The organism is Undibacterium sp. TC4M20W, assembly GCF_049340245.1.
GTDB lineage: Bacteria > Pseudomonadota > Gammaproteobacteria > Burkholderiales > Burkholderiaceae_D > Undibacterium.
In genome coordinates this window covers 112,409-170,079 of the sequence record NZ_JBMPPI010000001.1, presented here as the reverse complement: position 1 = coordinate 170,079, position 57,671 = coordinate 112,409, and the positions used below count along the sequence as shown (strand labels likewise).

Below are 57,671 nucleotides of genomic sequence, written 5' to 3'. Positions count from 1 at the left end.
GAGAACCGTCCTTTAGCGAATTGCACAGCTTGCTGGAACAGGCACTGGCTGTCTGATCATCTGACTATCTGATCGTCTCATTACCAGTTTGCCTGATGTCCTGTTCAGCCTTGCAGTGTTTGCCATTCCACCCTGGCCGCTGCGAGCGCAGCTTTTAGCATTTCTGCAATTTCAGGATGGCTGAGCATGCCATCCTCGTCCAACCTGGCACCAATGACCGGCACTTGGACCGACGCTGTTTCCAGTATCTTCGCCGACATCACACTCAATACTTCACGCAAAGCCGCATCTGCATGCCTGGCCCTGGGCGAGGCATTCAAGACCACCACCGGTTTATAAACAAATACGTCGCTGCTGACTGTCCAGTCCAGGGCATTCTTGATGACACCCGTCATGCCATGGGCGTATTCCGGGCTGGCAATCAGTACGATATCAGCGGCTGCTACCTGCTCTTTCAAACTCAGCACGCTGGCTGGTGGAGTTAAATCCAGATCGGGGTTGAACAGGGGCAATGTTGCCATGCCTTCATAGACCTGGATGCTGATATCCGGCGGTGCCAGGCGGCTCAGGGCACGTATCAGCATGGCATTGAGCGATGCAGCACGCAGGCTGCCACAGATGGCGAGTATGTTCATTGATTAATGATTATGAATATTGATAGTATTACAGTCATTATGCGGCAAGAGCAGGTGAGGCGTGCCGACCCCTAAAAAAGCAACTGAAGTGTCAAATCATGATGGAAAAGATATTATTTGATTGACCAGTCGTAATAAGCAGTCTATTTTTCAAGAAAAATAAATAAAAAGGTAAATGGATGTCAGCATCGTTTAGCAATGACGAAATCGAGGATAAATTTTTCCTGTTGGGGCAGAGAGAAATTCTGGGCATTTTGAATGATCTTTCGCACAGGCGTGAGCCTGTCACGGTCTATTTTAATGAGGGCCGTGAATTCATCGTCACCCTGATACTCTCAGCCAGGGACGATGGCCTGGTCTTTGATATAGGTGGAGATGCGCGCGCCAATAAACTGCTGGAAAAAGCCAGTTCCTGCGTTTTTCTGGCCAGGCCAGACGGCATACGCGTACAGTTTACTGGCTTGAACCCGCAGATTTTCACCTGGGGCGACCAGGATGCCTTTTGGGTGCCGATACCTTCACGTGTCGTGCGCATGCAACGTCGCGAATACTATCGCAATGAATTGCCCATCGTCGATCCGCTCAAGGTCAGGCTGTATGATGAAAAAGGCGAGACCCTGGCATATTGGCCCATCTTTGATTTGTGCGTGGGCGGCTTGAGCGTACAAGTGTCTGGCCCGCCAGAAGTCAAGGTGCAGGACCGCATTGCCAAACTGCATATCGTGCTGGGCATACGCAATGTTGTGCGCTGCGAAGGCATAGTGCGTCACGTCACCCAGATAGAAAAAAGCAGGCAGGGCAAGTACCGCATAGGGATCAGTTTCCAGAACCTGCCGCATGACATGGATGTGTCGATACAGCGCCATATCAACCAACTTGAATACGAGAGGCGCAAGCTGCTTCCCAAGTAGGACAGTGAACTCTGTTGCCGCAATCCTGTCTGCCGGAATGCCATATTAACAAATTAAAGTTTGTGAAGAATCGGCTTATTGTGTCAGAGTTGATTAACCTGGGCTATCACCGAGACTACCATGGCACTGGCGCTGCGCACCTTGTTCCAAAGCGAACTGCTGTCCATCCGGCACGGTATTGCAAGACCTGGGCCTGAAGATAGCAAGGAGCTTGAGTGCGAGACTGCCGATTTGGTATTACTGCCCATTGCTGGCGTGCTGGCCAAGCATGACGGCCCCAGGCAGCATGTCATTGCGAATGCCAACCATGCGATTTTTTTGGGAACAGGCCAGCCTTACCGCATCACCTTCCCCGGTGATATAGGCGACGAGGCGCTGGTGCTCGATTTTTCAAAGGAAGCACTCATGCAATTGCTGGTCGATGCCGCAGGCGTACAGCAATTGTATGCCCCGGTATTGCGACCACATAGCCTGTTGCCACCAGCCAGCGTGCTGAACCGCGAACTTTTGTGGCGGCATCTGCATGAGCCCGTCATCGATACTCTGGCGGTACAAGAAATCAGCGTTTCAGTATTGACGGCCTCTGTGCAGGCAGCCTGTTTTGAGCGCCAGCAACTGGACCGTGCCAGGCATACCCAGACGCAACGCCGCAGGCGACAGCAGGTTGAGGCTGTCAAGGAACTGATCTCGCTATATCCCCAGCAGGATTGGGCGCTCGATGAACTGGCCCGTCAGGTACATACTTCACCGTTTCACCTGTCCCGGGTATTCAGGGAAGAAGTTGGTTTGCCTGTTCACCGCTATCTGATACGCACGCGCCTGGCGGCAGCCCTGCGCGCCATGCGGGCAAGCTGCCATGACCTGACACAGATCGCCCACGCATGCGGTTTTGCCAGCCATAGCCATTTCACGTCCAGCTTCCGTTCGGTTTTCGGCATGACGCCTAGTCAATCGCGGCAACGCAGTGCGTTGTGATAACGATTCGAGCAAGATATTGGTAGCGCCAGTTATGGCTGGCATTTAAGCTACCCTGGATAGTTAACTTCCGGTAAGCATAGATGTCTCATTACTTTGATGTCAGGACCAATCCCCGTCAGGCATATCCGATACTGCCATTGCTAATCACGCTGATGCTGGTTTTCCCTTTCGTTGCCATGCAGTTTGGCAATGCCTGGGTGCGTATCGTGGATTTTGCCTTGCTGTATATCATGCTGGCACTGGGTCTGAATATCGTCGTCGGCTTTGCCGGTTTGCTTGATCTTGGCTATGTCGCCTTCTATGCCATGGGTGCCTACATGACGGCCTTGCTGGCGTCACCGCACTTTGCCACCCTGCTGGAATCCGTGATCAATAATTACCCCATACTGGGCCAGGCACTGTTGTGGCTATACGGGCCGGAGATTGCCGCGCACGGCATACATTTGTCAGTATGGGTCATTGTTCCGCTGGGGGCTGCACTGGCTGCTGTGCTGGGGGCATTGCTCGGTGCGCCTACCCTCAAATTGCGCGGCGATTACCTGGCGGTCGTGACCCTGGGCTTTGGTGAAATTGTCCGTATCTTCATCATCAACCTGAACTCGCCCATCAACATTACCAATGGCCCCAAGGGCATCAACATGGTCGATCATATCCGCATCTTTGGCGTGTCACTGGGTGGTGAGCCTGGATCGCAGGCGACCGTCTATGTTGCCGGGTTTTCCATGCCATCGGTGAATGCCTATTATTTTCTCTTCCTCAGTCTTTGTGCCAGCATTATCTTCGTCACTGTGCGCCTGCATGATTCGCGGCTGGGGCGCGCCTTTGTCGCCATCCGTGAAGATGAAACTGCAGCCGTTGCCATGGGCATCAATACCCGCAATATCAAATTACTGGCGTTTGCCATGGGCGCCTCCTTTGGTGGCGTGGCAGGGGCGATGTTTGCGGCCTTCCAGGGTTATGTGTCGCCAGAATCGTTTTCCCTGGGTGAATCGGTGTCCATCCTGTCCATGGTGATACTGGGGGGTATAGGCCATATACCCGGCGTGATACTGGGGGCGGTGCTGCTGGTGCTCTTGCCCGAATTACTGCGTTATCTGGTGCCACCGCTGCAGCAGCAGTTGTTTGGCCACATGCTGATAGAGCCCGAAGTCTTGCGGCAATTATTGCTGGGCCTGACCATGGTCATCGTCATGCTCAAGCGCCCGGCAGGTCTGTGGCCAGCACCCAGACATGAGGACAAGATGATTCCTGTTACCTGAAAAAGTGCTGATAAAATGTGCGCCATAATTCAGGGAAGGGAAAACGAAAATGACGATAGAAAAAATGCGCGTACAGGTTGAGCTGGCCTGCAATGATGAGGCGGATTTTGAAGAGACCATGACATTGCTTGACAGCCACATCGCCTCTCATCCCGAGAATGCAGAATATCTGCGCATGCGTATTGCCATGTTTGATGCAGCCTACGACCATATTTCTGCCTGGAAGGACAGAAAAGTGCTGGCGCTCTTGCAGCCTGAAGACCTGGATAACCAACTTGAGATACTGGCGCGTCAGCACAAGTCTGCATACTGGATTACTGATGAAGTATTTGAAGAAAAGATGCGGGCGCTGTTTCCTGATGAAGGTGGCGACGAGGATGAAGATGACGACGGTGAAGAGTACGAGGACGAAGAAATAAGCGAGGAGGGAGAAGTAAGCGAGCATGAAGACGGTGAGGATACGGAAGATGAACCTGTCGATCCAGCCGTGCTTGCCGCCCGCGAGGCTTTGGAACAAGAGGCAGCCAGCTACTCAGAGCAACTGGAGCAACAAGCCATGTATGGTTTTGTGCAACTGATGAAAGAGCATGCAGCAGATGCAGGCAAGGCTGACAAGATACTGGCAGCCTGGTCTGAAGCAAATATCTGGAATCCCTGGTTGCGTTACAGCATGATTTTGCAGGCTCTGGCAGTACACCCTGATTCAGTTGAATTTAAAAAAGAGCGTGCCCGATTGCTGGTTGCGATCTGTGATGCGGTTGAAGAAGATAGTGCCAAGACGCCTCCCGGTTTTTTTGAGCACATGATATTGGGCCGTATGCATGCACATACAGTGTATCAGGCTATAGACGCTATCGATGAAATCGGCAATCTCGATGATGCCGGTTTATTGACACAAAAAGGCCATCTGCTGAAAGCGCTGGATAAATATTCTGCCGCAGCAGGTGCCTACAGATTGGCTGCCAAAGCCTATGAAGCTGCCTTGCAGAATAGCAGCGAAGAGGAGCTGGAAGTATTGAATCTTAGACTGCAAGAGGTCTTGCAGGAGGCTGACACCTGCCAGGGTGGGCGTGCCAGTATTCACGCAAGGCATTTTGCTGAACTGGAAAATTCCATGGCACAATTGGGCCAATTGTCCACCAGTCTCAGGAACCAGGAAGTCAGCTTTAGCGACAGGACAGAAGCCATGGCCAATCTCAAATCGGCGCTAGGCGAGTGGCAAGAGCAAAGTATCAATATGCCCGAAGAGCCGAGCGAACAGCAGATGCAGGAAATAAAATCCGCCGCTGCCAAAGTCGCCAGTTCCACTGTCGGTCTGGTGAGCTGGGCGCATATAGACATTGCACCCATGGAAAAAGCAGGGTTCAAGGACGAAATGCATCCATGGCTCGATGAGATGCAACAGGCCATGGTGAAGACGGACATGCAGTTTTTGTCCTGGTTTCAAAATATGGCGAATGTGCTCATCCTGAAGCGCGAAGCCCCGGGCGCATGCTGGCTGGCACCGACACAGGAGTTTGCTTTGCTCATAGAGGCAGCAGGCAATGCGCGTCTGAAGCGCTGTGTAAGCTTGCTCAGCGATGGCAGTCTGCTGCTGACTTCGGATGCGCGCAGCAGCTCGTATTACCTCAGCGGCCCCCGCGTACACAGCTTTGCCCTGTTCAAATCGACGCCGGTAACAGACATGCTGGCCTTGCATGAAGCCAGGTTACACGCCCATCTGGCTCGCCAGCCTGGTGTTGAAGTCAGGCCTATTACTGACCTGGCAGACATAGAAAAGTTTGAAAACCTGCTGCGTACCCACGCCCGCGAATTCCGTCTCGCCAATGGCATAACCGATCCTGAAATCCGTGGAATGAATGTGCAGTTCAATGATGTTTACGCACATGAATTAAAGCGGGAAGTAGCAGACAGGCTTGCAGCGCTACAGGCAGGGTAAGCCAGCAAGCGCATTCAGGGAGATAAACTAGAAAAAAAGTTCTAGACAAAAGTTTCTAGAACATTTATTCTGCATCCATTGTTTAATCCGGATGCTGAATATGTCTTCTGCTGTTGCAAAATCGTCTATCCCCAAGCCCACGGCATCTGAGCTTAATTTGCTCAAAGTGCTGTGGCAGCATGGCCCCATGAGTGCCAAGCAATTGCATGAAACCATACAGGATGAGCGCCCGGACCTGGCCTATGCCACGGTCTTGCGCCATCTGCAAATCATGCATGGCAAGGGCATTTTGACGCGGGATGAAAGCCAGCGCTCGCATGTATATGCACCCTCGCAAGAGCAGGATTCGCTGCAAACCAATTTGCTCAAGGACATGATACAAAAAGTCTTTGCCGGTTCTGGCAAGGCTCTGGTGCTGGCTGCCTTGCGTGGCCATGTCACGGATAAAGAACGTGATGAAATCGAACAGATCATGCAGGATGAGAAAAAATCATGATGCCAGTTTCTACATATACAGAATACACACTCGCTGAATTGCTGGGCTGGCCGCTGCTGCATTTTGTCTGGCAGGGAGCCCTGATTGCCAGTATCTGCGCCATTTTGCTGGCCGTGACCCGTAATGCCCGGCCGCAATTGCGGTATGCACTGGCTTGCACGGCAATGCTGGCTTGCCTGTTGTGGCCAGCGCTAGGCATAGTGCAGCAATGGCAAGACCCGCAAACCATCAACCTCGAAACAGCCATACAACTGGCCGGCAAAGCCAGCATTTCACTGGACCTGGTCTGGGTCAGGCAAAGCCTGCTGGCTGCACAAATAGAGTCCTGGTTGCCGCTGGTAGTCACCCTATGGAGCATGGGCGTGCTATTGATGTTGATGCGCCTCGCATTGGGCTTGCTGTGGGTGTATCGCCTCGGCCAGCATGGCAATGATATTGCAGTCTTGACGCAGCAATGGCAGGCACGCACCAATCAACTGGCCTATCAATTTTCCATACGCCGCCAGGTGCAGGTGAAGTTCCAGAAAGACTTGTTGAGCCCGGTCACTTATGGCTGTATCAAGCCTGTCGTGGTCATGCCCGCATCCCTGCTGACCGGCATGCCACCCGACATGATAGAAGCCTTGCTGGCACATGAACTGGCCCACATCAAGCGCTGGGATTATGTCGTCAACCTCTTGCAAAACCTGGTCTTGTCGCTGCTGTTTTATCACCCTGCAGTGTGGTGGATTTCCAAGCGCATCGACGCTGAAAGAGAACTGATTGCCGACGACATGGCAGCCGCCATGCTGGGCCAGACCCGCCCACTGGCGCGCGCCCTGCAAGTGCTGGATAAATTGCAGATAGCTGCAATGCCGCAAGCCGCGATGGCGGCCAACGGCGGTGATTTGCTGTCACGCATCAAACGCCTGGTGCGCCCTGATTCACAACCCTGGCACTGGAAGATGGCCGCACCCGTGCTCGGTATTGCTGCGGCGCTATTGCTGGTATTGCAAACCCAGGTGAATGCCACACCAGAGTCATCTGAGCCATCAGTGCCATCAGCCCCAGTTGTTGCCGCAAAAGCAGAACCCGTTACCCGCATCAGTGCTTATGTCAAAACCAGTTCAGAACATGTACTGGTGCTGGATGAACAAAGCGGCAAAGTCTTGCTGGAAAAAAATGCCGACACCATCGTACCCATCGCATCCATCAGCAAACTGATGACAGCCATGGTGACGCTGGATGCAAAGCTGGATAAAGATGAAGCCATCACCATCAGCAAAGAAGATGTAGCGGGCTGGCACACTAACCAGGTCAAGCTGCAGCCAGGCACGGTGCTGTCGCGCCAGACCTTGCTGGAATTGGCGCTGATCCCTTCCAGTAATGCCGCTGCCAAGGCACTGGCCAGGACTTATCCCGGCGGCAAACCTGCCTTTGTCGCAGCCTTGCAAAGCAAGACCGCCACCCTGGGTTTGCAGGCTACCCATCTGGAAGAAGCGGCGGGTATTTCACCCAATAACCGCTCGAATGCCAGAGATATTGCCCGCCTGGTCAAGGCTGCAGCCGGCTACCCTGAATTGCGCAGCCTGGCCAGCCGCAGTGAAGGCAGCTATACCGTTGCCGGGCAAACTTATGACTACCAGAGCACCAACAGCCTGACGGCCAGCAAGGACTGGGACATCAGCCTGTCAAAAACCGGGTACTCCAAAATCGCAGGCCGTTGCCTGACCATGCGCACCACCATCGCTGGCAAGCCCGTCATCATGGTATTGCTGAATGCAAAAAACAGCGATGTGCGTACCGATGATGTCATGCACATACGCACTGCGCTGGAAACTGCCAAACCCGGCTAAACCGCAGCTCCCACTTACGCACTGACTGTCCTGCGCTCTGAACCTTGATCGGGGCAAGGGCCAGTCACACCCCTTAGAACCCTTAATCTGTCGATGAAAGAAAAATCATGCTTTTTCAGCAGGCATCAACACGCCTATCTACCATAGCCCTCAGTGTTCTGGCACTGTTTGCCGGTAAACAGGCGTTGGCACAACAACAGGCACAGCAAACACCACAACAGGTAGAAATCAATGCAAAGTCACAGCCCAATCGCGATCGTCAAGACGACGTAGGCATGCGCAGCGTCTATGGTCGTGAAGACATAGAAAAATACGGCGACACCAATCTCAGCGAAGTCTTGAAACGCCTGCCCGGCATCAGTGTCACCGAGAGCAAAGGCAAGGGCGCAGAAATACGCATGCGCGGCCTCGGTAATGGTTATACCCAGATATTATTGAATGGACAGACCACGCCGGTAGGGTTCACCATAGATAGCATCGCCCCTGACTTGATAGAAAAAATAGAAGTCATGCGTGTCGCCAGCGCCGATGTCAGTGCCCAGAGTATTGCCGGAACGATTAATATCATTCTCAAGAAAAAAAGCAGCAATCAGGCGACAGAAATCAAAGCCAATACCAGCCTGCAGGCCGGACGCTTGTCGGGCAACCTGTCATGGAGTTTGGGAGATCAACTGGGCGATCATCCTGAAATTTCTTACGTGCTGGCCGGCACGTTCGAGAGCAATGTCAATCAGCTCAATACCATAGCGACAGAAAGCCAGTCTGAACGCGCGGGCATGAGCGGTGTATGGGAAACGACAGCAGACAGACAACTGCAACAAAGCCAGCAAAACCGCCGCGATGTTGCCAGCCTGTCGCCGCGCCTGAACTGGAAACTTGACGCACAAAACAGCCTGAGCTGGCAGGGCAATCTGACTCTCGCCAGGCAGGAGCAGACCAAGCAGGAAAAAGAAAGTACCTATGTCGGCGACAGTACCGATTTCCCTGATAATCATTCCATCTGGACCGCCCACGTATTCACCTCACGCAATGATCTGAATTGGGAGCGTCGCCTCGCCGACAGCGCCAGGTTGAACGTGAACCTGGGCTGGAACAGCCTGGACAGATCGACCAAATTCCATTTCTGGGGCAAGGACAATGCAGGCACATTAAAAATACATCGTTATGTCACCGGTGATGCCGATGAAAATGAATACCGCTTCAATGGCAAATATTTGGCACCGTATTCAGAATCACATGTGCTGAGTCTGGGCTGGGAAGCCAGCCGGGCACTACGCCATGAAAACCGTAATGAACAGGAATTCACACTTCTTCCCGGCGACGCTGATAGCAGCGCACACGACTATCAGGCAAGCCTGCAAAAACTGGCCCTTTATTTGCAGGACGAGTGGACCATCAACAGTGCCTGGTCAGCCTATCTGGGTTTGCGCATGGAGCGTATCAGCAGTAATAGCACAGAGGCAGGCAACTTTGATGTTCAAAACAAAGCCAGCATGGTCAGCCCGATATTGCAAAGTGTCTGTAAGCTCGATGCGCAAAGGCAATGGCGCGTGGCGCTCAACCGCAGTTTTAAATTGCCTACCGTGGGTAATCTCGTACCACGCTTGTTCCGCATCGATAACAATAATACCCCGCTCAATTCAGATTTTCAGGGCAATCCCAACTTGCGGCCAGAACGCGCCTGGGGCATGGAGCTGGCGTATGAGCACTATCTGACCGAGAGTAGCGTCATCAGCGCCAATACCTATTGGCGACGGATAGATGATGTGATGCTTGAGCAGACTACACAAATTGGCAGCACCTGGATCAGCAGCCTCGCCAACAATGGTCGCGCCCGTATCCTTGGCCTGGAAATTGAGGCAAAACTGAACTTGCAGCAACTGGCAGCCAGCATGCCAGCGCTGGAGCTGCGCGCCAATTTCAACCGTAACTGGTCAAGGGTAGAACAAGTACCCGGCCCTGATAACCATCTGGCACAACAGGCAGGTTTGCTGGCCAGTGCCGGTGCCGACTACCAGATTGATCCCGCCTTGCGCGTGGGAGCCGACTACAGCTATCAGGCCGCGAATGATATACGCGAATCAGCTTACCTGACAGGGCACAACAGCCCCAGACGTCATCTCGATATTTACCTCGCCTGGAAGCAAAACAAACAAAGTCAGTTGCGTTTTTCAGTCAGTAATTTGTTGCAACAAGACAAGCTCGACAGCGGCATTTATACCAATGCAGTTTCACGCTGGACAGATATCAATCTACAGCAATCAGCGCGAACCTGGCGGCTGGTATGGGAAGTGAAGTTGTAATCCCGCCTGGCAAAATTTGTCCATTTAAAAACATCAGCTAACAAAATTTTTGAGGAAAATAAAATGAAATCAGTTGTCCTGCGTTTGTATCAAATCAGCATCTTGTTCATTGCAGCCATGTTCAGTCTGACAGCCAAGAGCGCAGAAACTGACAAGCTCAAACGTGTCGTTGATGAGGTCATACTCCCGGTACAGGAAAAAAATGCCATCCCTGGCATGGCCGTTGGAATTTTCGTCAATGGCAAACAATATGTGTTCAACTATGGGCTCGCATCCAGAGCCGGGAATGTTCCCGTCACCGATAACACTTTGTTTGAGATAGGCTCCATCAGCAAAACCTTTATCGCCACCATGACCACGCTGGCACAAGGCAGGGGAAAGCTGGCTCTGAACGACAAGGTCGCTGACCACATTGCCAGTCTCAAAGGCTCGCAGTTTGGCGAGACTAGCCTGCTGAGCCTGGCAACACACACGACAGGCGGTTTGCCCCAGCAGGTGCCGGATGAAGTGACCAGTGACGAACAACTGATAACCTATCTCAAGAACTGGAAGCCAGATCACATCCAGGGAACATACCGCACTTACAGCAATATCAGCATAGGCCTGCTCGGCGTTATCGCAGCCCAAAGCCTGCAACAACCCTTCGCCACCATCATGCAGGAACAGATATTTCCCACTCTGGGCATGAATAATAGTTACATTGTTGTGCCAGAAAGCAGACGCGCAGACTATGCTCAAGGCTATAAAAAAGACGACACCCCTGTGCGCATGAGCGAAGATGTGCTCTCGACAGAAGCCTACGGCGTCAGAACCAGCGCCAGCGACCTCGTGCAATTCATCCGCGCGAATCTGGGTCAGATGGAACTGTCCCCCGAATTTGACGCCGCCCTGAAAAACACCCATACCGGCTACTTCAAAGCTGGCGGCATGACCCAAAGCCTCGTGTGGGAACTCTATCCCTACCCGACAGATATTGCTGCCTTGATCACAGGCTCATCCCAGCACATGGCCTTTGACGCCACCCCAGTGACCAAAATCACGCCACCGTTTATACCCGGCAAAAACGTTTTTATCCATAAAACCGGTGCCACCGGTGGCTTCGGTGCCTACATCGCCTTTGTGCCAGCCAGGAACATGGGTATCGTCATCCTGGCCAACAAGAATTATCCAAATCAGACACGCATAGAGACGGCGCAAAAGATTTTGAAGCAGTTGGGCATGTGAATTACTTGTTTTGAGAAATGCCATGCTTTCTTCAAGACTTGTTGGTGTCGTATCAAGTTAATTGAAAGTTAGTCGCAAGTTAATCCCGATGAGTTGAATATAGACGAGAGTGTAAGGCCGCTATATGCGGCCTTTTGCTTTTTCATGCTTGCAAAATAGCAACAGTCCATGGATGCACATCTGGCGTATCTTCTGTCAAATCATGTCCATCGCATGAAACATGTGGACGGGGCGCTGGGGGTTCAGTATTCTTTCATTATTCGTACAGGCTTTCAGGTTTGCTGGGGTGGATAGCATCTCGCTTTGTAGCTTTCTTAATGATTGCCAGTCATTGCATGCAAGTGCATTGATTTTCATGTAATAAATTCGGGAGTTGGTCATGGCCACGGAAGAAAACGGTGTAGTGTACGGAACAGAAGATCTGTTGACGAGCCTGTGCAACTCGGTGATACGGGTATTGAATGTCGCCACAAATAGCAAGGTGAATTATTCTGCCATGGTGCAGCGCATCACGAAGATAGGTTTGAAACCGGACATCGGTTGTTTTGTGCTGTTTGACGGTGGCTTTTCTGGTCTGGTCGTATTGAATTTTGATGGCGATACGGCGCTGGAGATTTATGAGAAATACATGCTCAACATGGGCATGCCCAAGTCTGAGCTGGCAACCTCGTTTACCTCTGATGAGGTGGCAAATATCCTCGGCGAGTTGATGAACCAGATCGTCGGTGACTTTACCGGCAAGGTGCGTCGCGAATTACAGACCAATATTACCCAGAACCAGCCCAAGATGCTGGTATTGACCAAACAAGTCATGCTGAGTGTGGATACCCCGTTGGACAGGCCAGAATTGCGCCGGGTGTCTTTCTTTACCGAGAAGAACAATATCTTTTATCTGGAACTGGCAATAGACAGGACAGAATTCATCAAACTGCATGACTTTGAAACGCATGAGGTGACTGATCCTGATGCTTTGCTGCATATGCAACAAGCGGCAGATCAAAGTGGAGCAGGTACAAGCGCAGTTGCTGCTGGCGATGATGATGACGAAAACTCTGAATTGCTGAAGTCTTTGGGGATGTAGGGTGCTTGGATCAGTCTTGTCACTGGTTAATAAGTGATCAATAAAACAGAAAGGCCGCATTTGCGGCCTTTCTGTTTTAATCTGTTACTGAAATTCAGCCCAGCTTTTTCACAACGACACAACCTATCGAGTAACCCGCGCCAAATGAGCAGATCACGCCTACATTGCCTGCTTCCAGGTCATCCTGATATTTGTGGAAGGCGATGATGGAGCCGGCCGATGAAGTATTGGCGTAAGTGTCCAAAATGGTCGGTGATTCTTCTGGCGATGCATCACGGCCCAAAATCATGCGGGCGATGAGCAAATTCATGTTCAGGTTGGCTTGGTGCAGCCAATAGCGTTTGACATCCGGGATGGCGATGTCGGCTGCTTCTACGGTAGAGGTGATCATCGCGGCTGCCATTGGGCAGACATCCTTGAATACCTTGCGGCCTTGCTGACGGAACAGTTTGTCTGGTTTGCCTATGCCGCTTTCATCTGCACGGTTCAAAAAGCCAAAGTTGTTGCGGATATTGTTTGAGAACTGTGTCTTGAGTTTCAGGCCGACGATTTCAAACTGGTGTTTGGATGTGGCCAGGTCTGCACGTTCTACGATGATGGCGGTGCAGGCATCACCAAAGATGAAGTGGCTGTCACGGTCGCGCCAGTTCAGGTGGCCGCTGGTGATCTCGGGGTTGACGACCAGTACAGCACGTGCCTGGCCGCTTTGGATGGCAGTGACGGCTGCCTGTATGCCAAAGGTGGCAGAAGAGCAGGCGACGTTAATGTCATAGCCATAGCCATCTATACCCAGGGCATTTTGTATTTCCACTGCCATGGCAGGGTAGCCACGTTGCATATTGCTGGCGGCGCAAATGACGGCATCGATATCGGCAGCAGTGCGACCTGCGCGTTCCAGTGCCTGGTTGGCGGCAGCGACAGCCATTTCACACATAATGGACGGTTCTTCATCGCTGCGTTCTGGCAGATGCGGCACCATACGGTTGATGTCGAGCACGCCTTCCTTGTTCATGACAAAGCGGGATTTGATGCCTGAGGCTTTTTCTATGAAGGCGACGCTGGACTCTTCCAGTGCGACTACTTCACCACTGGCGATGGCGGCGGCGTTTTGCGCATTGTGTTGCTGGACATAAGCATTGAAACTGGCGATCAGTTCTTCATTGGAAATAGACTGGGAAGGCGTGTACAGGCCGGTGCCGCTGATGACTACTTTACTCATCTCTTGCTTTCTGGTTATGTCGTTCTGAAGTAAGCGCAAAAATGCGCGACGAAGTCGCTCGATTTTACACAATAAAGATGACAGTTAAACGAGAAACGCACAGAAATAGAGTGCTTGTTCCAGTTTGGTGCGTCTGGAACAAGCACTCTTTAGTGCGGCAATGAAAGAATCAGGCAGTCAATTGCTGTTTGTGGTGCAGCAAATGGTCTTCAATGAAGCTATTGATGAAGTAGTAACCATGATCATATTCAGGCTGATAGCGCAAGGTCAGTGCTTGTCCGGCAGCAGCGCAGGCCTGGGCAAATTTCTCAGGATGCAGTTGTTCCGCCAAAAATTTGTCGGCAAATCCCTGGTCGATCAAAATGCCTTTGGGAAAAGGCGGCTGGCTCTGCTTTTGCATGAGTGCGGTGGCGTCATAATCGGCCCAGGCGCTTTGCTCAGTTCCCAGATAGCCGGTGAAGGCTTTTTGTCCCCACGGACACTGGCTGGGAGCGGCGACAGGGGCAAAGGCCGATACGCTGCTGAATAGCTCCGGATGGCGCAAGGCCAGTACCAGTGCACCATGACCACCCATGGAATGTCCCATGATGCCAACGCGTGCTTTATCCATGGGCAGGCTGGCCAGCAACATAGGCAGCAGTTCCGCGACGATGTAGCTGTGCATGCGGTAGTGCTTGTTCCACGGCGCTTGCGTAGCATCCAGGTAAAAACCAGCAGCCACACCAAAATCCCAGTTATCGCTGTCGCCGGGGATGTTGGCATTGCGCGGGCTGGTATCTGGAGTGATGAGGATAATGCCTTCGCGTGCAGCAATGGCTTGCGCACCTGCCTTGATCATGAAGGTTTCTTCGGTGCAGGTCAGGCCAGCCAGGTAAATAATTGCCGGGCAAGTCTCTCCTGCCATGGCCTGTGGTGGCAGGTAGACTGAAAACCGCATGGGCAAACCTATTTCGGCAGATTCATGCTGATAAAAGCGTTGCACGCCGCCATGGCAGGCGTGCTGGCTCAGCAGGGTCACTTCTTCTGCGTCGTCTTCCGCGTTGTTTCTTGTATCTTCGTTGGATAAGCGCTGCGTCATCAGAACAACACCACAGAACGTATTGATTCACCGCTCTTCATGAGGTCAAAACCTTCATTAATGCGTTCCAGCGGCAAACGGTGGGTGATGAGGTCATCGATATTGAGTTTGCCTTCCATATACCAGTCAACAATCTTTGGCACGTCGGTACGGCCACGTGCGCCACCAAAGGCTGAGCCTTTCCATTCGCGGCCAGTGACGAGCTGGAAGGGGCGGGTAGAGATTTCTGCGCCGGCTTCAGCCACGCCGATGATGATGGATTTGCCCCAGCCCTTGTGGCAGCACTCCAGCGCCTGACGCATGACCTTGGTATTGCCTATGCACTCGAAAGAATAATCTGCGCCGCCATCCGTCAACTGGATGATGTGATCAACCACGTTTTCTACTTGTGTAGGGTTGATGAAGTGGGTCATGCCAAACTGGCGCGCCATGCTTTCACGGGCCGGGTTCAGATCTACACCGATGATCTTGTCTGCACCAACCATTTTTGCCGCCTGTATGACATTGAGACCTATACCACCAAGGCCGAACACCACGACGTTGGCACCCGCTTCAACTTTTGCGGTGAAAACCACGGCACCAACGCCAGTGGTGACGCCGCAACCGATATAGCAAATCTTGTCGAAGGGCGCATCTTCACGCACCTTGGCGACAGCGATTTCTGGCACCACGATGTAATTGGAGAATGTCGATGTACCCATGTAATGGAACAGCGGCTTGCCATCGAGTGAGAAACGCGATGTCGCATCCGGCATCAGGCCGCGGCCCTGGGTAGAGCGTATCGCCTGGCACAGATTGGTCTTGCGGGACAGGCAGAATTTGCACTGGCGGCATTCTGGAGTGTACAGCGGGATCACATGATCGCCCTTGCGCACACTGGTCACGCCTGGGCCGGTATCAACGATAACGCCTGCGCCTTCATGCCCGAGGATGGCCGGGAACAAGCCTTCAGGATCAGCGCCAGAGAGTGTGTAATAGTCGGTATGGCAAATGCCGGTGGCCTTGACTTCGATCAGCACTTCACCAGCTTGCGGGCCTTGCAGCTCAACTTCTTCTATCGTCAGTGGTGCTCCGGCTTTCCAGGCGATGGCGGCTTTGGTTTTCATGGCTATCCTTTAATTGGTGGGTCTTGGTCTGACACTAAAATAAGTTTGCTGATTGTGCTGTAAAGCGCAGTCGCTCAGTCAATTTTTTATATGTCTGGCCGATCTGGCATTAAGAATGGCTTAAAAAGACGGGTGATGCCGTTTCGATTATGATGAGTGCTTTATTGAATTTTATTGAGCCAGGGTTGATGATGAAGTCGATTAAAGCAACGAAATCAGTCATGCTCAAACGGCCCGCTGTGGCACGCACGGTAGATATCGTGATCTACCCCGGTTTCAAGGCACTGGAAGCGATAGGCCCTATGTCGGTATTTGAATATGCGAATATCCATTTGCAGCGTCAGGGCAAGCCTGCTGCCTATGATGTGAAGATTGCAGCAGCGCAACTGGGCTCTGTGCGTTCAGATACTTTGATGTGCCTCGAAGCTAGCAAGGTCATCAATACCCTGGCTTTACCCGACGACGCCATCATTGTCGGTTCAAGGCATATACAGCAAGCGCTGGAAGACAATCAGGCCATCATCGATTGGGTGGCTCAAGTTGCGACCAGGATCAAACGTCTGGCGGCACTATGTTCAGGCGCTTTTTTCCTGGCACGCACAGGTTTGCTGGACGGCAAACATGCGACTACACATTGGAGTGTTGCGCAGCAATTGCAGGATGACTTTGCTGAGGTGCAGGTAGATGCAGATGCGATCTTTATACGCAGCGGCAACCTCTGGACTTCGGCTGGTGTGACCGCTGGTATTGATCTGGCGCTGGCTTTTGTGGAAGATGATTGCGGCCATGAATTGGCACTGGAAGTTGCCAGCGACATGGTGGTTTATCTGAAACGCCCAGGTGGGCAATCACAATTCAGCACGCATTTGATGAGCCAGAAAACGGCGCAAACCAATATCCGTGAATTGCAGCAGTGGATATTATCCAACCTGCACCAGCGTCTGCCTGTGTCACAACTGGCCAAGATGGCAGGCATGAGTTTGCGTAACTTCACCCGCTTATTCCAGCATGAAGTAGGTGTCAGCACGACAGAATTTATCGAGACAGCGCGCCTTGAATTTGCCCGGCAATTGCTGGCAGATATGTCTGAGCAAACCTTGCCGGTGAAAACAATAGCAGCACGCTGTGGCTTTGGCAGTGATGACCAGTTGCGCAGGGTATTTCAAAAACGATTGCAGATGTCACCAACACAATATCGTGCTGCGCTGCTCTGATTTTAATACTCGTCACATCGCCATGTAACGCCCCGGCCTGTGGTTAAGGCTGATGGCCAGGTTTAGCGCAAACGCGCCGAGTACAGAAGCCAGCAAGGCCATAGGCGTGACGACCGCCAGTGACGCCGCCACGATGATGAAATCAACGCCCATTTGCAATTTGCCCGCCCGTATGCCACGTTTTTCTTGCAGATACAGGGCCAGGATATTGATGCCACCCAGGCTGGCCTGGTGGCGAAATAAAACGATGAAACCGACCCCCATCATCAGGCCACCTGTCAGGGCAACATAGAAAGGCGTCAGGGTATTCATCGTAGTCAGGTGCAAGAGCTTGGGATGCAGGCTGGAAAACACTGATACCAGTGCTACCGCGCAAAAAGTTTTCAAGGTAAAGCGCCAGCCCATGCGCTGCCAGGCCAGCCAGTAAAACGGCAGGTTGATCAAAAAGAACAGCGTACCAAATGACCAGCCTGTCGTATAGTGCAGCAAGAACGCCAGACCAGCAGTGCCACCTGTCAGCAAGCCCGCCTGATTGAACAAGGCGACACCCAGTGATACCAGCAAAGTGCCGGTGATAATTGCCAGCACATCTTCCAGCAGGCTATGCGGAATAAAACGTTTCGATGCAGTCGCGGTTTTCATGACGGAGCAGGGAGGGGAGTGAAACAGAATTTTACGCCGCCGCTCCTGAGTTCACATCAGGCAAATACCTGCATTCCTGCTTTCGTTGACCTGCGTCAAACCTGGATGATGAGTTTTGCAACACAACAACTGATAAAACAAATGGCTGATCAAATGTGATCAGCCATACATGTTTTCAACAAATCAACGTGTCAGCCTGTGCAAGCCAATCAGGCTTTCAATGCCTTTAACTGCTCTTCCGCATCTGCCCGCAATTTCTTGCTCAAGGCCGGTTTGAAGCTCAGTGCTTTTTCAAAATATGAAATTGCCCTGGGTTTTTCATTCACTGCTTGCAGGCATTGCGCCAGGCGGTAATAGATACCGGCATTGGTATCAAGCGTTTGGGCTTTTTCAAACCAGTTCAGGGCTTCTTTGTGTTTACCCTGTTCCTGCAAGGAGCGGCCCATGCCAAATGCGCCTTGGTATTTGGCTGGAAAGCGTTGCTGCATGTCGGTAAAAATGCGCTCTGCATCATTGTATTTCTTTTGCTGTACATAGCTTGCACCTATGCTGTACAGGATGCCGCGCTGCATGCTAATCAAAGACTCGGTATTACCTGGGATAGCGCTCAAGGCGGCTGTTTCTGCACTGGCAAATTTGTCGTCTGCCAGATCCACATTCGCCTGCAATAAATTGCCTGCCGCACTATTCACTTTGGCAGTTTCTATGACCAGGTTTTGCGCCTTGCTTTTACCGCCACCGGCAATCGCAGGTGCCTGCAAATAATATTGCAGCAATGAGCCGCGTGCGCTGTAATTTTTAGGATCAAGTTCTATCGCCTTGATAAAGGCATCGCGAATTTTGCCAGCGTAAGACATGGCGGCAAACATGCTGCCGGAAGTGGCCTTGGTACCTAATACATTACCCAGCATCTCATGGCATTCAGACAGTTGCGGGTGCGCGCTGATGCATTGTTCTGCATATTTCACCGCTTCATCGAGTTTGTCGAGCTTGCCTTCGGCCAGTATCAATTCTGCTTTTACCAACAAGGCATCGGCATTGTTGGCATCAGTACTCAGTTTGGCGTTCGCGGCCTTTTCTGCTTCGGCATATTTCTTTGCCTTCATCAAGCCATCATATTCATGGGCGCTGGCGGCTTGCATGGCAAACAAGCTGATGGCACTGGCTAGCAGAGCAGGTACAAGTTTCATGGATGGTCCCGGAAAAGAGTTGATCCGGTGTTAACGCTGCGCCAGTCATTTGGTTGACGCAGCAATGAATCAGAGGTCAGGACGAAAGATGATTAGTCTTTTAACTCACTCTTTCTTTTCCTGTCCTACTTCCACTTCTGCTTCTTTTTCATCTCCATTTTCTTTTGCACCCTCTTTGGATGGGAAAAAATAGGCGCGCGGATTTTCCTTGAAGCGTGCCCATAGCAAGACGGTCAGCAAACCGCCCTGGCCGAAACTGACACGACGTGAACGCAAGGCTACCAGCATCGCCAGGCTAAAGCTGACGCCGAGATTGACCATGCCAATGCACATGATGCCAAACAGCGAATACGCAGCGACTTGCCAGCTCATGATATTGTCGAGGCCAACCAGGGCAAAGGCAAAATTGGCACTGGCAAAAGTGATGTGGCGTATGTCGATAGGCAAACCAAAGAAACTGCCCAGCTGTCCTATCGTGCCCAGCATGATGCCAAAGAAAAAGTTACCTGCCAGTGCGCCCAGATTGTCACCTATATAAGTGGTGACACGCAGCAATCTTGCTTCACCCAAAAGACGCTTTAGCCAACCCAACTGGCGCAAACGTTCGGGGATATTGCCATAGCTGGCCTTGTTATCGTAATAGCCCGAGATCAAGCCAGACAAGAACAGGCAGACACCGGCAATAGCTGCATGTGGCAAGGCCAGGCTGGCGAAAGGGTCAATATCATGCAGCAAATGCTGGGCTTTTTCTGGCGACACCAGATGTTTGCCTGTGATGGAGATCCAGGCCCAGGCAATTGCATATGCGGTCGGCATGGCCAGTCCCACATTGCCGATGATGGCAATGAATTGTGAGCGCAAGACACGCACGATGAGTTCAGCCAGTTCATCAAGCTTTTGTTTGCCGCCATCAATGGCGCGCGCCAGAAGGGCAGCGGTCATGGCCGGTTGCTTGGTGGCGATGGTGAAATGCAATACATGCACCAGCATGAAACCGCCTGAATAATTCAGGCTGTACAGCAGGGCGTAGCCAAATGGTGCCAGCGCTAACGTACCAAACAATATCTTGATCAGTGCCATGAAGCCGACGATGAAACCAGCCCCCAGCGCAGAGCGCAACATCTCCAGCCATTCTGCGCGGTTATTGGTTACATAATGCTCACCGCTTTTCCCGGCTCTTTCGGTCACTTGCAGTGACAAGAGTTCAGTATTGCTTTGCATGAGATTGCGCAGGCTATGGCTGTGGTTTTCTGCAACTGCCAATTCCTTGAACAGCGTCGTGCCTATGGCTGCGGCGTGGTCAGTGCTGCGGCTGTCGAGCATGTCGAGCAACTGACGCAAGCGCGCTATGCTTTGCATTAACTGTAGCAGCAAGCGTGTCAGACTGATCGATACGCCTTGCAGCGCTGCGGTACGGCGTATGCGGTTGGCGATGTCTTCGCACTGGGTCAGCAAGACTTCGATATGTTTGCTGTCCTCACGTTCACATGACTTGTCGGCCAGCCACTTGTTATAGCAAATCACATAGTCATTGATGGCATCATTCTGGCGCAAAAAAGGCGACTCGAATTTTTCTATGTCGGGGTAATTGCGCACCAGTTCGGCTTCCAGGCCGATATTCGTGATGCGGTAAGACAGCACCTGGACGGCACTGAGGATTTCACTGGTCAGTGTGGCATAAGTATTGCGGGGGGCGCGGGCGCGAAAACCTATCGCCCTGAGCAAATCCATCCAGGCCTGGTCTGCAACTGCATTGATCCAGATATGGTCGGTTTTTTTATAAAACAACTGTCCAAATATGTCCTTGATATAGGCGTCATTGACCAGTGGCGGCAAAAATTTATTCATCAATCTTTGCCTGGCCACCGACCAGAAGCCGGTATTTTGGGTGATGCCCACATCGGTGAACAAATGTACCAGCTTGCGCGTGGTCAATACCTGTATCAGATAACAGCGCAAGGCCTTGCGCCATGCCGGATTGCTTTGCAGCACAAAGCACAGGGCGCGCAGGTTGTCTGTGGCTCTTGTTGTATCTTGTGGGCGGGGTGGGCGTATCTCTGCAATCAGCTTGCGCAAGTACTGGATATCATTGAGTGCAGGATATTCGCCAAGGCGGATTTCAATTTCCGCTAAAACACTGTCCAAGCTCAAACCTCTCTCCTCAAAATGCCATGAACATCAACTTTTAACTCAATTCATGGGTTTTGTCATGTAACTTGCTCGCATGTATCTTGCTTAGATGTGGCAGAAGGGCAGTTTTTCAAGCTGGTCTCATGCAAGCCTGTGCATTTGCATGCAAAAAGGGGCAATTTAGTCTAAAGTGTCGGGGTGTTCATTACAAAGGTTGAGCGTTGGATAATTTATTGTTGGTGCTGGCTGCCCTGTTACTGGTCTTGTTAAATGGCTTTTTCGTGGCGGCAGAATTCGGTCTGGTAAAGTTGCGTCAGACCAGGGTGCGCAGTATTGCAAAAACCTCAGGTTTGCGTGGCCGCCTCTTACTCACGGTGCATCAACACCTGGATACCTATTTATCTGCCTGCCAGCTCGGTATTACCCTGGCATCTCTGGGCCTGGGCTGGATAGGTGAACCTGCCTTTGCGCGTCTGCTGCACCCAGTATTTTCTCTGGTCGGGATAGACTCTGAAGAGTTGATACACGGCATTTCATTCTTTTTTGCTTTCTTCGTTATTTCCTTCCTGCATATCGTGGTTGGCGAGCTTGCGCCAAAATCGATGGCGATACGCATGCCTGAGCGCGTCTCTTTGTGGACTGCGCCTGCCCTGTATGCATTTTACTGGTCCATGTATCCGGCGATCTGGACCCTGAACTTCAGTTCCAACAAGGTCTTGAAATGGATAGGCCTGAGCGCAGAGCATGGTGGTGACGCTCATTATTCGCCTGAAGAACTCAAGCTCATCCTGCGCGGCAGCCATGGCGGCAAGAAAGAAACCCGCGATGAGTGGAGCATCATGGCCCAGGTGCTGGACTTTGGTGGCCTTGAGATTTCTGACCTGATGCGCCCCATCAATGAAGTTGTGGCCATGCACAAAGGCGCCAGCCTCGAAGAAAACATGCAGACCGCGGCGCGTAACCGCTTTAGCCGTTACCCTTACTTTGATGAAGATGAAGAAACCGTGCTCGGCATGCTGCATCTGAAAGACTTGTTCCTCGCGCAGCAGGCTGGCAAGCAGTTGGATGACCTGAGCAAGCATTTGCGCCAGGTTGAGTTTGTGCCACCGACCATGCCGGCACTGGAATTGTTCCGCCGCTTCCGCAAGGGTGCACCGCATTTTGCCATTGTTGGTGTGCGCGGCAGCAAACCGGTAGGATTTTTGACACTGGATAATCTGTTGAGCGCTCTGGTAGGCCAGATACGCGATGAATTCCGTCAGAATGAAAACGACTGGACAACACTGGACGATGGTACCCTGATAGGCAAGGGCAGCCTGCCACTGTTCACGCTGGGCAGTGCGCTGGGCTTTGATGTCGATAGCGATGAAGTCGAATCCATAGGCGGCCTGATCATGCACAAACTCGGTGATTTGCCGGTGGAAGGCCAGAAAGTCGAATTTGAACGCTTTGATGCCGTTGTCAAGAAAATGAATGGCCCGCGCATCATTCTGGTCAGGATACATCCTAAATCCGAGGCTTAGGCGAGACATCAGGGTAATTAGAGCTTGCCTCAAAAGAAACTTGTTTTAGAATAGTTGCTTATCCTGGTCAGCATGTCCTGCTGACTTTTGTTGCCCGGTTCTTGAAAGCACTGAAGCAATGGCCATTCAAAACAGCTTATCCACCTATGCGCGCAGCTTTTGGCTGACACTGATGGTATTTGCTGTGTTCACCGCAGTGTTTGGCTGGTATGTGTATTCAGAAAAAACTGTCGATCGCCTCAATGACTTGCGCTTTGAGTCCCATGCCCTGTCGCAGGAATTACAGCAAAGTTCAGAAGACCTGACGCGCATGGTGCGCAGCTATGTGGTCACGGGTAACCCTGACTACAAGCGTTATTACCAGCACATCCTTGACGTGCGCAATGGCAAGGCCGCCCGGCCAGCATCGCTGGGACAAAACTTGTTCTGGGACCTGGTACCTGCCAGTTATCCTGCTGCTCCTGAAAAAACTGCCCCGGCTAATTTACGCGTCCCGCTGATGGACCTGATCCGTAAAACAGGTATCACACAAAAAGAATTAACACTGCTGGAACAGGCCAAGCAAAATTCTGATGCCCTGACAGCAATAGAGTACCGGGCCATGTACCTGATCGAACACCCGGGCCTGAATGTGAATGAAGCCAGGGATCAGGCCAGCGGCCTGCTCTATGATGAACGTTATCGTCTGGCCAAACTGGCGATCCTGCGCCCGATTGCCGAGGCCAGTGATTTGATGGAAAAGCGCGGCGTGGCCCTGGTGGAAGATGCCGCACAGTTTGCGCTGCGGTTGCGCATGCTGTTTATTTTGCTTGGTATCCTGCTGGTGGGCCTGTTGTGGCGTGCCTACCGCTCCCTCAACAGGAGCCTGGGTGGCACCATACATGAAGTGTCTGCCAGTCTCATCAATCTGGGCAAGGGCAATTTCACGACACCTGTGGTCGTCAAACCGGGCATGGAAGAAAGCATCATGGGCTGGCTGGCGCTGACCCAGGCCAGGCTGGCCGAGACAGACGAGGCACGCAAGCTGGCAGCACACAAAAGTGAGCGGCTTAGCCGGCTATACAATGCATTGAATCAGTGTAATCAGTCTATTCTGCGTCTGGATGACAAGGAAGATTTACTGCCGCGTATCTGTGAAAATGCCGTCACCATCGGCGGCTTGAAAATGGCCTGGATAGGCCTGGTGGATGAAGCCCGGCAAGTACTTAACCCGGTCGCTTTCTATGGCGCCGGAGCCGGATATCTCGAAGGCCTGCAACTTACTGTACACCCTGAGCAGGCAGACAAACATGGCCCCAGTGCCCTGGCCTATCTGCATAACCGGCCATACTGGTGTCAGGATTTCCTGCATGATGAATTGATGGCGGCCTGGCATGAGCGTGGTGCGGCACAAGGCTGGCGTGCTTTTGCTGCTTTGCCCTTGCTCAAAAGTGGCAAAGTGGTGGGCACTTTCAATCTGTATGCAGAAAATGAAAATGCCTTTGACGAGGCTGTGCAGGATTTGCTGATGGAGTTTGCCACCGATATCAGCCATGTACTGAACCGCTTTGAGCTTGAAGATGAACGCCTGCACGCCTTGCAGATGGAAGAATTGCGCAGCTACATGCTGGAGCGGATCACTGCCAATACCACCCAAAAAGAATTGTTCCATGATGTCGTCCTCAAGGTTGAATCCTTGTTGCCCGACTGTCTGTGCACCATCATGCTGCTGGACAAGGATCGCATGCATTTGCGTACCGGCGCAGCCCCCAGCCTGCCTGAGGTTTTTACCCGTGCCATAGAAGGCGAGCCGATAGGCCCGGGCGTAGGTTCATGTGGTAACGCGCTGTTCACTGGTGAACGCACGATAGTCACGGATCTTTCCGCCCACGCCTATTGGCGCGATTACCGGGAGCTTGCAGAGCAATGTGATTTGCGTTCCTGCTGGTCAGAACCGATACGCTCTGCCGAGCGCAAGGTGATAGGCGCATTTGCCATTTATCACCACCGGCCCTCGGTACCAGATACCTTCTCGCTTAACTTGCTGGAGATGGCCGCCAACCTTATCGCCATAGGCATGGAGCGCAAACAGGCTGAAGAAAGTTTGCACAAGCTGTCGCAGGCTGTCGAACAAAGTTCGAATGCCATTGTGATTACCGATACTGCGGTCAACATAGAATATGCGAATGCGGCTTACCTCAAAAATGCAGGCAAGGAACTCCGCCAGGTCGTAGGCCGCAAACCCAGTATCATGCGTTCACGCAAGACCTCGCCAGACGTCTATGCCGACATGTGGCAACAACTGGGCCGGGGTGAAAACTGGAAGGGCGAACTGATCAACCGCTATGCCGATGGGCTCGATCATACTGATCTTGCCCATATCTCGCCGATCAGGAACAGCGAAGGCTTGGTCACGCATTTCTTGTCGATACAGGAAGATATCAGCGATAAAAAACGTACCGAAGAACGTATCAAATATCTGGCGCATTATGATGCGCTGACCGGTTTGCCGAACCGCACCCTGCTGGATGAACTGGCGCGTTATGCGCTGAGCCTGGCAGAACGTAATCAGGATGCACTGGCGGTCATCTTTTTTGATCTTGACCATTTCAAGGACATCAATGACACCCTCGGTCACAGTCTCGGTGACATCCTGCTGGTCGAATTGGCCAAACGCCTGGTGGCTGCCATGCGCGAGAACGATACGATTTCGCGCCTCGGTGGCGATGAATTCATTTTGTTGTTAACCGGTGTCGATGAACACAAGGTCGAGCAAGTCTTGCAAAAGCTCATGCAGGTTGTGAATACTTCATTCCACCTTGGTGAATATGATTTGAATGTGACTGCCTCCATGGGTATTGCAATTTACCCCAACGATGGTAAAGACCTGGAAACATTATCGCGCAATGCTGATGCCGCCATGTACAGGGCCAAGCGTGAGGGCCGTAATTCCTATCGCTTCTTTACCCAGGAAATGCAGGAACGTTCCACCCGTCACCTTGAACTGGTGAACGCCTTGCGTCAGGCGCTGGAGAAGCAGCAATTCCAGCTGCATTTCCAGCCGCAACTCTCGATGCGAACCGGCCATGTACTCGGTGCAGAAGCGCTGCTGCGCTGGCACCATCCTGTGCTGGGCCATGTCTCGCCCGCAGAATTTATCCCGGTGGCTGAAGACAGTGGTTTGATTTTGCCCATAGGTGAATGGGTCTTGCGCGCAGCAGCAAAACAATGGAAGCACTGGCAGGCCAGTGGCTTGCCGGATTTACTGATTGCGGTGAACCTGTCGGCAGTCCAGTTCCGCCATCATGATTTGCCTGCGCTGGTGACGCGCATATTACAAGAGGCAGATATGCCGGCAGCATGCCTGGAACTGGAACTGACAGAAGGCGTGGCCATGCATGATCCGCAAGGCGCAATTGCTGTCATGAACAACCTGCATGAACGCGGCATACGCATGTCCATCGATGATTTTGGTACTGGTTATTCTTCACTCAGTTACCTGAAGAAATTCAAGGTCTACAAGTTGAAGATAGACCAGAGTTTTGTACGCGATATCACCAGCGACCCGGAAGACCGTGCCATCGTCAGCGCCGTCATCAGCATGGCCAAGAGCCTGGGTTTGATGACTATCGCCGAAGGCGTGGAAACCGCAGAGCAACTGGAATTTTTGCGGCAGCAGCAATGTGACGAAGTGCAGGGCTACTATTATTCCCGGCCTTTGCCGCCAGACCAGTTTGCAGAATTTTTCAGGGATAGTTTGAATTAGTGCTGACTGGTACTACTCATCTAGATTGATGCTGACAACTCCAGTCAGCATCAATTTGCATTGATCAACATAAAGTACCGCAATAGCCCGGCCTGCCACTTCATCCAGCACCATTATGATTAACCGTAAGGAATGAACTCTATGCCGTGGGATATCTGGCCGATAACCTGCGCGAAATTTTCGGTACTCTCGCTGAAGCTGGCCAGGATGTCGGGGCGCGACATGCCTGCCTGGATACGGCCATTCCAGTAATCAAAGCCTGCCTGATCAGGATTACGGTGCAAGACATTATTGTACAAGGCAGTCATGAAAGCATTGTCCGTAATATTGTCACCATATAGTTTTTTGAACTCTGCAGAATTGACAAAACCTGCAGCGGCATGATTGAGGGTTTCTGCACCGCTGTCGAGTTGTCCTATCCAGTAACCCAAACCCGCCTTGTCCGGTGTGCGATTGAACGCTGCCTGGTACAGACGATATGCCTGCCCCGCATTGCCATCAATGTCGATTGCCAATGTTTTGTCGGTGAATTGCAAACGTTCAATATTGGTAAAAGTATCGGTGAGCCCATTCACTGCAGTGCCTGGTGCCACTATGGTAGTGATCATACCGGTTTTTGTCAGATTGACGCTGAAGTAGCCGGACGCAATATTCATCAATACCGTATCTGTCCCCGCACCTCCGTCATAAGTATCTGAGCCAGAACCAAGGGCAAACAGATCATTGACAGCCGAACCTGTCCAGTTATCGTTGCCTGATACCATGTTGATGAGTACCTGATCCAGTTTGTTCCAGTCATCGGACGATGACAGCAGATAGTTCAGATTGCTGATGCTGAATTGTTCCTGGCCAAGTCCATTCTTCACAGTGACGGAAGTAATGGTGCCTGCCGTTGGCATGCTCACTCCTGTTGTATAACTCAGTCCTGTACCCGTCCAGCTGGCTTGCATCTGATTGGTAATGAAAAAGCCCGATGTCAGAGTTTGTACGCTGGAGGTAACAGCCGCATTCTGAGCACTAAAGAACAGACCCTTGCCGTTGATTTTGATGTTCGCCATGAATTTCCCTGGAAGTGGAGGTGAGGCTCAAATTGAATACCGGGATAGAAAAATGTCCTCAAGTGCAAAATTTTAGCATTTTATTATTATGTGGTTGATAAGTATCTACTTATCCGGGCTGGCTGCTTTTTTAAAGGCTGTTCAATGGTATTTTCAAATAGCGTATGCCGTTGTTTTCCGCATTCGGCAAGGCACCTGCGCGGATGTTGACCTGTATTGCCGGTATCAACAGATAAGGCATTTCCAGCCCGCTGTCACGCTTCTGGCGCAAGGCGACAAAGTCAGTTTCACTGACACCATCACGCACATGGATATTGTCTGCCTTTTGTCTGGTTACGCTGGTATGTGTGCAGACTTCGCGCCCGGCAGGCGGGTAATCGTGGCACAGAAATAAGCGTGTATCAGTCGGGAAGGACAAGAGCTTCTGTATCGAGTGGTATAACTGAGCAGCATCCCCTCCAGGAAAATCACAACGCGCAGTACCAACGTCAGGCATGAACAAAGTGTCGCCGACAAAAATACTGTCACCAATGACATAGGCCATATCCGCCGGTGTATGCCCAGGCACGTTGATTGCCTTGGCTTGCAATTGACCAATGGAGAATTCTTCCTGATCCACGAACAGCACATCAAACTGTTCACCATTCACCGGGAAGTCTGGCCCCAGATTAAACATGACCTTGAATACTTTTTGCACCGCGCTGATATTCTTGCCTATGGCAATTTTGCCGCCAGCTTTTTTCTTGAGATACTGCGCTCCTGACAAATGATCAGCGTGGGCGTGGGTTTCCAGCAGCCATTGCAGGGTCAGCTTGTTTGTTGCAAGAAACTCCAGCACCTGGTCAGCAGATTTGTTCGTGGTATGCCCCGATTTGGGTTCGTAATTCAGTACCGGGTCTATCACTGCCGCATGGCCACCAGGCGCATCGAATACAACATGAGTGGCGGTACAGGTCTGTGTATCGAAAAAACTGTGTACATGTGGCTTGATGTCTGGATTCATGATGAACTCGCGCATGGCGATGAAATGAGTTCTCGAATAATAACAAAAATGTTGCTGATTTTGACATTTAGCATGCTTGTGCGGGATCAAACCAGGTTCAAGACTCGACGCATGAACATGACAGGAATACTATAGTGAACTTTTGTAATGTGGGATTTTGTAGTTAAGACAGAGTGCATTCCGCTTGCGCGACGATGATGGCTGCGTTGCAAATGCTCACGATAGCTTTGCATCTTGCCCTGATCACCGGGTAAGCGTCTTTCACTTCTGTTTTAATACAATAGCTCACTAGCATATTTTTTAATTCAGACTCCCGATATGTTCATTTCTGCAGCAGAACTTGTGGTGGCGCCCATCGGTGCCATGGTTGGTCTTGTCATGGGCCTGACCGGGGCAGGCGGCGGCATACTGGCAGTACCAGCGCTGGTGTATACCCAGGGCTTCAGCATGCAGCAAGCGATGCCGGTAGCCCTGCTTGCCGTCAGTAGCGCAGCCCTGATAGGTGCCATAGAAGGCCTCATGCGCAAGCTGGTGCGTTACCGTGCCGCCATGCTGATGGCAGTTGCTGGCAGCCTGCCGACACTGCTGGGCGTGCAGGTCGCCCACCGCATGTCACAGCAGTGGTTGATGCTGGTATTCGCCCTGATACTGGGTGTGGTGGCGGTAAGACTCATCGTGCAATTGCGCTCGCCTGATTGTGATGATGCTCAGCGTGCTGCGATGGCACGTATCAATGCCAGTACTGGCCGCTTTGAATGGTCAGTCAAGACCGGGGCCGTGATTGCCGGCATAGGCGCCGTGTCCGGTTTCATGACAGGCTTGCTCGGTGTCGGTGGCGGTTTTGTCATTGTGCCCATGCTCAGGCATTACACCAATGCCAGCATGCATGTGGCGGTGGCGACTTCATTGCTGGTCGTCAGCATCGTCGGTACGATGGGGGTAGGGTCTGCGTTGCTGAGTGGCGCGCAACTGCCAGCTTTGTTGTCAGCCATGTTTGTTGCAACTACGGTAGGTGGCATGCTGCTGGCAAGACGCATAGCCTTGCAATTGCCAGCAAAAAAAGTGCAGATGATCTTCGTGGGTTTGCTCTTGTGTGTGGCCACCAGCCTGGTCTATCGTGCCGTGGCTTAGTTGATGCTGCTACGGTTGCTGATACCGTTCAGCACTGCCGCCTGTGATTCCAGTTGTCGTGCGACATTGCCACAGACCAGGTCGCACAGCGCATAGATCGATTCATCGGCGATATGGTAATACACCGAAGTGCCACGCCCTTCGCGTGCTACCAGGCCATGCTTGGCCAGGGTAGAAAGATGGCGTGAGACATTCGCCTGCGAGCAGGAGCAACGCTCGGCCAGTTCCCCGACATTGTGTTCTTTTTCGCGCAGGCAATTCAAGATGCGCAAGCGGGTAGGCTCAGCCAGCGCCGAAAAATAATGGGCAATCTGTATCAAAGCCTGATCAGATAATCCGTCCATGGCAGTCAATGTAGTAGTGGGAATCTCTCTATCATACTCTGAGTCTGGAAAGTTGCGCGCACTCAATTTACTATTTGCGTAATTGCGCAAATAAGATATTACATTTTCGTTGGATACTAAAAAGGTATCTGCGAAAAACCTGCTAAAGCATTAAAAAAATATACCTTTAAGTCGCAGCAGGTATGCAGGCAGCCTTGTCGGGTGGTGCTTGATGGAAAGTATTTTGTGCAAACTGTGTTGAGTGCAGGTAACTGAAAACCTGTACTCACCCTTGATAGAGAAATGAATGCGTGAATTTGGGGCTGCCAGCTTGTCGCTCAAGCGCCGTCCTGGGTCTTTGCGCCTGCCCTGCAATTTGCGAGTATTCAGTAAAATGGCCTGCTGTTTCTCGCGGCGATCAGCATTGCGCCGGTTGTCTGTCTGACGGCGTTCTATTTCTGGCCAGGTGGCTTCATCACCACTGGCTTTACCCTCTGGTGTTTGCCCCTGAGCAACAAGGCGGCGGTGCTGACTACTGGCATGCGGCATTTCTGCGGCTTGCTCAAAGATGCGGAATACTTTTAAAGGAAACATGACATAAGTGCTGAAAGTAAGGCTGTTCGCATTTAGAACGGTAAAATTGCCTAAAACTTTAGCAAGCCTGTTTTCACAGGCCTGCCAAACTTGAAGATAATTTCATGTGGGAAATGTTTGCTGCTGCTCGCACTTAATTCAAACTTAGTTCACACCTTTAACTGGAAAGGCGTGAAATTAGTATCCTTGTCATAGTAATCTTCATTTTCCTTGCGCTTCAGGAAAGCGACTACCTTATAAGTCACCGGCGTCATGACAACTTCCCAGCCGGTTTTCAGTACATATTGCGCGACCATGACGGTGATCAACTGGCTGTCTGACCAGATGCCATAAAAGGCAATCACATAAAACAGGCTGGAATCAACAAATTCGCCGCATATCGTCGAGCCTATGGTGCGCATCCACAAATGCCGGCCCTCCATCGCGACTTTCATCTTGGCCAGCACATAGCTGTTCACAAAGCTGCCACACCAGAATGCTGTGACCGAACCCAGGATAATTCTTGGAGTATTACCAAATACCGCCGCCAGATGGGTCTGGTATTCGGTATTGAATGGGTCTGCTGCCGGCGTCAGCGCTAGTACCACCACCGACATGATGGCCGCAAACAGTACGGCACCAAAGCCTGCCCAGATCACACGGCGGTCGCGCCCATAACCATATACTTCGGTCAATACATCGCCAAATATATACGAGATAGGGAAGAACAAGACGCCGGCACCAAACGTCACTGTCCCCAGTATCGGCAAGGTCACCTGTGCGGCCTTGGCTGCGCCTATCAGGTTGGAACATAATAAAACCGTGACAAAGGCTGCCATCACAAAATCGTAATATTTATAACTGCCAAGTGGTCGTGTCATGTGATTGATCCTGGAATATCGCTAGAATTTTTCTGCCAGCAAGCATGGCATGGGCATCAGGCATATTCGACATCCGGGGCAAGCTTGTCAACCTTGAATCAGATTTTTGATGAAAAAAACCTTAATTTGCACAGGCCCATGCATGAAAACATCTGCAACAAAGTTCAGCGCTTTTGCTGCGTTTTGCAAATCTGCATTTGCTACAATGAATCTATCTCAGTTTTAAAGTGTTTCCATGTGCGCAGCCCCAATTACCGTTGATGTACCCGTAGAACAGTTATGCATAGGTTTATATGTACATCTTGATATGTCCTGGCTGGAGCACTCGTTTGCGCTTAACAGCTTCAAGATCAAGAGTCAGGACGAGATCACGGCAATCAGGCATCTGGGTTTGAAAACCATCCGGGTCAGCCCGGCCAAATCAGATAACCGCCCTTTGCCACCGCCAGTAAAAACAGCGGAGTCTGTGGAGCCTGAGCCGGTCATGACGCTGAGCCCTGAAGAACTGGCTTTGATAGCAGAAAAAAAATCGCGCATAGAAAGGCTGATCAGGGAGCGTAACGCTATCGCCCAATGCGAAAAGCAATTGCTCAAAGCAGCCAATACGCTCAAGAATATTACCCGTAACCTGTTTTCGCGTCCGCAGGAATCGGTGCGCGAAGCTGAGCAACTGGTGCAGCAAATGCTGGACTCCTTGCTGGTCGATAAAGACATTGCCATTCATCTCATGAATGACAAGATAGTCGGTGAAGAAGCCTATTACCATTCGCTCAATGTCGCCGTGCTGACCATGATGCTGGCAAAGGAATTGGCCTTTTCCGAGGATGACATCCGGCAACTCGGCATGGGTTGCATGTTCCATGATATAGGCAAGGTAGAAATCCCTGATCGTATTGTCAACAAGAGCTTTGCGCTGACCAAGGCTGAGCAAAACCTCTTGCAGATGCACAGCCATTATGGCCAGCAGATAGGCGAGAAGCTGAACTTGCCAAAAGGCGTCATCGACATCATCGCGCAGCATCATGAGATGGCCGATGGCAGCGGTTATCCGCAACAACTGAAGGCAGACCGCATTTCGCCGCTGGCACGCATCGTTGCCATCACCAATACCTATGACAACCTGTGCAATAAACCCAACCCGGCTGATTCCCTGAGCCCTTATGAAGCCATGTCCTATATGTTTGCCAACCAGCGCAAGCAATTTGATGCACCTGCCCTGAATCTGTTCATACGCTGCATGGGTGTCTATCCGCCAGGCACCATCGTCAAGCTCAGTGACGGCACACTGGGCATGGTGGTGGCGGTAAACTCCAGCAAGCCGCTGCGCCCCAGCGTATTGATCTACGACCCCAGCGTTCCCAAGTCCGAAGCCATCATCCTCGACCTGATACACGAACCCATACTCGACATCACCGCCAGCCTCAAGTCCGGCCAGCTGGCACCAGAAGTGTATGACTACCTGAGCCCGCGCAAGCGCATGACTTATTTCTTTGATACCGAGAAGGCCGAGAACCAGAAGCGCCCATAAATATACCGGGTTTAACTGGCTTGCCGCGGCAATGACGCAATCAGATCGGCAAAGCGCTGCCCCTGTATCATGATATGACCGCGCAATAAATTTGCGGTCAGTTCAGCTTCCCCTTGCAAGATGGCTTGCACCACCTGGTCATGCTCGTTGTAAGAATTGGCGACACGGTCACGCACACGCAGTTGCAAACGGCGGTAAGGGCGCAGGCGGCGGTGCAAATTCATCGCCTGCTTCTCCAGGAAGTCATTATGGCTGCCGCGATAAATCAGGTAGTGAAACACTTCATTCTTGTAAAAATACTCGTCCGGGTCTTCGGCATCACGTGCCTCTTTGCAGGCTTCATGGGCCGTTTTTAAATCTGCCTGTTCCTGTTTCGACATACGGCGCGCTGCCATGCGCCCGCACATGGCTTCAAACTCTGCCATGACTTCAAACATTTCTACCAATTGTTGCGGGCTGATGGTGGCCACCTGGGCACCACGCCTTGGTCGCATTTCTATGATGCCCATCGATGCCAGTTGTATTAATGCCTCACGTATTGGTGTGCGCGATACGCCAAAACGCTCAGCCAGTTCGGTTTCATCGAGATGATGGCCAGGCTGCAGTTGCCCTGTTGCTATTAATTCTTCTATTTCTTCTCGCAGGCTGGCTGAGCGGTTTTTCATTTTGCTAAGTCTTTTAGTAATTTATGTCTCCAGTATATATTCAAGTTGACTTTGAATGCAAAATAGTCGATCTTGTATACAAGAATTTTAATAAAGCATACAAGGCAGAGTGATAAGCGGGATATGCAAAGACCAAAGACGAGGCAAAACCTTGTCAAAAAGAGATGTCTCATCCATAAAAACCTTAGGAGTAATCATGTCGCAACTGAAGAGAAGAACAGTCTTGCAAGCTTTAAGTCTGGCCCCATTGGCGGCGGCATGGTCGCCACTAACTGCATGGGCGCAAAGCACGGCCCTAAAGATTTCCCATCAATTCCCGGGCGGCACACTGGAAGAGGGCGACTTTCGTGACCGTCTCTGTCGCATGTTTGCTGCAGAAGTACAAAAGCGTAGCAATGGCAGCCTGAAGTTTGAAATTTATCCCGGCTCTTCTCTGATGAAGACCAATGCGCAATTCTCTTCCATGCGCAAGGGGGCGCTGGATTTATCGCTGGTGCCTTTATCGTATGCTGGTGGTGAAGTGCCAGAAGTGAATATCGGCCTCATGCCCGGCCTGGTGCCATCCTATGAAGTTGGTGCAGCATGGAAGAATGCTGAAGTTGGCAAGGAACTCAATAAACTCTTACTCGACAAGGGCATTGTCGTGGTCAGCTGGATTTGGCAGGCCGGCGGCGTGGCATCGCGTACCAAGGCAGTGGTTGATCCTGATGATGTCAAGGGCATGAAGATACGAGGTGGTTCACGTGAAGTCGATCTGGTGTTGAAAGCTGCCGGTGCTGCCGTGGTGTCATTGCCATCGAATGAAATCTATGCGGCCATGCAAACCGGTGCGATGGAAGCAGCCATGACTTCATCGACTTCACTGATCTCTTTCCGCCTCGAAGAAGTGTCCAAATTCCTGACCAGCGGTCGTGGTCAAAGTTACTGGTATATGTTTGAACCCTTGATGATGTCAAAAACGATTTTTGACAAGCTGACCAAAGACCAGCAAAACACCATCATGACCGTGGGTGCAGAACTCGAAGCTTTCGCCATCAAGGCTGCCAAGCAGGATGATATTGCCGTCGCCACCGTCTATGAAAAGAAAGGTGCGAAGGTAGTAGATCTGAATGCTGCCACGGTCAAGAAATGGCAGGCAATCGCCCGCACCACGGCCTGGAAAGACTATGCTGACAAAAATGAAAACTGCGCCAAACTGCTGAAACTGGCGGAGAAACTATTATGAGCCATGGCTTTGAAATAGCGACACCCAAAGGGCCGCCTGTTCCAGACCATCCCTTCGTTGCGCGGCTGTCAAAGGTACTGGACTGGATTAATAAAGCGATCGTGCGCATCTCCATGTTTGCCATGTTGCTGACAGCCTTCATCCTCACTTATTCTGTCTTCACGCGCTACTTGTTCAAGATACCGACAGACTGGCAGGATGAGGCTTCAGTTTTCATGCTGATAGGTGTGACTTTCTTTTCTGCGGCTTACGTGCAGTCTTATCGTGGTCACATAGGTATAGAAGTCTTGTCATCCATCCTACCACCGGCAGTTAACCGCTTTCGTTTGTTGCTGGTAGATATCATCAGTGCGACTTTCTGCATGTTTTTTTCCTGGAAATCCTGGACGCTGTTCCATGAAGCCTGGGTAGATGGCCAAACGACTTCATCGACATTCGCGCCGCCCTTGTGGATACCTTATGCCATGATGGCAACCGGCATGACCCTGTTGTCGCTGCAAATCCTGGTACAGATACTGGCTGCTGCCACCAATACAAGCAGCAAAGGGAGGCCAGCATGAGTCCGCTTACCCTTGGCGTCTTATATGGCATTGTCACTCTGGTCGTGATGTTTTCCGGCATGCCGATTGCCTTTGCTTTGGGCGTGGTGGCCACCGGCTTCATGTATTTTTTCATGCCTGCTGCATCGCTCGATACCATTACCCAGAACGTCTATGAAGAAATGGCGTCGATCACCTTGTTGTCGATACCGCTGTTCATTTTAAAAGGTGCAGCGATAGGCAAATCACCTGCCGGACGTGACCTGTATTCTGCTATCCACGCATGGTTGCACAAGGTGCCGGGTGGCCTCGGTATTGCCAACGTTTTCGCCTGCGCCATGTTTGCAGCAATGGCGGGTTCTTCACCAGCCACATGTTCTGCGATCGGTTCTGCTGGCATACCTGAAATGCGCAGGCGTGGTTATTCGCCCGGCTTCGCTGCAGGCATCATCGCTGCTGGTGGTACATTAGGAATATTGCTGCCGCCATCGATTACCATGATTTTGTATGCAGTCGCTGCCGAACAGTCTTTGGGACGTTTGTTCCTGGCTGGCATAGGCCCGGGTGTTTTGCTGGTGATTTTGTTTTCTGGCTATGCCGTATATCGCGCACGCCGTGAGTATGCGATTGCGTATAAGGCTTACGAGCAGGGGGGTGTCAAATCTGCCTACCTGGAAGAAGAACATTTTACTCTCTTGCAAAAAGTAGAAATGCTGCCGCGTGTGCTGCCCTTCGTCATCCTGCTCATCGGTGTCATGGTGGCTTTGTATGGCGGCTATGCCACACCGTCAGAAACAGCAGGTCTCGGTGCCTTGCTGGCGATGGTGCTGATTGCGATTGTGTATGGCGTCTGGCGCCCAAAAGATATCTCACCCTTCATCACCTCGACCATCAAAGAATCAACGATGCTGCTGTTCATCATAGGTATGTCGCTGCTATATTCTTATGTCATGAGTTATTTGCACATCAGCCAGTCGGCGGCACAATGGGTGGTCGATTTGCACCTGAGTAAATGGATGTTGCTGACAGTGATCTTGCTGATGGTGGTGGTATTTGGTTTCTTCTTGCCACCAGTATCGATTATCCTGATGATGTGTCCCATCATCTTGCCACCCTTGAAAGTAGCTGGCTTTGATCTGATCTGGTTTGGCGTGGTCATGACCATCGTCATGGAAATGGGCCTCATACATCCACCCGTGGGCCTGAATATTTTTGTCATCAAAAATATCGCGCCTGATATACCCTTGAAGGATATCGTCTGGGGTGTCATGCCTTTTCTGTTATTGATGCTGGTGGCCGTGATTTTATTATGTGTATTCCCGCATATCGCCACTGCATTTCCTGATGACTTGATGGGAGCAAAATAATGACCGCAGCCGGTCGCTGGAATACCCTGCAAACCAACCGCCAGCAGCGCCTGCAAAGGGCTGCCGATGTACTGGGCAATGATTTGCAGGGCAAACTATTTCCGCAGCAGCGCATAGGTGATTGCCTGCATGCGGTACTGGAAGCAGGCGACCGGGTTTGCCTGGAAGGAAATAACCAGAAGCAGGCAGATTTTCTTGCCAGGGCACTGACTAAGCTGGATGCGGCACGCGTCCATGATTTGCACATGCTGCTGTCCGTGCTGGCCCTGCCTGAACATCTGGATGTATTTGACAAGGGCATTGCCAGCAAGCTGGATTTTTCTTTTTCTGGCCCGCAGGCAGCACGCCTGGCCAAGTTGGCCTCGGCAGGCAAATTGAATATCGGTGCCATCCATACTTATCTGGAATTGTATGCACGCTATTTCGTCGATCTGACACCGCGCGTGGCGCTGGTGGCTGCACAGTCGGCAGACCGCGCAGGCAATTTATATACCGGCCCCAACACCGAAGACACACCGACGATAGTCGAAGCAACAGCATTTAAATCCGGCATCGTGATTGTCCAGGTCAATGAGATAGTCGATGTTTTGCCGCGTGTTGATATCCCCGCAGGCTGGGTAGATTTTGTCGTCCAGGCACCATCGCCGCATTACATAGAACCCCTGTTCACCCGTGATCCAGCCTTGATCTCCGAGATACAGGTCTTGATGGCGATGATGGCCATCAAGGGTATCTATGCCGAATATGAAGTCAAGCGCTTGAATCACGGCATAGGCTTTGATACTGCCGCGATAGAATTGCTCTTGCCCACCTATGCGGCGTCGCTGGGTCTGAAAGGCAAGATCGCCAGCCACTGGGCGCTGAACCCGCATCCGGCTCTGATACCCGCGATAGAAGCGGGTTTTGTAGAATCCGTGCATTCCTTCGGTTCTGAACTGGGTATGGAAGACTATATCCGCGCCCGGCCAGATGTTTTCTTTGTTGGTGCCGACGGCAGCATGCGTAGTAACCGTGCGCTGTCACAGGCAGCAGGACATTATGCCTGCGACATGTTCATAGGCTCCACTTTGCAAATCGATTTACAGGGCAATTCATCAACAGCTACTTTGGGCCGCATCGCCGGTTTTGGCGGTGCGCCAAATATGGGGGCAGATGCGCGTGGCCGTCGCCATGCCAGCCCCGCATGGCTAAAGGCGGGCCGCGAAGCACGTGCAGGCAGCAATCAAATACCGCGTGGGCAAAAACTGGTAGTGCAAATGGTAGAGACTTTCCGCGAGCATATGCAACCAGCCTTTGTGGAAAAACTCGATGCCTGGCAACTGGCAGAACAAGCGAAGATGGCGATACCACCTGTCATGATTTATGGTGATGACGTCACTCATATCCTGACTGAAGAAGGCATCGCCAATCTTCTTTTATGTCGTAGCGAAGAAGAGCGTGAACAGGCTATACGCGGTGTTGCAGGTTATACGCCAGTCGGCCTGGCACGTGACAAACGCATGGTAGAAAACCTGCGTGACCGCGGCATCATCAAACGCGCAGAAGACCTGGGCATAGACAAACGCATGGCCACGCGTGATCTACTGGCCGCAAAGAATATGAAAGACCTGGTACGCGCATCTGGCGGTTTATATCAACCGCCCAAACGCTTCAGGAACTGGTAAGGATCGTCATCATGGAAACTTTGGTATACCGTTTTGAGCAAGGGCAGCGCAAACTGGGATCAACAGCGCAACTGGTAGGCGTGGTCAGTTCCGGCAACCTTGAAGTATTGGTGCAGGCTGTGGATTTGCAGTCAGCCTGCGAGATAGAAATCAGCACGGCTGCCACCGGTTTTGGTGCGATCTGGCAAGCAGTCATGCATGACTTTAACCAGCGCTGGCAACTGGCAGATTGTCGCATTGCCATCAACGACATGGGCGCTACCCCCGCTGTTGTCAGCCTGCGCATGGATCAGGCCATAGAAGCCTGTCTGGAGCACGCCAAATGAGTAGCTATCTCGAAGCAACTGCCAGGCAAAGAGTGGCCGCACTGATCAGCGATTTCACAGAATTTCTGCCACCCGCAAAAGAGTGGACCAGTCCACATCTGCCGCAACTGAATGCACCGGTGTCATTTGATGATGGCGTCGTCATTGGTCGCGGCATCATCGATGGCAGGCAGGTCTATGTCGCCGCGCAGGAAGGCGGTTTCATGGGCGGCGCAGTTGGCGAAGTGCATGGGGCCAAGCTGGTAGGGCTCATGCGCGCTGCTGTCGTCCACAAACCGCAGGCACTGGTCCTGCTGGCAGAATCCGGCGGTGTGCGCCTGCATGAAGCCAATGCGGGTCTGATAGCCGTGTCTGAAGTCATGCGCGCCTTGCTGGCTGTGCGTGCGGCAGGCATACCCGTGATCGTCGTCATCGGCGGCAGCAATGGCTGCTTTGGCGGCATGGGCATAGTCTCGCGCTGTGCGAATACCATCATCATGTCGGAAGAAGCGCGTCTCGCCATGTCCGGTCCTGAAGTCATAGAAACCGCGAATGGCGTAGAAGAATTTGATTCACGTGACCGCGCATTGGTGTGGCGTACCACCGGCGGCAAGCACCGCTACCTGCTCGGCGATTGCCAGATGCTGGTGGCCGACGATGATGCCGCCTTCAAGACGGCGATAGTACAAGCCATGCAGGACAGTGTACAAAGCGAAGTTGCGCTTAGCCTGGCTGCACTGGAAGCAGAACAAAAAATGCTGACAGCACGCCTGCAAGATTTTGGTAGCAAGACTGAACCCATGGATATCTGGGCTGCCATGGGCATAGAAAATCCTGAGGATATTGCCATGCTCGATACCGACGCTTTCTTGCAAATGAGCGCCAGCATCAGGCAGACGGAGCGCCAACATGGATAGCATGCAATTACTTGCGCAATTATTCCCGCAAGGTCACGAGGTCACCATCGCCGATGATTTTATATCTGGCACAGCGACTATAGCTGGACAGAGCATCAGCGTCATCGGCACCAGTGGTCATACACCGATAGGCGTAGAGATAGCACTGGCACAAGCGAGAGCTGTGCTGGCGACGGTACGTGATCATCCCCAAAGGCCAATTTTTCTGCTGGTTGATACCCAGGGCCAGCGCCTGCGTCACAGAGATGAAATGCTGGGCATCAACAGCTATATGGCACATCTTGGGAAATGCATAGAGTTAGCCAGACAATCTGGCCACAAGATCATCGCGCTGGTCTATGACCAGGCTCTGTCTGGCGGCTTCATCACCAGCGGCATGATGGCCGATGCCTGTTATGCCCTGACAGAAGCCACCATACGCGTCATGGGCTTGCCAGCGATGGCACGCATTACCAAGGTGCCTGAAGAAAAACTGACTGCACTGGCGCTGCATAATCCCGTGTTCGCCCCCGGCCCTAAAAACTATGAACGTATGGGTGGCGTGCAGGCTATATGGGAAGGCGATCTGGCACAGTGCTTACGCGATGCCTTGTTGCAGGCAGATGCAACTGACAGGCGCAGTGAACTGGGCCAACAGCGTGGTGGCCGCCGCAAGTCACAGCAGGTAATAGAAGCTGTTCTATCTCAGGCTGCAGCAGTAAAATAGGGTATGGACAGTATCGCGCAATATCAAAGACATGATTTGGTCTGGCTTGCTGATGAAGCATGGCTGGCTGCCTTGCAGTCTTTTGGCGCACCAGACTTGCTCAGACAATGGCAGCAGGAAGAATGGCCCGCGGTAGTCACACGCCGCCATCCTGATGCGGCAGAAGATGAAGTCTGTATAGGTTTCCCGCTACCACCTGTCGATGGCAACAAGCTGCGCTTTGCTGCGATAGTAAAAGCTGGGCACATCGCCATCCACCAGTCTGCCTTGTCCTTGCATACTGTCATTGCTGTTGTACCGCCCGCATGGCAGGCAGGTTTGCAAAACCTGCACCAGCAAGCCCTGATGGCGGGTATCAAGCTACGCGTGTATGGCTCGGTCGCCATGCAGTTTTTGACAGGGCAAAATTATCTGAGTGCGACTTCAGATATCGATATTCTGTTCCGGCCTTATCACCAGTCGCAATTGCGCGCTGGTCTGGCTTTGCTGCAAGAGCTGCAAACGCTGCCGATTGATGGGGAGATTGTATTTCCTGGCGAGGCAGCAGTGTCGTGGAAGGAGTGGATACAGCCCGCTCACGCAAGCCAGGATTTTAATCAGCAACGCGTGATGGTCAAAGACATGCATGGTGTCAGCCTGCGTGCCCGGCAAAGCCTGCTTGATCTGTTGGCCGAGGGTGAATTGCCATGTTAGAAATTGCTCGTGCTTATCGCTACCTGCCAACTGCGTCCGTAGCAAATTGCGAGAGCAAGAAAAAATGTGTGGCGCAGCAGATCGCCAGAATCGCAGTGCGCAGCCTTTATGCCGAGCTGGTCTTGTATCCCAAACCCGGTCTGGTATCCCTGCGCGACAATGGTAGCCATACCGACATGGATGCTGCCTGTTTCATGCGCAGCCTGTTTTCTCTGCGCCATTATTTCAGAGACATTGCGTTCGCTGGTGCCATTGGTGCTGAATTTGAAGTGCTAAGACAACTGGGTATGGCAGCAGAACAGCGCATGCTGAAAGCGACCAGGGGCATCAATACGCATAGAGGTGCCATCTTTGCTTTGGGCATGCTCAGTGCAGCGGCAGGATATTGTTTGTCGCGTGACGGCGTAATGACGGCTGTGACTTTACGGCAGGCTCTCATATCGCAATGGGGACAGGCATTGTCAGTGCACAGTGCTCCAGAAGATACACAGCATCTGAGTCACGGCTTGCAGGCGGCAAAACGATATGCTGCCAGCGGTGCGAGGGAAGAGGCGGCCTTGGGTTTCCCTTCCATCTTTGAACTTGCACTGCCACGTTTGCAGCAAAGCCTGAAAGACGATCGCAGTCTGCATCTGGCGCAAGTCGATTGCTTCTTTACTCTGATGGCACATATCAGCGACACCAATCTCTATCATCGCGGCGGCATAGCAGGAATAGCTTATGCCAAAGATACGGCACAAAAATTTCTGGATCACGGTGGCACAGCTAATCCGCAATGGTTGATCATTGCAGAGAACTGTCATCGAGAATTCATCGCACGCAGACTGTCACCAGGAGGCGCAGCAGATATGCTGGCTGCAACATGCTTTGTACATTACTGCATGGAAGAATTTTCAGTAACGAGGATACATGAATAAGTTCGCCCTGCTATGTCCAGGGCAGGGGGCGCAGTCTGCGGATATGTTTGCGCTGGCCAGGCAGGACGCAAAGGCGGCCAGTTTTGTGCAAGATGCGTTGAGCCATAAGATAGAACAACACACACTCGCAGAAGCACTTTCATTACCTGATCTGCTATTTGAAAACCGCTATGCCCAGCCTTTGATTGTCGCCGCCACACTGGCCAACTGGCTGGCGCTACGCGATAATTTACCCAAACCTGACTTGGTCGCCGGATACAGCATAGGCGAAATTTCTGCGCATGCAGTCAGCGGCAGCATAGATGTGCAAGCTACCCTGCAACTCGCTACTACCCGTGCAGCTTTGATGCAAGCTTGCGTGTACACACCGCAAGGTATGCTGGCAGTTTCTGGCGTCGCCATCACTGATATACAAGAATTCGCTGCCAGCCATGATCTGCACGTTGCCATCATCACGGCAGACAATAAAACCATCATCGCCGGTCTGGCAGGCAAGCTCAGCGCGGCAATACCTGAAATTGCCAGGCTGCCTGGACACGATATTGCATACACAGAAATAGCTGTGCACATCGCCTCACATACACCGATGATGCTGGCTGCTGCACCTGGTTTTGCGCAGGCACTGAATGACATTCCCTTGCATGAAACCGACACTCCTGTATTGGCAGGTATAAACGCTGAAAAAGTCACGAAAGCAGTGTGCATACGCAGTAGCTTGCAGGCTCAACTGACCCAAACCATACAATGGCATGCCTGTATGGATGCAATGGCTGAAAGCGGCATCAGCTATGCGCTGGAACTGGGGCCAGGCTCTGCATTATCCAAAATGCTGCAAGCCCGCCACCCACAAATCGCCTGCCGCTCTATTGCAGACTTCCGCAGCCTTGAAGGTGTAGTCCACTGGGTGCAACGCCAGAGCGAGAATTGAAATTCACTAGCCCAAAGCAGCACAAAGCAGTACATACAGGAGACATCATGAAACGTATTACACTGAACAATATTCTCATTCCTATCATACTCACCATGACCATCAATACCCTGGCCCAGGCTGCCGAACGCCTTCCTGTGATACCGCCATCGCAATACACAGAAGAACAAAAGAAAGCCGCGGAAGAATTCCTGGCAACGCGCAAGGTGCCTGTCTTTGGCCCCTTCGAGCCCCTGATGCACAGCCCGCAAGTCATGAGTCAGGCACGTGCCATGGGTGATTATCTGCGGTACCAATCAGCCCTGGGCACTACCCTCAGTGAACTGGTGATACTGATCACTGCACGTGAATGGTCGCAGGATTATGAATGGTATGTGCATCACCCCATCGCCCTCAAGGCGGGTATCAAACCAGAAGTGACCGCTGCAATTGCCGATGGCAGACGTCCGACAGGCATGACAGACGATGAAGAAATCGTCTATGACTTTTCGATGGAATTACACAAGAACAAACGCGTATCCGACCGCAGCTATGAACGTGCTGAGAAGCGCTTTGGTAAAAAGGGGATCGTGGATCTGACAGGTATCAATGCCTATTACACTTTGCTGGCCATGCAGATGAATGTGGCGCAGTATCAGATACCCAAGGATGGCAAGAAGCTGGTGCGCTTTCCTGAGTGATTTCGAATTGTCCTCAGGCCTGGCAAGGCTTCACAAGTCTTGTCAGCGATTGAAAAAATCAGAGACCTGGCCTGCCTCTGGTAGGGTAATGAAATGTACGCCTCCCTCCCAAACGGCATCGTGATGTGCCAAAGTAGAGTTTCGACAAACTACTTAACAGAAGGGAAGCGTCATGGAAAAGATTACCGTAATTGGGTTGGATTTGGCAAAGAATATTTTTCAAGTTCATGGTGCCAATGCCCGGGGCAAGAAGCTCCTGTCGAAGAAACTCAAGCGTAGCGAAGTCATGGGATTCTTTGCCTCACAGGCACCATGCCTGGTAGGCATGGAAGCCTGTGGAGGAGCGCACGAATGGGCGCGGCAGATCCAGTCACTTGGGCATGATGTCAAGCTGATGGCACCCCAGTATGTCAAAGGCTTTGTGCAAGGAAACAAGACCGATGCCAGAGATGCCGCAGGTATCGCAGAAGCAGCAGTAAGAGAAAGTATCCAGAGAGTGACGATACGCAGTCGTGAAGAACAACAGATACAAGCCCTGCACAGAGTAAGAGAAGCCTGGGTCAAACACCGTACTGCGACCGCCAACCAGATACGGGGCCTGCTCGCTGAGTTTGGTCAGATACTCACTCCCGGCCTGCGCCACCTGCGCCGCGAAGTCGCCCTCTGGCAAGAACAAAGCCGCGGCATGCTCGGCATACTCAACGGCCTGGTCGATGAGTTACTACAGTATCTCAGTGAATTAGAAGAAAAAATTGGCAAAGTAGAGAAACAGATCAAACAAGTACTGCAAAGTAATCCCGCCTGCAAACTCATAGAAACCATCCCCGGCGTAGGCGTCCTCACCGCCACCGCCATCATCGGCAGCTTTGGACGGGCAGAGAACTTTACAGAAGGACGCAAGTTTGCCAATGCCCTGGGGCTGACACCGAGAGAACACAGCAGTGGTGGCAAACAAGTCCTGCTGGGACTCAGCAAGCGAGGTAATGGTTATGTACGCAAACTCCTCGTCCATGGGGCCAGGTCCGTCTTGCAGGCCAGGATCAACAAACCGGCCTATGCCGAAGACTGGGTCGTACAACTGGCCAAAAGGCGGGGACACAACATCGCCGTGTGTGCTCTGGCAGCCAAGAATGCCAGGAGGATCTGGGCGATGCTGCAGAGCGGAGAAGTATTCCGTGCTGATTACGTGCAGACCAACGACGTCTGCACGTAATCAGCACGGTTTGAAAGAACAGTAGCAACCACAAAGCAGGGGCGAGGCAGGAAGCCAGGTGAAGTAACAAAGTCATGCAGTAGCAGGAAAAATAGCAGCAAAGACAAAGAAACGGAGCACACCACCGATTGTTTGGGCAAACTCAAATGAAGACAGGACAGGTCAGACCGGGATGGTCCATAGCTCGTTCGGCGCACTGTGCGATAAGCACGATAGGGTGATTGAGCGACCATCAGCGTATTTCATCATGCGTCAGCAGTCATCAAGAGGCTGCAATAAAGACCGAATGTATGGCTGCAATCGACTAGGTCAGGTTTAATTTGAAAATGCTCTTGCAAATGGGGGGCGTCCATGTATGCGCCATGCGCACCATTTTTCTTAGGTAGACTTTAAGGCATGAATACGCGCATGAATACACGCATGACTGCACGTATTTTTTTGAGATTTTTGATAAGGAGATGGTGCTCACGGCGCGCCTTGGGACTTTTCTTCAGACAAAAAAATGGGGCCAATGCCCCATTTTTTTACATCTGCTGTATTTGCTGCTGCTACGATAGCTGCGATCAGTAACGACGACGTTGCTGACCACCACCTGATGGTCCGCGTGTTTCAATATGGCGGAATGTGATTCTGCCCTTGCTCAAATCATAAGGAGACAATTCCAGCGTCACCTTGTCACCGGCCAGTATGCGTATGTGATGCTGACGCATCTTGCCGGACGTGTAAGCGATCAGTTTGTGGCCGTTTTCCAGGTTCACACGAAAACGTGAATCGGGCAGCACTTCTTCAACTTGACCATTCATTTCCAACAGTTCTTCTTTTGCCATGGTTTTATCATCTTTATAGTAGGTCGTGACACCTGTACACAGACTGCGTCACTGATGGCAGACAATCACATAATCATCTGCAAGGGATTACGGTGAACTCACTGTTGATCGTCTGATGCCGTGAGACGAAAAGAGTGTGAGTGTTGAAAGAGGCTGTGCACAGATGGCTTTGCCATCACATCAACACAGTACTTGGATAACAGCCAGAAGATTGCGCTCAAGGCCAGTGAGCTTAAAAACTAAAGCACGTCTGTAGCAGACTGCCTGAAACGCCAGTTTCAGCGCTCTTGTCAGAAAAACTTCGATTTATCGGAAGTAAGAATTCTCTTGCAATAGGATTATACCCTGAATGCCGTACTTCTCCCGCGATTTGTCGATAAATTACCAGTCAGATTCCAGATTTAGCCTCATTTTAATGACAAATTGCTCTCAATCCTGATCCGCCCGGCCATTGATGCAATTCAATTTCACATGTGTTTGTCATTTTCAACACAAACGGGCTTATAAAATATTTGCATGGGGCTTGCCTGAAAGGCAAAGAAGCGTTATTCACTGGACAGACAAATCTATACCGCAGGCTTCAGTATGTGCCATGCCGGGCATGCAGATGGCAATGAAACCACGCCCAGGCTGGCAGGCCAGCAAATCGACTATCTCAAAAAAACCATCAGGCGCTACAGGGACAGGACAGGCGAACGCATTTATGAACCCATGAGCGCCAGTACCACAGACTTGAAAGAAGCTGAAATACAGGCCTTGGCCGCGTATTTGTCCAGCCTCAAATACGCAAGATTGTGTCAACTGCAGATGCTGGTCAGCGATGCCGCAAAGCTTCCACCAAAAGCTTGAATGCTGACGAAGAATGCCGGCGGCTTGGATAGTAAAGATGATAGCCAGGAAAAACCGGGCACCAGTCCTGCAGCACCTGCACCAGGCGGCCTTCAGCCACATGTTGCTCCACCATATCCAGCGGCAGATAAGTCAGGCCTATGCCAGCCAGCACTGAGCGCAAGCGCGGGCTGGTACTGTTGAAAATAACCTGGCCTTCAACCCGGACATGGAGTTTTTCGCCCGCTTTTTCAAACTCCCAGACCAGCATGCTGCCATAAGTAGGCAGGCGCAAATTGATGCAATTGTGTTCCTGCAAATCATGCGGCGTTTGCGGCCTGGGATTTTTCTTGAAGTACGCAGGTGAGGCAACTACCGCGATCGGCATGTCGGGGCTAAGGCGTACTGCGATCATGTCTTTCTCTATCTGGTCACCCAGGCGCACACCGGCATCATAGCGTTGCGCGACGATATTGGTCATGCCGTAATCGATATTGATTTCTACCTTGATATCCGGATAGAGCGGCAAGAATTTTTCGAGTTTGGGCCACAGCACATAATTGGCGGCATGCTCAGCCGTAGTGATGCGTATATTGCCAACCGCTTTGTCCTTGAGCTCGCTGAGGATGGCCAGTTCTGCCTCGATTTCTTCAAACCTTGGGCCTATAGTATCGAGCAGGCGTTGCCCTGCTTCCGTAGGTGAGACGCTGCGCGTGGTGCGCGTCAGCAGTCTTATATCGAGCCTGGTTTCCAGCCCGCGTATGGCGTGGCTGAGAGCAGACTGCGATACACCCAGTTGCGCCGCGGCCTTGGTAAAGCTACCCTCGCGCGCGACGATGATAAAAGCCTGCAAGTCATTGAAATTTTCGCGTTGCATTCATGAATCCTGTTCATAAGCTCATGTCAATTATAGTAGCTTATCAAACCTGATCCCCCAAATTCATTGGCGAACAAGACAAAAGCGCAGCACTTGCATCATGCTGCGCATGTAAAAACATCGACCTTACATTTTAAAGGCTGACTTGCTGTATATATTCGCAATACGCTTTTTGCACATCTGTGCGGCGTAACAAGCCGGTGTGTCCCGCGTCCTTGATGTACAACTGGCGCTTGGCCTTGGACGGTATTGCTTCATACACCTTTTGTCCAAGTTCTGCCGGGGTCTGCTTGTCTTTTTCTGCCGTCAGTACCAGCGTTGGGCCCTGGTAGTGCGACATCGCCCTGATGTTATCCACCTGCTGCAAACTGTCCTGGATATTCACGCTGACAAAAGGCTTGGCGTACCACGGCGTGGAGAGCGACACCATATCCCTGACATTGCTGGCCGTTGTTTCCAGGACGATGCCATCAGGCTGGCGTTGCTCCGCAATAAAGCCAGTCGCAAAGCTACCCATGGAATGTCCGTGCACCACCAGCTTGCCAGTGGTGCTGGCGCGCACGGCATCATAAATTTTCAAGGCATCTGCCTGCAGGTTTTTTATATCAGGTACGCCTGTTGTGCGGCCATAACCGCGATAATCAAAGCTCACCAGATTGACATTGCAGGCACCGACGTTTCTCAACATGAAAGGCAGCGAATCTTCTACATGCGAGAGATTGCCACCAAAATACAGCACCGTGACTTTACTGCCCTCTTGCCGGAACGCGGCACCTTCCAGCCTGGTCTGGTCCGTGGCAATCACAGTTTCATCCCTGAGCTGAGCTGCCGGATTGATTTTCTGTATATCGTCCTGCGTCAATTTCTGTCTGAGCTTGTAACCCGTTGAACTATCGGGTCGTATGTACTGCTTGTCTGTGATATCGACATGCATGCATCCCGCCATCAGCGTGCCTATACCAGCTACAAGTAGCGCAGAAAAACTATGTCGTTGAATGAGACGCATGCTGACTCCATGATGAACAAGTAGCAATAATATTAGCATGTCCGGTTCGGCTCGCTCCTGGCTTTGAGAATAGCAGCGCATCAATGCTGTTTTACTACCTTGGCTGCCTGCTTTAAGCACTCTCACTACAATTTATTTTGCATAAATCGCAAAGATGGTTTGCAATGAAGGTAATTGTATCGATTTTTGCAAAGCAATAAAATCTCTTCCACCAACAAGGTATTAACAACAAATGGCGAATAGCCTGGAGGAAGAGAACATGATTAAGAACACTTTACACACACTGGCCCGCGCAGCTTTATATCTGTCCATCGCTGGTGCTTTTGGCATGAGCAGCAGCGCTGCTTATTCTGCAGCACCGATGGTAAAAACATCTGCCCCGGCGTATTACCGCACCATGCTGGGCGCATTTGAAGTGACAGCACTCAGCGACGGTACCGTCAAACTGCCAGTAGAAAAAATATTGATGGAGCCTGAGCAAAAAACCAAAGATGCGCTGGCAAAATCATTTTTGCAGGCACCGCTGGAAACTTCAGTGAATGCTTATCTCGTCAATACTGGCAGCAAGCTGATACTGATCGATGCCGGTACCAGCAACTTGTTTGGCCCCAGCCTGGGCAAGCTGATTGCCAATCTCAAGGCATCAGGTTATGAGCCATCACAGATAGATGATATCTACCTCACCCATTTGCATCCCGACCATGCCGGTGGTTTGATGGTCAATGGTGCCATGGCTTTTGGCAATGCCATTATCCATGTGCATCAGGCCGAGGCAGATTACTGGTTGAGCCAGAAAAACATGGAACAGGCACCAGCAGATGCGAAGTCTTTTTTTGAAGGGGCGATGGTTTCGCTCAACCCCTATAAAGCAGCTAACAAGCTGCAAACCTTTAGTGCTGACGGTGAATTATTGCCCGGCCTCAGCGCACATTCCACACAAGGCCACACCGCCGGCCACACCTCTTATCTGCTGGAAAGCAATGGTGAAAAAATGCTGGTAGTGGGTGATTTGATCCACGTCGCCTCCGTGCAACTCGATAAGCCTGAGGTGACGGTGACTTTTGACAGCCATGCCAAAGCAGCCTCTGCCATGCGCCAGAAAGTATTTGCCCAGGCCGCAAAAGACGGTGTCATCGTCGCTGCTTCACACATACAGTTCCCCGGCATGGGGCGATTGAAAAAAGCGGGTAATGGCTATCAATGGGTGCCAGTCAATTTCACCTTGATGCCTTAGACAATTGTGGGCCTGCTCATGCGGGCCTGCATCAGTTCATGCCAGCCTTATTATCAAAGAGAAAAAAATGATCAAATTTTATTATCATCCTTCACCCAATCCAGCCAAGGTTGCCCTGTTTCTTGAAGAGTCAGGCCTGCCGTATGAGCTGGTGCCTGTCGATACCCAAAAGGGCGAGCAACATGGCACAGCCTATTTAGCGATTAACCCGAATGCCAAAACACCTGCCATTGTCGATGAAGAAACTGGCGCCGTGGTATTCGACAGCAATGCCATCCTGCTTTATCTGGCAGAAAAATCAGGACAATTCTTGCCCGCAACTGATCCGGTGACACGTGCAGAAACCTTGTCATGGCTGATGTTTATTGCAACTGGCGTAGGGCCGTTTTCAGGGCAAGCAGTACACTTCAGGCACTTTGCACCAGAACCAAAAATCTATGCGCTGAACCGCTATGATTTTGAAGCCTGGCGGCACTGGCGCATATTGGATGCGCGTCTGGCGCAACGACCCTATCTGGTCGGCACAGATTACAGCATAGTCGATATGGCTTTCTGGGGCTGGGCACGCGCCATCCCGTTTATTCTGGGTGATGATGCCTGGAGCAAGCTGCCAAATGTCAAAAGACTGTTTGATGAAATAAACGCCAGGCCAGCAGCCAGGCGCGCAGAGAATGTAAAGAATGCACACACGTTCAAGACAGCAATAGATGCAGAAACCATGGCGGCAATGTACCCACAAAATGAACGGCTTGCTATCGTCTGATAAGTCGTGAATTATTCGTGAATCATTGCAGTGTTCAGGGATGCAGGAACATTGCATCCCTGAAAAATCAGGAAGCACCAAGAAGTTCCTTGATTTTTGGATACATGGAGCGTGAAACTGGAATCTCTTTTGAAAATTTGGTATCGATTGAATATTTACCACCCGCATTGATTGCCAGGCGCTTGAAGTGCTGCATATTCACGACATAGGAACGGTGTATACGGACGAAATTGTCAGGCAAAATTTGTAGCATATTATCGAGGGACTTTTCATGAAAGTGTTGTTGCCCATCGCAGCAGATAATCTTGCTGTAATGACCGTCCGCCTGCAAAAAATCGATGTCGGCAATCAACAGTAATTCCATATTTCCCATTTTCTTGATCACCAGGCTAGCACTTTTATTTTCTGACGGCTGACTTTGCTCAAAGCGTTGAAAGGCCAGAAATAAGCGCTCCTGGCTAAAGGGTTTGGGTACAAAATCGATGACACCAAAGCCAAAGGCAGTCACTGCCCGTTCAGTATGCGCAGATATAATAATTGCCTGGAAGCTGATGGCGTTCTCATTACTTGCCATATGCTTCAACTGCAAGATTTTAAAGCCATCATCGCCCAATAAATTCAAATCCAGCAGCAACAAATCAAAGTCTGTTGCAGCAAGCAAGGCCAGGGCCTCATCAATATCATCACAATGATCTAGTTGAGTCAGCTTTGTTCCAAAAAAATGTCGTGCCTCGCGCAACAGGCGCTGGGCGATCAGGGGCTCATCCTCGACGATCAATAATTTCATGAAGTTTTCTTTGCATTGTATTGATCAAGTTTTCATGTAGAGATGATCGGTAAGTGAAATCGCGCATACCATGCATCATCCGTTTGCTCCACCACATAACTGGCACGGCCATCAAAAATTTCTTGCAGGCTTTGGTGAATATAATGGTTTCCCATACCTGTTCCAGCATGTGCTCTTGGATTGACAGCAGGTGTTTTCATGATGATTTCTATCGACTTTTGGCCGCGATGGATATGCAATTCAAACTTCGTCTCTTGCCTGTATTTATTGTGCGAAAATGCGTTCTCTAATACCGTCAATAAAATAGCTGGCGGAATAATGATGGCAGCTGGATCACCCTGTATCTGTAAATAACATTTCTTTTGCAGGCGGGTACTCATGATCTGTAAATAATTCTGGCATAACTCCAACTCTTGCGTCAAAGCGATGCTGGCGTGGCTGGCATATTCATTCAACATCCTGAATTCTTGCCCCAATGCCTGAATAAATTCTTCTGCCTGTTGAGGAGATTGATGAAGTAATTCTGTTACCAGACTTAAAGAATTCATGAGGAAGTGCGGTTGCAAGCTGCGTCTTAGTAATTGGTTTTCCAATTGCGTGGCAAGGGCTGCTTTTTGCCTGTCGTGGGTGAACTGCTGTAATAGCTGTAGCAAAAGAGTGAATAATAACAAACAAATACTCAGGGCAAAGCCAGTTTCTTCAAAACGAAAAGCAGGTATCAAAAACAGCAGCAGAGAACATAAGACAACGAGCAGGCTCATCTTGCTGGCATTTTTCTGGCGCTGATAGGCGATGAAGTTAATTGCCAGACTCGCAAAAAGCGCGACGCCAAACATCATCACACTCTTGTAGTCAAAATAAGGACTGATAAAAGTCACGGCAGCAGTCAGTAAACCCAACACGCAGCTAATCAACCACAGACGTTCAAACCTGAAAAAAACCAGGAAATACACAGGCAATAAAACAGCAAAAACCCAGGTCAACCCGGCCACCAGATACAGCCTGGTCAGGTGGAATGGATAAACATAGCCAATCAGATCACGCCAGGTTTCGATCATCAACAGGCTACTCGCTACCAGACACAGTATTAAAAAAATTATCCAGTGTGCATGTCGCTGATAAAACAAAGTCAGGCCAGAGAATAACAAGCTCACCAGCAATAAAGCACCCATCAATAACAGCGGCAGAATGATCTCCTTGTTATTGCTCGCATGCGGGTTTGGCTGTTCATTGATGGATAAACGATAGAAAGGATTTTTTACCTGCTCACTGCCGTGATAACTGGACATTTTTAATACCAGCAGATGCGTGCCTTGTTGTAATTGCCCAGGCTTCAGATTCACGCTGTAATCAATAAATCCAGGTATTTCGGCTTCCCTTGTGATGGCAGGTTTGCCATTGCTCCCCACTTTGATGCCATCAATAAATAACTCTGTAGCTGCCAGCAGCGATAAAGTCAAAACTCGATCTTCTTCTGATTCTCCTGATGCCATTGGCATCAGGAAGCGCGCTGCCAGACAGTAATGTTGTTTTGCTTTGAGATCATGCAAGGAAAAGCCTGTTTGCACATCTTGTTCAGACAGAGACCTCAAATTCGTTTCACCACATTGAGAAAAATCGTCAGGTAAGTGCTGGAAACGCAGTCCCATCAAATCCACTTGTGCAAGACAGGGCTGGAGCACAAAGAAGAAAAGAAAAAATAGCAGGCATTTTGTAAAGTTTGAAGTCATGGATGGATTGTAGCCATGTTTTTCTATTGCCAAGTGCAAATCAGGCAGCGCAAGTGCAGTTCGTGCAGTTTTTGCTTTTTTATTGCTGCTGCATGGCTAAGATGTCTGGCCCTGGTTCTCTTTGCGACTATCATCATCTTCATCATCATGCGAAACATATTCCTGTTGTTCTCCTTGTCCATCTTGCTTTTTTCTGCGAAGAACGCAGGAGCGACTTTGCAGCCCGATGCCGATAGACAAATCCGGCTCAAAAAATTTGAGCAGTTCGCCGTCAGTCAAATGGCCAGAGACAACATTCCTGGTTTATCCATAGCTTATCTGCAAGGCAAGGTAATGTGGGCACGTGGTTATGGTTATGCTGATGTTGAAAACAAAGTGCCAGCTACGGCAACATCCAGTTACCGCCTGGCCTCTGTCACCAAACCCATGACGGCTACTGCGATATTGCAACTGGTAGATAGCGGCAAGGTAGAGCTTGATGCAGAAGTGCAAAACTATGTGCCTTACTTCCCCAAAAAACCATACCCCATCACTGTGCGCCAATTGCTGGGGCATTTGGCAGGTATCAATGCCTATGTCAATCCGCAACTGGAACAACATTTCAAAGAGCATAAAAATACCCGAGAATCCATCGCCGTATTTGAAAATTTTGACCTCATCGCTGAACCGGGTACACGATTTCGCTACACCAGTTATGGTTACAATTTACTGGGTGCCGTCATCGAAGGCGCGTCTGGCATGGCGTATGGCAATTACATGAGCAAAAATGTATGGGGCCCTTTGGGCATGACTGCCACGAGGCTGGATGATCCCTATGACATTATCCCTGAAAGAGTACGCGGTTATCAGTTACAGAACCAGCAGATAAAACACGCTGAGTTCATTGACATCAGCAGCCGCTTTTCTGCTGGCGGCACACGTTCTACTGTCATCGACATGCTCAAGTTTGGCGACGGGATTATCCATGGCCGCATTGTATCCAGAGACGCACAAAATATGATGTTTGACTCCATGGAGACCAATAAGGCTAAGTTCACCAACTACAGTGCGGGCTGGCTGACCAGTCCTGTGAATGGCAGGTTCTCTATTTCTCACGATGGTGTACAACCAGAAACCTCTACTTATTTATTCTGTTTTCCTTCGCGTGGTCTGACGATTGCTGTTGCCGCTAATCTGCAAAGAATCGATACCAGCATTTTTGCCGCGCAGCTATTTGAAGCCATTACTGGTGAGGCCTGGGACAGACCGCTGTATATCCATGATGCAGAAAAACGGGTCTATTACGATGCCATGAAGGCGGTATTTAATGAAGGCAATGCTTACTTTGAACATAAGCAAAAAGCTTATGCAGATGAAGTAAAAGAAAGCAGAATACTAAGTGAAGCATTCAGTTCGTTTAGTCAGCAATTCAGTCAGCAATTCAGTCAGCAAATCAGTCAGCAAATCAGTCAGCACTTGAAGTCAGAGGCTATCAGAGTCGATGCAAAGCAGACACAATTTTTCATGAGCGAAGCGCTACACCCCGCTGGTGGATTGCAGTTACGAAAAATTGGCTCGTATATGGCGAAAAAACTGCATGAAAAGAATCACAATTTGTCGTCATATTCCAATAGTACGGCAATCACTTTCTTTCATGACTATATCGCCCTGTATAAAAAAGACAGTAGGGTATCCACGGCATTTCGTTTTGACGATTCGTTTGAACGGCAAGTTGAGCAATTGTATGCGGCCTGGAAAAAGACTAGCCATATCAAATTTGTGAAGCAGGATTTCGATATGCAAGAACACATCCTGACAGCTAAAAACAATACAGTGAGCAAGGCGGGCCTGGTGAAAGCGCTAGCTTCGCTACATCATAAAATAAGGCTCGCATATCAGGATGCCGCAGTAGCGCCTGATTATCTTGCTGAACTAAAGATACTTGCGCAAGATTTAATCCGTAGCGGCAATGCCAATGAGGCGCTGAAGATCGGGCAGCTCGCACAAGAAATTTATCCATCATCAGAGGGCGCGCATGCACTTGCAGGCGTGCTGGAAATTTCTTCAGGCAATAAAGATAAAGGACTTGAATCGCTCAAGACGGCTCTCAGAATTAATGCCAAGGGAGACGCGAGTGCCGTTAGCCTCAATGATATTGCCTATCGCTTGAGAGGAACAAGTGGGCCAGAAGCCGGGTTGAAAATTCTTCAGGCAGCGATAGAATTGCATCCGGGCGATGTGAACTTATACGATAGCCTGGGAGAGTTTTACGTCACGCTGGCAATGAATGAAAAAGCGCTCCTTGCTTACCAAAAGGCCCTGGACATCAATCCATGACATCAAAATGCAAAAGCAGCCATGCAACAAATACAGGCTTTGCAAAAAGCTATGACGAACAAAAATTGAACGCAATATGTGCGGATGCTAATGCCGGGGATGATCTGCCTGCCGGCGCAGTGCCTGATCGACACTGGAAGCAAGTTCGACGAGCTGAAAAGGTTTGCGCAAGACATTATTACCTTCTATGACCTGGTCGATAGCTTCCATATCTGCGTAACCAGTTGCGATGATCATGGGCAGACCCGGGAACTCCTGGTTGGCTATATCAACCAGCTTGGCGCCGGTCATGCCTGGCATGAGGTAGTCCGTGATCATCAGATGCGGTTTTTCGCGCCTGAGTTCACGCAGGCCTGCCTCGCCATCTGCCGCCTGGCTGACTGAATAACCCAGTGCCTCCAGAGATTCAACCATCGATTGCCGGACCGCGTCATCATCTTCGACCACCAGTATACGGGTACCTGCAGCCACCATTCTGAGTACAGGGAAGGAGCTTTGCTTATCTGAATCTGAAAAATCTTCTGCTGACCTGAGCCATATCTCTATCGTGGTACCGATATCGATTTCGCTGAGCACCCTGGCCGTGCCACCGGATTGTTGTGCCATGCCATAAACCTGGCTCAGGCCCAAGCCTGTTCCCTTGCCTACGCCCTTGGTTGTAAAAAATGGCTCAAACACTTTTGCCAGAATGTTAGGCGCTATCCCATGACCGGTATCTGTGACAGAAATAAGGCCGTAAGCGCCCGGCGGGAGTAAGCCTTCCGGTGGTATTGCCCTGCATGCCTTCACCGTCAGTTTGCCGCCAGATGGCATGGCGTCGCGGGCATTGATGCCCAGATTCAGTAAAGCCATTTCTATCTGGTTTTTGTCAGCCATGACAAACTCCAGTTGATCATCCATCTCAAATTCCAGTTCAACCAATGAACCCAGCGAAGTTTTCATCAATTCCCGCACACCTTCAAACAGTGCGCCTACATCAGTTGAACGCAAATCCAGTCTTTGATTGCGGGAGTAGGCCAATAACTGGCCGGTAAGCTTGCCACCCCTTTCACAGGCGCGCCTGGCTACTTCTGCCTTGCGCTTTGCCATTTCATCTTTGGACAATAATAAAATCAAATCCATGCTGCCCTGAATAACATTGAGCAGGTTGTTAAAGTCATGTGCAATACCACCGGTCAATCGGCCCATGGCTTCCATTTTCTGGAATTGCACCATGGCTTGCTGCACCCGTTCACGCTCGATGACTTCATTCATCAATCTGTCATTGGCTTGCGCCAGTGCGCGTGTGCGTTCAACGATGCGGGATTCCAGTGTTTCATTCAATTGCAGTAGCTGCGCCTGGCTGTCACGCAATTTCTCAGTTGCCAGCATTCTGTCTTGCAGGATCTTGCGCGTCTCGTATTGGCGTCTTCTGGCACGCAATGCCGATGCAGCGGCGCTGCGCAGGGTTTCTGAATTGAGGGGGCGTTCCAGCAAGACGATATTGCCTAGCTGATCAAAGACGCTTCTGGCGGCACTTGCAGCAAGACTGCCACCTTTAGAAATGAGTACCACAAATGGAAAGTCAGACCAAGGTTCCTGTTCGCTAAGCCAGGCAATCAGTTGCTGGACGCTGGAATCTTGCAGGATTTCTTCAGCAATTACGCAGGCACCGGCACCAGCCGACAGTTCTGCTACCATGGCCTCAAAATGAGCCACTGCGCCGCAGTCGAAATTGTTGCGTATCAGGAATTGATAAATGACTTCAGCATCCCTGCCAAAGGGCGCAAGTATCAGGATACGTTCATCCAGTGCATTGTTAGCTATCGTCATCAGTATTTTCCACGAGCATCGGGGTCGCACCGCGATAAGTGGGCAAGCCTGTTAATACGCCCTCAAATCCTTCCAGTGCAGCACCGATAGTGATGCCATTATTGGCCAATTGCAGCTCATGGATGGTCAACTGGTGGTTACTGGTTCTGCTCTTGATCACGGTGATGGCGCGGCGCAGCCTGCCATTTGATTCAAAGAACCGCAGCAATACGGTAGTGTCACTCAGGTAACTGAGATCAACGTCCGTACGTACTTCACCTATCAAGCCATGCTGACCCAAGACCAGCACCGTGGTCACACCTTGTTGGTTCAGGTAAGACAGCAATTCATGCATTTGCAAAGTCAGGTATTGCTCACCTGGCATTGCTTGCAAATACGCATTCAGACTGTCGATAACGATGAATTTTACGCCGTCTATTTCTACTGCATCGCGCAGCATCTGTGCAAACTCGCCTGGCGCAAGCTCAGCTGGGTCTATATGCTGGATCGCCAGTTGACCACTTTTTACATAAGGGCGCACATCCGTTCCCAAAGAGGCAGAGCGCGCAAAGAAAGTCCCCAGGCCTTCATCAAACAGGTAAAACGAGGCTTTTTCTCCGCGTTCCAGTGCAGTCAGCAGGCAACGCACCGATACTGTCGTCTTGCCTATGCCAGAGGGGCCGACGAT

At 51.1% G+C, this 57,671-nt stretch carries 51 protein-coding genes (2 of these 51 running past the window's edge); 31 read left to right on the top strand and 20 right to left on the bottom strand.

Annotated features, from left to right (window positions below; genetic code table 11):
* Positions 1-56: the final stretch of a TlpA family protein disulfide reductase gene (locus ACO0LL_RS00840; RefSeq protein WP_422949000.1), read on the top strand. 466 nt of this gene lie to the left of the window's left edge; the window shows 56 of its 522 coding nt (coding positions 467-522); its start codon lies off the left edge, out of view; the stop codon is at positions 54-56.
* A gap of 48 nt (positions 57-104) precedes the next feature.
* Here ACO0LL_RS00840 and ACO0LL_RS00835 read toward each other — a convergent pair whose 3' ends face one another.
* Positions 105-635, bottom strand: coding sequence for an NADPH-dependent FMN reductase (locus ACO0LL_RS00835; protein ID WP_422948999.1), 531 nt, complete (start codon positions 633-635; stop codon positions 105-107).
* A 179-nt stretch (positions 636-814) separates the two neighbouring features.
* Here ACO0LL_RS00835 and ACO0LL_RS00830 point away from each other — a divergent pair, with 179 nt between their 5' ends.
* The 9 genes from ACO0LL_RS00830 (at position 815) to ACO0LL_RS00790 (ending at position 12,661) form a co-directional block, all read left to right on the top strand.
* Positions 815-1,546, top strand: coding sequence for a flagellar brake protein (locus ACO0LL_RS00830; protein WP_422948998.1), 732 nt, complete (start codon positions 815-817; stop codon positions 1,544-1,546).
* A gap of 120 nt (positions 1,547-1,666) precedes the next feature.
* Positions 1,667-2,521 carry a helix-turn-helix transcriptional regulator gene (locus ACO0LL_RS00825; RefSeq protein ID WP_422948997.1) on the top strand — a complete coding sequence of 285 codons (855 nt, stop codon included), beginning with the start codon at positions 1,667-1,669 and terminating at the stop codon, positions 2,519-2,521.
* An 83-nt stretch (positions 2,522-2,604) separates the two neighbouring features.
* Positions 2,605-3,783 carry an ABC transporter permease subunit gene (locus ACO0LL_RS00820; protein WP_422948996.1) on the top strand — a complete coding sequence of 393 codons (1,179 nt, stop codon included), beginning with the start codon at positions 2,605-2,607 and terminating at the stop codon, positions 3,781-3,783.
* Positions 3,784-3,832: 49 nt separating this feature from the next.
* Positions 3,833-5,722 carry a hypothetical protein gene (locus ACO0LL_RS00815; protein ID WP_422948995.1) on the top strand — a complete coding sequence of 630 codons (1,890 nt, stop codon included), beginning with the start codon at positions 3,833-3,835 and terminating at the stop codon, positions 5,720-5,722.
* Positions 5,723-5,822: 100 nt separating this feature from the next.
* Positions 5,823-6,218, top strand: a complete 396-nt coding sequence (locus ACO0LL_RS00810) for a BlaI/MecI/CopY family transcriptional regulator (protein ID WP_162057357.1) — start codon at positions 5,823-5,825, stop codon at positions 6,216-6,218.
* On the top strand, positions 6,215-8,053 hold the full coding sequence (locus ACO0LL_RS00805; RefSeq protein WP_422948994.1) for a M56 family metallopeptidase: 1,839 nt from the start codon (positions 6,215-6,217) through the stop codon (positions 8,051-8,053). Before ACO0LL_RS00810 ends, ACO0LL_RS00805 begins: the two co-directional genes overlap by 4 nt.
* Positions 8,054-8,160: 107 nt before the next feature.
* Complete coding sequence (locus ACO0LL_RS00800) at positions 8,161-10,356, top strand: TonB-dependent receptor plug domain-containing protein (RefSeq protein ID WP_422948993.1); 2,196 nt, start codon at positions 8,161-8,163, stop codon at positions 10,354-10,356.
* 63 nt (positions 10,357-10,419) lie between these two features.
* Positions 10,420-11,580 carry a class C beta-lactamase gene (gene ampC / locus ACO0LL_RS00795; RefSeq protein WP_422948992.1) on the top strand — a complete coding sequence of 387 codons (1,161 nt, stop codon included), beginning with the start codon at positions 10,420-10,422 and terminating at the stop codon, positions 11,578-11,580.
* A 379-nt stretch (positions 11,581-11,959) separates the two neighbouring features.
* Positions 11,960-12,661 (top strand): DUF3334 family protein, encoded by a 702-nt coding sequence (locus ACO0LL_RS00790; RefSeq protein WP_422948991.1) that lies wholly within the window; start codon positions 11,960-11,962, stop codon positions 12,659-12,661.
* A 94-nt stretch (positions 12,662-12,755) separates the two neighbouring features.
* Here ACO0LL_RS00790 and ACO0LL_RS00785 read toward each other — a convergent pair whose 3' ends face one another.
* The 3 genes from ACO0LL_RS00785 to ACO0LL_RS00775 form a co-directional block, all read right to left on the bottom strand.
* The gene (locus ACO0LL_RS00785) at positions 12,756-13,880 is read right to left on the bottom strand and encodes a beta-ketoacyl-ACP synthase III (protein ID WP_422948990.1); all 1,125 of its coding nucleotides are present in this window, start codon (positions 13,878-13,880) and stop codon (positions 12,756-12,758) included.
* Between the two features lie 169 nt (positions 13,881-14,049).
* Positions 14,050-14,958, bottom strand: coding sequence for an S-formylglutathione hydrolase (fghA, locus tag ACO0LL_RS00780; protein ID WP_422948989.1), 909 nt, complete (start codon positions 14,956-14,958; stop codon positions 14,050-14,052).
* Positions 14,958-16,064 (bottom strand): S-(hydroxymethyl)glutathione dehydrogenase/class III alcohol dehydrogenase, encoded by a 1,107-nt coding sequence (locus ACO0LL_RS00775; protein ID WP_422948988.1) that lies wholly within the window; start codon positions 16,062-16,064, stop codon positions 14,958-14,960. Before ACO0LL_RS00775 ends, fghA begins: the two co-directional genes overlap by 1 nt.
* 191 nt (positions 16,065-16,255) lie before the next feature.
* On the opposite strand from ACO0LL_RS00775, the gene ACO0LL_RS00770 reads away from it, so the two are divergent.
* Positions 16,256-17,278, top strand: coding sequence for a GlxA family transcriptional regulator (locus ACO0LL_RS00770; protein WP_422948987.1), 1,023 nt, complete (start codon positions 16,256-16,258; stop codon positions 17,276-17,278).
* Between the two features lie 12 nt (positions 17,279-17,290).
* Here ACO0LL_RS00770 and ACO0LL_RS00765 read toward each other — a convergent pair whose 3' ends face one another.
* The 3 genes from ACO0LL_RS00765 to ACO0LL_RS00755 all read right to left on the bottom strand — a co-directional run bounded on the left by ACO0LL_RS00765 (position 17,291) and on the right by ACO0LL_RS00755 (position 21,261).
* Positions 17,291-17,920: a YitT family protein gene (locus ACO0LL_RS00765; RefSeq protein ID WP_422948986.1), complete on the bottom strand. Its 630-nt coding sequence runs from the start codon at positions 17,918-17,920 to the stop codon at positions 17,291-17,293.
* 209 nt (positions 17,921-18,129) lie between these two features.
* A complete protein-coding gene (locus ACO0LL_RS00760) occupies positions 18,130-19,110 on the bottom strand; it encodes a hypothetical protein (RefSeq protein ID WP_422948985.1) in 981 nt (326 codons plus the stop codon).
* A gap of 105 nt (positions 19,111-19,215) precedes the next feature.
* Positions 19,216-21,261: a site-specific recombinase gene (locus ACO0LL_RS00755; RefSeq protein WP_422948984.1), complete on the bottom strand. Its 2,046-nt coding sequence runs from the start codon at positions 21,259-21,261 to the stop codon at positions 19,216-19,218.
* A 200-nt stretch (positions 21,262-21,461) separates the two neighbouring features.
* Between ACO0LL_RS00755 and ACO0LL_RS00750 the strand changes: the two genes are divergently transcribed.
* Positions 21,462-22,763, top strand: a complete 1,302-nt coding sequence (locus ACO0LL_RS00750) for a hemolysin family protein (RefSeq protein ID WP_422948983.1) — start codon at positions 21,462-21,464, stop codon at positions 22,761-22,763.
* Positions 22,764-22,881: 118 nt separating this feature from the next.
* On the top strand, positions 22,882-26,508 hold the full coding sequence (locus tag ACO0LL_RS00745; RefSeq protein WP_422948982.1) for a bifunctional diguanylate cyclase/phosphodiesterase: 3,627 nt from the start codon (positions 22,882-22,884) through the stop codon (positions 26,506-26,508).
* Positions 26,509-26,627: 119 nt separating this feature from the next.
* Here the strand turns inward: ACO0LL_RS00745 and ACO0LL_RS00740 are convergent, their stop codons facing one another.
* Positions 26,628-27,566, bottom strand: a complete 939-nt coding sequence (locus tag ACO0LL_RS00740; protein ID WP_422948981.1) for a DUF4214 domain-containing protein — start codon at positions 27,564-27,566, stop codon at positions 26,628-26,630.
* 130 nt (positions 27,567-27,696) lie between these two features.
* Positions 27,697-28,557: an MBL fold metallo-hydrolase gene (locus tag ACO0LL_RS00735; RefSeq protein ID WP_422949320.1), complete on the bottom strand. Its 861-nt coding sequence runs from the start codon at positions 28,555-28,557 to the stop codon at positions 27,697-27,699.
* A 330-nt stretch (positions 28,558-28,887) separates the two neighbouring features.
* On the opposite strand from ACO0LL_RS00735, the gene ACO0LL_RS00730 reads away from it, so the two are divergent.
* A complete protein-coding gene (locus ACO0LL_RS00730; protein ID WP_422948980.1) occupies positions 28,888-29,700 on the top strand; it encodes a sulfite exporter TauE/SafE family protein in 813 nt (270 codons plus the stop codon).
* Here the strand turns inward: ACO0LL_RS00730 and ACO0LL_RS00725 are convergent.
* From ACO0LL_RS00725 to ACO0LL_RS00715, 3 genes are all read right to left on the bottom strand, one after another.
* Positions 29,697-30,044: an ArsR/SmtB family transcription factor gene (locus ACO0LL_RS00725; protein ID WP_422948979.1), complete on the bottom strand. Its 348-nt coding sequence runs from the start codon at positions 30,042-30,044 to the stop codon at positions 29,697-29,699. The two genes, ACO0LL_RS00730 and ACO0LL_RS00725, sit on opposite strands and share 4 nt — an antisense overlap.
* 150 nt (positions 30,045-30,194) lie before the next feature.
* On the bottom strand, positions 30,195-30,617 hold the full coding sequence (locus tag ACO0LL_RS00720; RefSeq protein WP_422948978.1) for a hypothetical protein: 423 nt from the start codon (positions 30,615-30,617) through the stop codon (positions 30,195-30,197).
* A 149-nt stretch (positions 30,618-30,766) separates the two neighbouring features.
* Positions 30,767-31,477 carry a queuosine precursor transporter gene (locus ACO0LL_RS00715; RefSeq protein WP_422948977.1) on the bottom strand — a complete coding sequence of 237 codons (711 nt, stop codon included), beginning with the start codon at positions 31,475-31,477 and terminating at the stop codon, positions 30,767-30,769.
* Positions 31,478-31,712: 235 nt separating this feature from the next.
* On the opposite strand from ACO0LL_RS00715, the gene ACO0LL_RS00710 reads away from it, so the two are divergent.
* Positions 31,713-33,005: an HD-GYP domain-containing protein gene (locus ACO0LL_RS00710; RefSeq protein ID WP_422948976.1), complete on the top strand. Its 1,293-nt coding sequence runs from the start codon at positions 31,713-31,715 to the stop codon at positions 33,003-33,005.
* A gap of 11 nt (positions 33,006-33,016) precedes the next feature.
* Here ACO0LL_RS00710 and ACO0LL_RS00705 read toward each other — a convergent pair whose 3' ends face one another.
* Positions 33,017-33,670 carry a GntR family transcriptional regulator gene (locus ACO0LL_RS00705; protein ID WP_370529427.1) on the bottom strand — a complete coding sequence of 218 codons (654 nt, stop codon included), beginning with the start codon at positions 33,668-33,670 and terminating at the stop codon, positions 33,017-33,019.
* Between the two features lie 196 nt (positions 33,671-33,866).
* Between ACO0LL_RS00705 and dctP the strand changes: the two genes are divergently transcribed.
* The 12 genes from dctP (at position 33,867) to ACO0LL_RS00645 (ending at position 44,824) form a co-directional block, all read left to right on the top strand.
* The gene (gene dctP, locus ACO0LL_RS00700) at positions 33,867-34,895 is read left to right on the top strand and encodes a TRAP transporter substrate-binding protein DctP (RefSeq protein ID WP_422948975.1); all 1,029 of its coding nucleotides are present in this window, start codon (positions 33,867-33,869) and stop codon (positions 34,893-34,895) included.
* Complete coding sequence (locus tag ACO0LL_RS00695) at positions 34,892-35,455, top strand: TRAP transporter small permease (protein ID WP_422948974.1); 564 nt, start codon at positions 34,892-34,894, stop codon at positions 35,453-35,455. The genes dctP and ACO0LL_RS00695 overlap by 4 nt, the downstream gene beginning before the upstream one ends.
* Complete coding sequence (locus tag ACO0LL_RS00690; RefSeq protein WP_422948973.1) at positions 35,452-36,801, top strand: TRAP transporter large permease; 1,350 nt, start codon at positions 35,452-35,454, stop codon at positions 36,799-36,801. The genes ACO0LL_RS00695 and ACO0LL_RS00690 overlap by 4 nt, the downstream gene beginning before the upstream one ends.
* The gene (mdcA, locus tag ACO0LL_RS00685; RefSeq protein WP_422948972.1) at positions 36,801-38,465 is read left to right on the top strand and encodes a malonate decarboxylase subunit alpha; all 1,665 of its coding nucleotides are present in this window, start codon (positions 36,801-36,803) and stop codon (positions 38,463-38,465) included. Before ACO0LL_RS00690 ends, mdcA begins: the two co-directional genes overlap by 1 nt.
* Before the next feature lie 11 nt (positions 38,466-38,476).
* A complete protein-coding gene (gene mdcC, locus ACO0LL_RS00680) occupies positions 38,477-38,791 on the top strand; it encodes a malonate decarboxylase acyl carrier protein (protein ID WP_422948971.1) in 315 nt (104 codons plus the stop codon).
* Entirely contained in the window at positions 38,788-39,687 is a 900-nt protein-coding gene (locus ACO0LL_RS00675; protein WP_422948970.1) for a biotin-independent malonate decarboxylase subunit beta, read from the top strand. The genes mdcC and ACO0LL_RS00675 overlap by 4 nt, the downstream gene beginning before the upstream one ends.
* The gene (gene mdcE, locus ACO0LL_RS00670) at positions 39,680-40,393 is read left to right on the top strand and encodes a biotin-independent malonate decarboxylase subunit gamma (protein ID WP_422948969.1); all 714 of its coding nucleotides are present in this window, start codon (positions 39,680-39,682) and stop codon (positions 40,391-40,393) included. Before ACO0LL_RS00675 ends, mdcE begins: the two co-directional genes overlap by 8 nt.
* A 3-nt stretch (positions 40,394-40,396) precedes the next feature.
* The gene (mdcG, locus tag ACO0LL_RS00665; protein WP_422948968.1) at positions 40,397-41,086 is read left to right on the top strand and encodes a malonate decarboxylase holo-[acyl-carrier-protein] synthase; all 690 of its coding nucleotides are present in this window, start codon (positions 40,397-40,399) and stop codon (positions 41,084-41,086) included.
* Positions 41,080-42,003, top strand: coding sequence for a triphosphoribosyl-dephospho-CoA synthase MdcB (mdcB, locus tag ACO0LL_RS00660; RefSeq protein WP_422948967.1), 924 nt, complete (start codon positions 41,080-41,082; stop codon positions 42,001-42,003). The genes mdcG and mdcB overlap by 7 nt, the downstream gene beginning before the upstream one ends.
* Positions 41,996-42,931 (top strand): ACP S-malonyltransferase, encoded by a 936-nt coding sequence (locus tag ACO0LL_RS00655; protein ID WP_422948966.1) that lies wholly within the window; start codon positions 41,996-41,998, stop codon positions 42,929-42,931. Before mdcB ends, ACO0LL_RS00655 begins: the two co-directional genes overlap by 8 nt.
* Before the next feature lie 47 nt (positions 42,932-42,978).
* On the top strand, positions 42,979-43,611 hold the full coding sequence (locus tag ACO0LL_RS00650; protein WP_422948965.1) for a carboxymuconolactone decarboxylase family protein: 633 nt from the start codon (positions 42,979-42,981) through the stop codon (positions 43,609-43,611).
* Positions 43,612-43,783: 172 nt separating this feature from the next.
* Positions 43,784-44,824, top strand: coding sequence for an IS110 family transposase (locus tag ACO0LL_RS00645; protein WP_422948964.1), 1,041 nt, complete (start codon positions 43,784-43,786; stop codon positions 44,822-44,824).
* 563 nt (positions 44,825-45,387) lie between these two features.
* Here ACO0LL_RS00645 and infA read toward each other — a convergent pair.
* Entirely contained in the window at positions 45,388-45,651 is a 264-nt protein-coding gene (gene infA, locus ACO0LL_RS00640) for a translation initiation factor IF-1 (RefSeq protein ID WP_162039515.1), read from the bottom strand.
* 552 nt (positions 45,652-46,203) lie between these two features.
* Between infA and ACO0LL_RS00635 the strand changes: the two genes are divergently transcribed.
* On the top strand, positions 46,204-46,500 hold the full coding sequence (locus ACO0LL_RS00635) for a c-type cytochrome (protein ID WP_422949319.1): 297 nt from the start codon (positions 46,204-46,206) through the stop codon (positions 46,498-46,500).
* Here ACO0LL_RS00635 and ACO0LL_RS00630 read toward each other — a convergent pair.
* Entirely contained in the window at positions 46,466-47,356 is an 891-nt protein-coding gene (locus ACO0LL_RS00630; protein ID WP_422948963.1) for a LysR family transcriptional regulator, read from the bottom strand. The genes ACO0LL_RS00635 and ACO0LL_RS00630 overlap by 35 nt on opposite strands.
* A gap of 133 nt (positions 47,357-47,489) precedes the next feature.
* Complete coding sequence (locus ACO0LL_RS00625; protein ID WP_422948962.1) at positions 47,490-48,362, bottom strand: alpha/beta hydrolase; 873 nt, start codon at positions 48,360-48,362, stop codon at positions 47,490-47,492.
* A gap of 259 nt (positions 48,363-48,621) precedes the next feature.
* Between ACO0LL_RS00625 and ACO0LL_RS00620 the strand changes: the two genes are divergently transcribed.
* Both ACO0LL_RS00620 and ACO0LL_RS00615 read left to right on the top strand, forming a co-directional pair.
* Positions 48,622-49,596, top strand: coding sequence for an MBL fold metallo-hydrolase (locus tag ACO0LL_RS00620; RefSeq protein ID WP_422948961.1), 975 nt, complete (start codon positions 48,622-48,624; stop codon positions 49,594-49,596).
* Positions 49,597-49,663: 67 nt separating this feature from the next.
* The gene (locus ACO0LL_RS00615; RefSeq protein ID WP_422948960.1) at positions 49,664-50,359 is read left to right on the top strand and encodes a glutathione S-transferase family protein; all 696 of its coding nucleotides are present in this window, start codon (positions 49,664-49,666) and stop codon (positions 50,357-50,359) included.
* A 67-nt stretch (positions 50,360-50,426) separates the two neighbouring features.
* Here ACO0LL_RS00615 and ACO0LL_RS00610 read toward each other — a convergent pair whose 3' ends face one another.
* Both ACO0LL_RS00610 and ACO0LL_RS00605 read right to left on the bottom strand, forming a co-directional pair.
* Positions 50,427-51,146: a LytR/AlgR family response regulator transcription factor gene (locus ACO0LL_RS00610; RefSeq protein WP_422948959.1), complete on the bottom strand. Its 720-nt coding sequence runs from the start codon at positions 51,144-51,146 to the stop codon at positions 50,427-50,429.
* Between the two features lie 32 nt (positions 51,147-51,178).
* On the bottom strand, positions 51,179-52,606 hold the full coding sequence (locus ACO0LL_RS00605; RefSeq protein ID WP_422948958.1) for a histidine kinase: 1,428 nt from the start codon (positions 52,604-52,606) through the stop codon (positions 51,179-51,181).
* 417 nt (positions 52,607-53,023) lie between these two features.
* On the opposite strand from ACO0LL_RS00605, the gene ACO0LL_RS00600 reads away from it, so the two are divergent.
* Positions 53,024-55,192 (top strand): serine hydrolase, encoded by a 2,169-nt coding sequence (locus tag ACO0LL_RS00600; RefSeq protein ID WP_422948957.1) that lies wholly within the window; start codon positions 53,024-53,026, stop codon positions 55,190-55,192.
* A gap of 87 nt (positions 55,193-55,279) precedes the next feature.
* On the opposite strand, the gene ACO0LL_RS00595 is transcribed toward ACO0LL_RS00600, so the two are convergent.
* Both ACO0LL_RS00595 and ACO0LL_RS00590 read right to left on the bottom strand, forming a co-directional pair.
* Positions 55,280-57,004 carry a response regulator gene (locus tag ACO0LL_RS00595; RefSeq protein WP_422948956.1) on the bottom strand — a complete coding sequence of 575 codons (1,725 nt, stop codon included), beginning with the start codon at positions 57,002-57,004 and terminating at the stop codon, positions 55,280-55,282.
* On the bottom strand, positions 56,991-57,671 hold the 3' end of the coding sequence (locus ACO0LL_RS00590; protein WP_422948955.1) for an ATPase domain-containing protein. Its footprint extends 843 nt past the window's final position; only the last 681 of its 1,524 coding nucleotides appear in the window; its start codon lies off the right edge, out of view — the gene reads right to left on this strand; it ends in the stop codon at positions 56,991-56,993. The genes ACO0LL_RS00595 and ACO0LL_RS00590 overlap by 14 nt, the downstream gene beginning before the upstream one ends.

Bases quoted from the DNA above. Each gene is read 5' to 3' on its own strand.
- ACO0LL_RS00835 (WP_422948999.1), bottom strand. From the start codon at position 635: ATGAACATACTCGCCATCTGTGGCAGCCTGCGTGCTGCATCGCTCAAT.
- ACO0LL_RS00830 (WP_422948998.1), top strand. From the start codon at position 815: ATGTCAGCATCGTTTAGCAATGACGAAATCGAGGATAAATTTTTCCTG.
- ACO0LL_RS00825 (WP_422948997.1), top strand. From the start codon at position 1,667: ATGGCACTGGCGCTGCGCACCTTGTTCCAAAGCGAACTGCTGTCCATC.
- ACO0LL_RS00820 (WP_422948996.1), top strand. From the start codon at position 2,605: ATGTCTCATTACTTTGATGTCAGGACCAATCCCCGTCAGGCATATCCG.
- ACO0LL_RS00815 (WP_422948995.1), top strand. From the start codon at position 3,833: ATGACGATAGAAAAAATGCGCGTACAGGTTGAGCTGGCCTGCAATGAT.
- ACO0LL_RS00810 (WP_162057357.1), top strand. From the start codon at position 5,823: ATGTCTTCTGCTGTTGCAAAATCGTCTATCCCCAAGCCCACGGCATCT.
- ACO0LL_RS00805 (WP_422948994.1), top strand. From the start codon at position 6,215: ATGATGCCAGTTTCTACATATACAGAATACACACTCGCTGAATTGCTG.
- ACO0LL_RS00800 (WP_422948993.1), top strand. From the start codon at position 8,161: ATGCTTTTTCAGCAGGCATCAACACGCCTATCTACCATAGCCCTCAGT.
- ampC (WP_422948992.1), top strand. From the start codon at position 10,420: ATGAAATCAGTTGTCCTGCGTTTGTATCAAATCAGCATCTTGTTCATT.
- ACO0LL_RS00790 (WP_422948991.1), top strand. From the start codon at position 11,960: ATGGCCACGGAAGAAAACGGTGTAGTGTACGGAACAGAAGATCTGTTG.
- ACO0LL_RS00785 (WP_422948990.1), bottom strand. From the start codon at position 13,880: ATGAGTAAAGTAGTCATCAGCGGCACCGGCCTGTACACGCCTTCCCAG.
- fghA (WP_422948989.1), bottom strand. From the start codon at position 14,958: ATGACGCAGCGCTTATCCAACGAAGATACAAGAAACAACGCGGAAGAC.
- ACO0LL_RS00775 (WP_422948988.1), bottom strand. From the start codon at position 16,064: ATGAAAACCAAAGCCGCCATCGCCTGGAAAGCCGGAGCACCACTGACG.
- ACO0LL_RS00770 (WP_422948987.1), top strand. From the start codon at position 16,256: ATGAAGTCGATTAAAGCAACGAAATCAGTCATGCTCAAACGGCCCGCT.
- ACO0LL_RS00765 (WP_422948986.1), bottom strand. From the start codon at position 17,920: ATGAAAACCGCGACTGCATCGAAACGTTTTATTCCGCATAGCCTGCTG.
- ACO0LL_RS00760 (WP_422948985.1), bottom strand. From the start codon at position 19,110: ATGAAACTTGTACCTGCTCTGCTAGCCAGTGCCATCAGCTTGTTTGCC.
- ACO0LL_RS00745 (WP_422948982.1), top strand. From the start codon at position 22,882: ATGGCCATTCAAAACAGCTTATCCACCTATGCGCGCAGCTTTTGGCTG.
- ACO0LL_RS00740 (WP_422948981.1), bottom strand. From the start codon at position 27,566: ATGGCGAACATCAAAATCAACGGCAAGGGTCTGTTCTTTAGTGCTCAG.
- ACO0LL_RS00730 (WP_422948980.1), top strand. From the start codon at position 28,888: ATGTTCATTTCTGCAGCAGAACTTGTGGTGGCGCCCATCGGTGCCATG.
- ACO0LL_RS00725 (WP_422948979.1), bottom strand. From the start codon at position 30,044: ATGGACGGATTATCTGATCAGGCTTTGATACAGATTGCCCATTATTTT.
- ACO0LL_RS00720 (WP_422948978.1), bottom strand. From the start codon at position 30,617: ATGTTTCCTTTAAAAGTATTCCGCATCTTTGAGCAAGCCGCAGAAATG.
- ACO0LL_RS00715 (WP_422948977.1), bottom strand. From the start codon at position 31,477: ATGACACGACCACTTGGCAGTTATAAATATTACGATTTTGTGATGGCA.
- ACO0LL_RS00710 (WP_422948976.1), top strand. From the start codon at position 31,713: ATGTGCGCAGCCCCAATTACCGTTGATGTACCCGTAGAACAGTTATGC.
- ACO0LL_RS00705 (WP_370529427.1), bottom strand. From the start codon at position 33,670: ATGAAAAACCGCTCAGCCAGCCTGCGAGAAGAAATAGAAGAATTAATA.
- dctP (WP_422948975.1), top strand. From the start codon at position 33,867: ATGTCGCAACTGAAGAGAAGAACAGTCTTGCAAGCTTTAAGTCTGGCC.
- ACO0LL_RS00695 (WP_422948974.1), top strand. From the start codon at position 34,892: ATGAGCCATGGCTTTGAAATAGCGACACCCAAAGGGCCGCCTGTTCCA.
- ACO0LL_RS00690 (WP_422948973.1), top strand. From the start codon at position 35,452: ATGAGTCCGCTTACCCTTGGCGTCTTATATGGCATTGTCACTCTGGTC.
- mdcA (WP_422948972.1), top strand. From the start codon at position 36,801: ATGACCGCAGCCGGTCGCTGGAATACCCTGCAAACCAACCGCCAGCAG.
- mdcC (WP_422948971.1), top strand. From the start codon at position 38,477: ATGGAAACTTTGGTATACCGTTTTGAGCAAGGGCAGCGCAAACTGGGA.
- ACO0LL_RS00675 (WP_422948970.1), top strand. From the start codon at position 38,788: ATGAGTAGCTATCTCGAAGCAACTGCCAGGCAAAGAGTGGCCGCACTG.
- mdcE (WP_422948969.1), top strand. From the start codon at position 39,680: ATGGATAGCATGCAATTACTTGCGCAATTATTCCCGCAAGGTCACGAG.
- mdcG (WP_422948968.1), top strand. From the start codon at position 40,397: ATGGACAGTATCGCGCAATATCAAAGACATGATTTGGTCTGGCTTGCT.
- mdcB (WP_422948967.1), top strand. From the start codon at position 41,080: ATGTTAGAAATTGCTCGTGCTTATCGCTACCTGCCAACTGCGTCCGTA.
- ACO0LL_RS00655 (WP_422948966.1), top strand. From the start codon at position 41,996: ATGAATAAGTTCGCCCTGCTATGTCCAGGGCAGGGGGCGCAGTCTGCG.
- ACO0LL_RS00650 (WP_422948965.1), top strand. From the start codon at position 42,979: ATGAAACGTATTACACTGAACAATATTCTCATTCCTATCATACTCACC.
- ACO0LL_RS00645 (WP_422948964.1), top strand. From the start codon at position 43,784: ATGGAAAAGATTACCGTAATTGGGTTGGATTTGGCAAAGAATATTTTT.
- infA (WP_162039515.1), bottom strand. From the start codon at position 45,651: ATGGCAAAAGAAGAACTGTTGGAAATGAATGGTCAAGTTGAAGAAGTG.
- ACO0LL_RS00630 (WP_422948963.1), bottom strand. From the start codon at position 47,356: ATGCAACGCGAAAATTTCAATGACTTGCAGGCTTTTATCATCGTCGCG.
- ACO0LL_RS00625 (WP_422948962.1), bottom strand. From the start codon at position 48,362: ATGCGTCTCATTCAACGACATAGTTTTTCTGCGCTACTTGTAGCTGGT.
- ACO0LL_RS00620 (WP_422948961.1), top strand. From the start codon at position 48,622: ATGATTAAGAACACTTTACACACACTGGCCCGCGCAGCTTTATATCTG.
- ACO0LL_RS00615 (WP_422948960.1), top strand. From the start codon at position 49,664: ATGATCAAATTTTATTATCATCCTTCACCCAATCCAGCCAAGGTTGCC.
- ACO0LL_RS00610 (WP_422948959.1), bottom strand. From the start codon at position 51,146: ATGAAATTATTGATCGTCGAGGATGAGCCCCTGATCGCCCAGCGCCTG.
- ACO0LL_RS00600 (WP_422948957.1), top strand. From the start codon at position 53,024: ATGCGAAACATATTCCTGTTGTTCTCCTTGTCCATCTTGCTTTTTTCT.
- ACO0LL_RS00595 (WP_422948956.1), bottom strand. From the start codon at position 57,004: ATGACGATAGCTAACAATGCACTGGATGAACGTATCCTGATACTTGCG.